Annotated in this window: 58 protein-coding genes (1 of these 58 running past the window's edge); 26 read left to right on the top strand and 32 right to left on the bottom strand. The window is 43.5% G+C overall.

Features of this window, described 5'->3' with window-relative positions; genetic code table 11:
- The 4 genes from E2R65_RS17405 to E2R65_RS17390 form a co-directional block, all read right to left on the bottom strand.
- Positions 1-831 carry the 5' portion of a ribonuclease Z gene (locus tag E2R65_RS17405; RefSeq protein ID WP_134337771.1) on the bottom strand. It extends 87 nt beyond the left edge of the window, so only the first 831 of its 918 coding nucleotides appear in the window; its start codon is at positions 829-831; its stop codon lies off the left edge, out of view.
- Positions 832-848: 17 nt separating this feature from the next.
- On the bottom strand, positions 849-1,226 hold the full coding sequence (locus E2R65_RS17400) for an STAS domain-containing protein (RefSeq protein ID WP_134337770.1): 378 nt from the start codon (positions 1,224-1,226) through the stop codon (positions 849-851).
- Between the two features lie 44 nt (positions 1,227-1,270).
- A complete protein-coding gene (locus E2R65_RS17395; protein ID WP_134337769.1) occupies positions 1,271-2,224 on the bottom strand; it encodes a phosphoribosylaminoimidazolesuccinocarboxamide synthase in 954 nt (317 codons plus the stop codon).
- A gap of 140 nt (positions 2,225-2,364) precedes the next feature.
- Positions 2,365-3,330, bottom strand: a complete 966-nt coding sequence (locus tag E2R65_RS17390) for a PhoH family protein (protein WP_134337768.1) — start codon at positions 3,328-3,330, stop codon at positions 2,365-2,367.
- 103 nt (positions 3,331-3,433) lie between these two features.
- Between E2R65_RS17390 and E2R65_RS17385 the strand changes: the two genes are divergently transcribed.
- The 3 genes from E2R65_RS17385 (at position 3,434) to E2R65_RS17375 (ending at position 7,893) form a co-directional block, all read left to right on the top strand.
- On the top strand, positions 3,434-4,210 hold the full coding sequence (locus tag E2R65_RS17385; RefSeq protein WP_134337767.1) for an SAM hydrolase/SAM-dependent halogenase family protein: 777 nt from the start codon (positions 3,434-3,436) through the stop codon (positions 4,208-4,210).
- Between the two features lie 185 nt (positions 4,211-4,395).
- A complete protein-coding gene (locus tag E2R65_RS17380) occupies positions 4,396-6,228 on the top strand; it encodes an ABC transporter ATP-binding protein (protein WP_134337766.1) in 1,833 nt (610 codons plus the stop codon).
- A gap of 267 nt (positions 6,229-6,495) precedes the next feature.
- Positions 6,496-7,893, top strand: a complete 1,398-nt coding sequence (locus tag E2R65_RS17375; RefSeq protein ID WP_134337765.1) for an MBL fold metallo-hydrolase — start codon at positions 6,496-6,498, stop codon at positions 7,891-7,893.
- Between the two features lie 66 nt (positions 7,894-7,959).
- Here the strand turns inward: E2R65_RS17375 and E2R65_RS17370 are convergent, their stop codons facing one another.
- The 3 genes from E2R65_RS17370 to ppk1 form a co-directional block, all read right to left on the bottom strand.
- Complete coding sequence (locus E2R65_RS17370; protein ID WP_134337764.1) at positions 7,960-8,526, bottom strand: UbiX family flavin prenyltransferase; 567 nt, start codon at positions 8,524-8,526, stop codon at positions 7,960-7,962.
- Positions 8,527-8,686: 160 nt separating this feature from the next.
- Positions 8,687-9,574, bottom strand: coding sequence for a Ppx/GppA phosphatase family protein (locus E2R65_RS17365; RefSeq protein ID WP_134337763.1), 888 nt, complete (start codon positions 9,572-9,574; stop codon positions 8,687-8,689).
- Positions 9,571-11,625 carry a polyphosphate kinase 1 gene (ppk1, locus tag E2R65_RS17360; RefSeq protein WP_134337762.1) on the bottom strand — a complete coding sequence of 685 codons (2,055 nt, stop codon included), beginning with the start codon at positions 11,623-11,625 and terminating at the stop codon, positions 9,571-9,573. Before ppk1 ends, E2R65_RS17365 begins: the two co-directional genes overlap by 4 nt.
- Before the next feature lie 157 nt (positions 11,626-11,782).
- Between ppk1 and E2R65_RS17355 the strand changes: the two genes are divergently transcribed.
- Positions 11,783-12,274: a YajQ family cyclic di-GMP-binding protein gene (locus tag E2R65_RS17355; RefSeq protein ID WP_134337761.1), complete on the top strand. Its 492-nt coding sequence runs from the start codon at positions 11,783-11,785 to the stop codon at positions 12,272-12,274.
- 100 nt (positions 12,275-12,374) lie between these two features.
- On the opposite strand, the gene E2R65_RS17350 is transcribed toward E2R65_RS17355, so the two are convergent.
- Entirely contained in the window at positions 12,375-12,542 is a 168-nt protein-coding gene (locus E2R65_RS17350; RefSeq protein WP_134337760.1) for a lipoprotein, read from the bottom strand.
- Positions 12,543-12,966: 424 nt separating this feature from the next.
- On the opposite strand from E2R65_RS17350, the gene E2R65_RS17345 reads away from it, so the two are divergent.
- From E2R65_RS17345 to E2R65_RS17325, 5 genes are all read left to right on the top strand, one after another.
- Entirely contained in the window at positions 12,967-14,463 is a 1,497-nt protein-coding gene (locus E2R65_RS17345) for an ATP-binding cassette domain-containing protein (RefSeq protein ID WP_134337759.1), read from the top strand.
- 152 nt (positions 14,464-14,615) lie between these two features.
- Positions 14,616-15,740 (top strand): cyclic dehypoxanthinyl futalosine synthase, encoded by a 1,125-nt coding sequence (gene mqnC, locus E2R65_RS17340; RefSeq protein WP_134337758.1) that lies wholly within the window; start codon positions 14,616-14,618, stop codon positions 15,738-15,740.
- A gap of 178 nt (positions 15,741-15,918) precedes the next feature.
- Positions 15,919-16,479, top strand: coding sequence for an SMC-Scp complex subunit ScpB (gene scpB, locus E2R65_RS17335; protein ID WP_134337757.1), 561 nt, complete (start codon positions 15,919-15,921; stop codon positions 16,477-16,479).
- 133 nt (positions 16,480-16,612) lie between these two features.
- A complete protein-coding gene (locus E2R65_RS17330; RefSeq protein WP_134337756.1) occupies positions 16,613-16,813 on the top strand; it encodes a hypothetical protein in 201 nt (66 codons plus the stop codon).
- Positions 16,814-16,898: 85 nt separating this feature from the next.
- Entirely contained in the window at positions 16,899-18,029 is a 1,131-nt protein-coding gene (locus tag E2R65_RS17325; protein WP_134337755.1) for a GNAT family N-acetyltransferase, read from the top strand.
- A gap of 26 nt (positions 18,030-18,055) precedes the next feature.
- Here the strand turns inward: E2R65_RS17325 and E2R65_RS17320 are convergent, their stop codons facing one another.
- The 3 genes from E2R65_RS17320 to E2R65_RS17310 all read right to left on the bottom strand — a co-directional run bounded on the left by E2R65_RS17320 (position 18,056) and on the right by E2R65_RS17310 (position 20,784).
- The gene (locus tag E2R65_RS17320) at positions 18,056-18,400 is read right to left on the bottom strand and encodes a helix-turn-helix domain-containing protein (RefSeq protein ID WP_134337754.1); all 345 of its coding nucleotides are present in this window, start codon (positions 18,398-18,400) and stop codon (positions 18,056-18,058) included.
- Positions 18,401-18,480: 80 nt separating this feature from the next.
- Positions 18,481-19,836 (bottom strand): UDP-N-acetylmuramate--L-alanine ligase, encoded by a 1,356-nt coding sequence (locus E2R65_RS17315; RefSeq protein WP_134337753.1) that lies wholly within the window; start codon positions 19,834-19,836, stop codon positions 18,481-18,483.
- Positions 19,837-19,926: 90 nt separating this feature from the next.
- Complete coding sequence (locus tag E2R65_RS17310) at positions 19,927-20,784, bottom strand: universal stress protein (RefSeq protein WP_134337752.1); 858 nt, start codon at positions 20,782-20,784, stop codon at positions 19,927-19,929.
- A 183-nt stretch (positions 20,785-20,967) separates the two neighbouring features.
- Here E2R65_RS17310 and E2R65_RS17305 point away from each other — a divergent pair, with 183 nt between their 5' ends.
- Together E2R65_RS17305 and E2R65_RS17300 are read left to right on the top strand one after the other, a co-directional pair.
- On the top strand, positions 20,968-21,372 hold the full coding sequence (locus E2R65_RS17305; RefSeq protein ID WP_134337751.1) for an Rrf2 family transcriptional regulator: 405 nt from the start codon (positions 20,968-20,970) through the stop codon (positions 21,370-21,372).
- Between the two features lie 52 nt (positions 21,373-21,424).
- Positions 21,425-22,063, top strand: a complete 639-nt coding sequence (locus E2R65_RS17300; RefSeq protein ID WP_134337750.1) for an NAD(P)-dependent oxidoreductase — start codon at positions 21,425-21,427, stop codon at positions 22,061-22,063.
- 737 nt (positions 22,064-22,800) lie between these two features.
- On the opposite strand, the gene prmA is transcribed toward E2R65_RS17300, so the two are convergent.
- The 6 genes from prmA to mce all read right to left on the bottom strand — a co-directional run bounded on the left by prmA (position 22,801) and on the right by mce (position 28,525).
- On the bottom strand, positions 22,801-23,637 hold the full coding sequence (gene prmA / locus E2R65_RS17295; RefSeq protein WP_134337749.1) for a 50S ribosomal protein L11 methyltransferase: 837 nt from the start codon (positions 23,635-23,637) through the stop codon (positions 22,801-22,803).
- A gap of 90 nt (positions 23,638-23,727) precedes the next feature.
- Positions 23,728-24,492, bottom strand: coding sequence for a triose-phosphate isomerase (gene tpiA, locus E2R65_RS17290; protein WP_134337748.1), 765 nt, complete (start codon positions 24,490-24,492; stop codon positions 23,728-23,730).
- Positions 24,493-24,588: 96 nt separating this feature from the next.
- Positions 24,589-25,773, bottom strand: coding sequence for a putative sugar nucleotidyl transferase (locus E2R65_RS17285; RefSeq protein ID WP_134337747.1), 1,185 nt, complete (start codon positions 25,771-25,773; stop codon positions 24,589-24,591).
- Positions 25,774-25,838: 65 nt separating this feature from the next.
- On the bottom strand, positions 25,839-26,087 hold the full coding sequence (locus E2R65_RS17280; RefSeq protein WP_096351682.1) for a type B 50S ribosomal protein L31: 249 nt from the start codon (positions 26,085-26,087) through the stop codon (positions 25,839-25,841).
- A 233-nt stretch (positions 26,088-26,320) separates the two neighbouring features.
- A complete protein-coding gene (locus E2R65_RS17275; RefSeq protein ID WP_134337746.1) occupies positions 26,321-27,748 on the bottom strand; it encodes a right-handed parallel beta-helix repeat-containing protein in 1,428 nt (475 codons plus the stop codon).
- A 375-nt stretch (positions 27,749-28,123) separates the two neighbouring features.
- The gene (mce, locus tag E2R65_RS17270; protein WP_134337745.1) at positions 28,124-28,525 is read right to left on the bottom strand and encodes a methylmalonyl-CoA epimerase; all 402 of its coding nucleotides are present in this window, start codon (positions 28,523-28,525) and stop codon (positions 28,124-28,126) included.
- Between the two features lie 226 nt (positions 28,526-28,751).
- Here mce and E2R65_RS17265 point away from each other — a divergent pair, with 226 nt between their 5' ends.
- The 4 genes from E2R65_RS17265 (at position 28,752) to E2R65_RS17250 (ending at position 31,496) form a co-directional block, all read left to right on the top strand.
- Positions 28,752-29,963 carry an IscS subfamily cysteine desulfurase gene (locus E2R65_RS17265; RefSeq protein WP_134337744.1) on the top strand — a complete coding sequence of 404 codons (1,212 nt, stop codon included), beginning with the start codon at positions 28,752-28,754 and terminating at the stop codon, positions 29,961-29,963.
- Between the two features lie 110 nt (positions 29,964-30,073).
- Positions 30,074-30,487, top strand: a complete 414-nt coding sequence (gene iscU, locus E2R65_RS17260; protein ID WP_067059246.1) for a Fe-S cluster assembly scaffold IscU — start codon at positions 30,074-30,076, stop codon at positions 30,485-30,487.
- A gap of 110 nt (positions 30,488-30,597) precedes the next feature.
- Complete coding sequence (locus tag E2R65_RS17255) at positions 30,598-30,924, top strand: HesB/IscA family protein (RefSeq protein WP_067059244.1); 327 nt, start codon at positions 30,598-30,600, stop codon at positions 30,922-30,924.
- Positions 30,925-31,043: 119 nt separating this feature from the next.
- Complete coding sequence (locus tag E2R65_RS17250) at positions 31,044-31,496, top strand: flavodoxin family protein (RefSeq protein ID WP_158285293.1); 453 nt, start codon at positions 31,044-31,046, stop codon at positions 31,494-31,496.
- Positions 31,497-31,522: 26 nt separating this feature from the next.
- Here E2R65_RS17250 and E2R65_RS17245 read toward each other — a convergent pair whose 3' ends face one another.
- Positions 31,523-33,199: a GH39 family glycosyl hydrolase gene (locus tag E2R65_RS17245; RefSeq protein WP_229704612.1), complete on the bottom strand. Its 1,677-nt coding sequence runs from the start codon at positions 33,197-33,199 to the stop codon at positions 31,523-31,525.
- A 166-nt stretch (positions 33,200-33,365) separates the two neighbouring features.
- On the opposite strand from E2R65_RS17245, the gene E2R65_RS17240 reads away from it, so the two are divergent.
- Both E2R65_RS17240 and E2R65_RS17235 read left to right on the top strand, forming a co-directional pair.
- Complete coding sequence (locus E2R65_RS17240) at positions 33,366-35,279, top strand: AMP-dependent synthetase/ligase (RefSeq protein WP_134337741.1); 1,914 nt, start codon at positions 33,366-33,368, stop codon at positions 35,277-35,279.
- A 15-nt stretch (positions 35,280-35,294) separates the two neighbouring features.
- Positions 35,295-36,023, top strand: coding sequence for a CPBP family glutamic-type intramembrane protease (locus tag E2R65_RS17235; RefSeq protein WP_134337740.1), 729 nt, complete (start codon positions 35,295-35,297; stop codon positions 36,021-36,023).
- Here the strand turns inward: E2R65_RS17235 and E2R65_RS17230 are convergent.
- The 3 genes from E2R65_RS17230 to E2R65_RS17220 form a co-directional block, all read right to left on the bottom strand.
- Positions 36,020-37,033, bottom strand: a complete 1,014-nt coding sequence (locus tag E2R65_RS17230) for a Kelch repeat-containing protein (protein WP_134337739.1) — start codon at positions 37,031-37,033, stop codon at positions 36,020-36,022. The genes E2R65_RS17235 and E2R65_RS17230 overlap by 4 nt on opposite strands.
- Before the next feature lie 78 nt (positions 37,034-37,111).
- A complete protein-coding gene (locus E2R65_RS17225) occupies positions 37,112-37,732 on the bottom strand; it encodes a chloramphenicol acetyltransferase (protein ID WP_134337738.1) in 621 nt (206 codons plus the stop codon).
- A 2-nt stretch (positions 37,733-37,734) separates the two neighbouring features.
- Positions 37,735-38,418, bottom strand: coding sequence for an HAD family hydrolase (locus tag E2R65_RS17220; protein WP_134337737.1), 684 nt, complete (start codon positions 38,416-38,418; stop codon positions 37,735-37,737).
- A 733-nt stretch (positions 38,419-39,151) separates the two neighbouring features.
- Between E2R65_RS17220 and lysS the strand changes: the two genes are divergently transcribed.
- Both lysS and E2R65_RS17210 read left to right on the top strand, forming a co-directional pair.
- Positions 39,152-40,873: a lysine--tRNA ligase gene (gene lysS, locus E2R65_RS17215; RefSeq protein WP_134337736.1), complete on the top strand. Its 1,722-nt coding sequence runs from the start codon at positions 39,152-39,154 to the stop codon at positions 40,871-40,873.
- Positions 40,874-41,125: 252 nt separating this feature from the next.
- Positions 41,126-41,368 (top strand): hypothetical protein, encoded by a 243-nt coding sequence (locus E2R65_RS17210; RefSeq protein ID WP_134337735.1) that lies wholly within the window; start codon positions 41,126-41,128, stop codon positions 41,366-41,368.
- Positions 41,369-41,386: 18 nt separating this feature from the next.
- On the opposite strand, the gene E2R65_RS17205 is transcribed toward E2R65_RS17210, so the two are convergent.
- Positions 41,387-41,941: a DUF2892 domain-containing protein gene (locus E2R65_RS17205; RefSeq protein WP_134337734.1), complete on the bottom strand. Its 555-nt coding sequence runs from the start codon at positions 41,939-41,941 to the stop codon at positions 41,387-41,389.
- 74 nt (positions 41,942-42,015) lie between these two features.
- On the opposite strand from E2R65_RS17205, the gene ung reads away from it, so the two are divergent.
- Entirely contained in the window at positions 42,016-42,696 is a 681-nt protein-coding gene (gene ung / locus E2R65_RS17200; RefSeq protein ID WP_134337733.1) for a uracil-DNA glycosylase, read from the top strand.
- Between the two features lie 44 nt (positions 42,697-42,740).
- Here ung and E2R65_RS17195 read toward each other — a convergent pair whose 3' ends face one another.
- Both E2R65_RS17195 and E2R65_RS17190 read right to left on the bottom strand, forming a co-directional pair.
- Positions 42,741-43,376, bottom strand: coding sequence for a DUF2306 domain-containing protein (locus E2R65_RS17195; protein WP_134337732.1), 636 nt, complete (start codon positions 43,374-43,376; stop codon positions 42,741-42,743).
- A 135-nt stretch (positions 43,377-43,511) separates the two neighbouring features.
- Complete coding sequence (locus E2R65_RS17190) at positions 43,512-43,982, bottom strand: Lrp/AsnC family transcriptional regulator (RefSeq protein WP_121247950.1); 471 nt, start codon at positions 43,980-43,982, stop codon at positions 43,512-43,514.
- Between the two features lie 129 nt (positions 43,983-44,111).
- Here E2R65_RS17190 and E2R65_RS17185 point away from each other — a divergent pair, with 129 nt between their 5' ends.
- The 3 genes from E2R65_RS17185 to smpB all read left to right on the top strand — a co-directional run bounded on the left by E2R65_RS17185 (position 44,112) and on the right by smpB (position 47,205).
- Positions 44,112-44,762, top strand: coding sequence for a metal-dependent transcriptional regulator (locus tag E2R65_RS17185; RefSeq protein ID WP_134337731.1), 651 nt, complete (start codon positions 44,112-44,114; stop codon positions 44,760-44,762).
- Positions 44,759-46,663 carry an Nramp family divalent metal transporter gene (locus E2R65_RS17180; RefSeq protein ID WP_134337730.1) on the top strand — a complete coding sequence of 635 codons (1,905 nt, stop codon included), beginning with the start codon at positions 44,759-44,761 and terminating at the stop codon, positions 46,661-46,663. The genes E2R65_RS17185 and E2R65_RS17180 overlap by 4 nt, the downstream gene beginning before the upstream one ends.
- Before the next feature lie 92 nt (positions 46,664-46,755).
- Positions 46,756-47,205: an SsrA-binding protein SmpB gene (smpB, locus tag E2R65_RS17175; protein WP_134337729.1), complete on the top strand. Its 450-nt coding sequence runs from the start codon at positions 46,756-46,758 to the stop codon at positions 47,203-47,205.
- Between the two features lie 108 nt (positions 47,206-47,313).
- Here the strand turns inward: smpB and E2R65_RS17170 are convergent, their stop codons facing one another.
- The 4 genes from E2R65_RS17170 to E2R65_RS17155 form a co-directional block, all read right to left on the bottom strand.
- Complete coding sequence (locus tag E2R65_RS17170; RefSeq protein WP_134337728.1) at positions 47,314-47,970, bottom strand: protein-L-isoaspartate(D-aspartate) O-methyltransferase; 657 nt, start codon at positions 47,968-47,970, stop codon at positions 47,314-47,316.
- Between the two features lie 83 nt (positions 47,971-48,053).
- On the bottom strand, positions 48,054-48,467 hold the full coding sequence (locus E2R65_RS17165) for a GxxExxY protein (RefSeq protein WP_134337727.1): 414 nt from the start codon (positions 48,465-48,467) through the stop codon (positions 48,054-48,056).
- A 113-nt stretch (positions 48,468-48,580) separates the two neighbouring features.
- Complete coding sequence (priA, locus tag E2R65_RS17160) at positions 48,581-51,070, bottom strand: replication restart helicase PriA (RefSeq protein ID WP_134337726.1); 2,490 nt, start codon at positions 51,068-51,070, stop codon at positions 48,581-48,583.
- A 5-nt stretch (positions 51,071-51,075) separates the two neighbouring features.
- Positions 51,076-51,462 carry a DUF423 domain-containing protein gene (locus E2R65_RS17155; protein ID WP_134337960.1) on the bottom strand — a complete coding sequence of 129 codons (387 nt, stop codon included), beginning with the start codon at positions 51,460-51,462 and terminating at the stop codon, positions 51,076-51,078.
- Between the two features lie 266 nt (positions 51,463-51,728).
- Here E2R65_RS17155 and E2R65_RS17150 point away from each other — a divergent pair, with 266 nt between their 5' ends.
- Together E2R65_RS17150 and E2R65_RS17145 are read left to right on the top strand one after the other, a co-directional pair.
- Positions 51,729-53,327 (top strand): hypothetical protein, encoded by a 1,599-nt coding sequence (locus tag E2R65_RS17150; RefSeq protein ID WP_134337725.1) that lies wholly within the window; start codon positions 51,729-51,731, stop codon positions 53,325-53,327.
- A 108-nt stretch (positions 53,328-53,435) separates the two neighbouring features.
- Positions 53,436-54,881 (top strand): DUF5723 family protein, encoded by a 1,446-nt coding sequence (locus tag E2R65_RS17145; RefSeq protein ID WP_134337724.1) that lies wholly within the window; start codon positions 53,436-53,438, stop codon positions 54,879-54,881.
- Here the strand turns inward: E2R65_RS17145 and tsaB are convergent.
- The 4 genes from tsaB to rpmH all read right to left on the bottom strand — a co-directional run bounded on the left by tsaB (position 54,878) and on the right by rpmH (position 56,503).
- Complete coding sequence (gene tsaB / locus E2R65_RS17140) at positions 54,878-55,561, bottom strand: tRNA (adenosine(37)-N6)-threonylcarbamoyltransferase complex dimerization subunit type 1 TsaB (RefSeq protein ID WP_134337723.1); 684 nt, start codon at positions 55,559-55,561, stop codon at positions 54,878-54,880. The two genes, E2R65_RS17145 and tsaB, sit on opposite strands and share 4 nt — an antisense overlap.
- An 87-nt stretch (positions 55,562-55,648) precedes the next feature.
- Positions 55,649-55,891: a membrane protein insertion efficiency factor YidD gene (gene yidD, locus E2R65_RS17135; protein WP_134337722.1), complete on the bottom strand. Its 243-nt coding sequence runs from the start codon at positions 55,889-55,891 to the stop codon at positions 55,649-55,651.
- Positions 55,888-56,271, bottom strand: a complete 384-nt coding sequence (locus tag E2R65_RS17130; RefSeq protein WP_134337721.1) for a ribonuclease P protein component — start codon at positions 56,269-56,271, stop codon at positions 55,888-55,890. The genes yidD and E2R65_RS17130 overlap by 4 nt, the downstream gene beginning before the upstream one ends.
- Before the next feature lie 73 nt (positions 56,272-56,344).
- On the bottom strand, positions 56,345-56,503 hold the full coding sequence (gene rpmH / locus E2R65_RS17125; protein ID WP_082800363.1) for a 50S ribosomal protein L34: 159 nt from the start codon (positions 56,501-56,503) through the stop codon (positions 56,345-56,347).
- Between the two features lie 137 nt (positions 56,504-56,640).
- On the opposite strand from rpmH, the gene E2R65_RS17120 reads away from it, so the two are divergent.
- Positions 56,641-57,522, top strand: a complete 882-nt coding sequence (locus tag E2R65_RS17120; protein WP_134337720.1) for a ChaN family lipoprotein — start codon at positions 56,641-56,643, stop codon at positions 57,520-57,522.
- Positions 57,523-57,671: the final 149 nt, after the last annotated feature.

Raw genomic sequence — 57,671 nt, 5'->3', positions numbered from 1 at the left:
GGTTTTGTACCGTGCCGAAAAATGGCCGATGATGAGTTTATCTGCATTTACCCTAACGGCCACCTCTCCTGCCTGTAAAGCAGTAGTATGGTGTGTTTGATTGGCCCTATCCAGCATATCATGCAAAAAGGTAGCCTCGTGATATAATAAGGTAGCATTGGTTATTTGCTGCAGATATTTTTCTGTATAAAGCGTATCAGATACGTAAGCGTATGATCTGGGTTGTTCTGCTGCAATGGTTAAGGTATCGTTTTTATAAATAGTGCCATCGGGCGCTTCATAATCGTTCCCTTTTTTAATTGCAGGGTAGTATTGAACCGGGATAGCCAGTTCTTCTATACGCTCTTTAATAAGCTTGTTTAAACGCTTTTTTTGGCGAAACAGAAACCCCGTGCAGGGTATGCGATGATCCAGCGGTATGGTTTCTACATAAACATCCTGGTTTTCCAGTATCACGCCTTTTACTGTGGCATCTGTAAAAACATATTCAAGCGGATAATTAAGCGTAGTTTCCGAATATTTTAGCTGCAGGTCAATGATCTCTTTTAGTGGTGCAGGCCCGAAAATTTTAAGTGCTTTTTTGCGCCCGTTAAGGTGCATGGATGATAACAGGCCAACCAGGCCAAGATAATGGTCGCCGTGCAGGTGGCTGATGAAAATATAATCAATACGGCTGGCTTTAACATCAAACCTCAGCATTTGTTGCTGTGTGCCTTCGGCGCAGTCTACCAAATAAAGCTTTTCGTTTATATTGAGTACCTGCGCAGTGGGGTTTCTGTTAAATATAGGTGTTGCAGAGCTGCTGCCCAGTATTGTAACTTCGAATTTCATACCGGGTAAACAGCTTATTATCTAATTTCTCTCTTCAGTTCTTTTTCAATCTCTTCCATAAAGATCAGGTCGATACCCTCTTCGCAGGTAGGTACAATAGAAAGAACGTTATCTAACTGTGATATAGTTATTAAGCGCGATACAGCTTCATTCAGGCCGCAAAGTATAAATGAACCTTCTGCGCTTTTGCATAAACGGTGGCCTACCAGTAAACTGCTTAAGCCGGATGAGTCTGCAAACTTTATTTGCGAAAGATCAAGGATGATGTTACGCTGCCCTTCTGTATTGATCAGTATCAATTCAGATTTCAGCTGCGGCGTAACCAGCGAATTTAATTTGGATTCGTTAAGCTTAATGAGGATGTATTTCTCGTGCTTGTCAACCGTAAATTTCATTTTGTTATAATTAAAAAGCTAATATATAATTAATTTGTCTTTAATTAAAGAACTTCCATAGCGGCTAATGCATTATTTATCGCAGTTTCTACCCTGTTTGCAGCATTTTCCTGGCCGGGCTTAACAAAGCTTTCGCCGGTAATTTGCTCATACAGTTCAATATAGCGCTCGGATATTGAACTTACTATTGCCGGGGTCATCACAGGCACCTGCTGCCCGTCCTTACCCTGAAAGCCGTTCTCGATCAGCCATTTTCTAACAAATTCCTTAGAGAGTTGCTTTTGCGCCTCGCCATTTGCCTGGCGTTGTGCATAACCTTCGCTATAAAAATATCTTGATGAATCGGGTGTATGGATCTCATCTATCAGGTAAATGGTATCGCCAACTTTGCCAAATTCATACTTGGTATCTACTAAAATAAGGCCTTGTTTGGCGGCTATCTCTGTACCGCGTTTAAACAACTGGCGGGTATAGTTTTCCAGCTGAACGTAATCCGCTTCGCTTACAATGCCCTGTTTCAGGATCCCCTCACGGGATATATCCTCATCATGCCCTACCGATGCTTTTGTTGTTGGGGTGATGATGGGCTCAGGTAAAATATCGTTCTCTTTCAATCCTTCGGGTAAGCTTACACCGCATACCTGGCGCTTACCTAAAGCATACTCGCGCGCAGCATGGCCTGCAAGATAGCCACGTATCACCATTTCTACCTTAAACGGCTCGCAAATGCGGCCAATAGTAACACTGGGGTCGGGTACGGTAATTACCCAGTTAGGTACAATATCTGCCGTGGCCTGTAAAAACTTAGCGGCTATTTGGTTTAATACCTGCCCTTTAAAAGGGATGGCTTCCGGCAGTACCACATCAAAGGCCGAGATCCGGTCGGTAACTACCATGGCCAGGTATTTATCTTTTATCGTATAAACATCACGGACCTTACCTTTATAATAATTGGTTTGCCCCTCAAAATTAAAATGTGTTTCTTTTATTGCGTTCATTGTGGATTAGATGTGAGATGTGAGATTTGAGATATGAGACCAAACAAATTAATCTCTCCCAAGCCTCACATCTAAACTCTTATAAGTTAAACATAAGTTTAAGATAACATCTCAAATCTCAAATCTAACATCTCAAATCTCTATTGTATATCCCCGTAAGCTTCCAGGATGCGTTTTACCAGTTTATGGCGCACAACATCTTCACCGCTCAGGTACACAATATCAATTCCTTTTATATCTGTTAATATGCGCAACGCGGTATATAAGCCTGATTGCTGTTTCTTCGGCAGATCTATCTGCGTTACATCACCCGTTACAATAAATTTTGCCGATGGCCCCATACGTGTTAAAAACATCTTTAACTGCATGTCGGTAGCATTTTGCGCCTCATCCAAAATCACAAAGCAATTATCAAGCGTACGGCCGCGCATAAATGCCAGCGGGGCAATTTCTATGGTGCGGTTCTCCAGGTAAAGTTTTAGTTTTTCGGCCGGTATCATATCATCCAGCGCATCATATAACGGGCGCAGGTATGGGTCTATCTTTTCTTTCAGGTCGCCCGGTAAAAATCCCAGGTTCTCGCCAGCCTCTACAGCCGGTCGGGTCAGGATGATCCGTTTGATCTCTTTATTCTTTAACGCTCTTACAGCCAATGCAACAGCCGTGTAGGTTTTACCTGTACCGGCAGGGCCAATGGCAAAAAGAATATCGTTTTTAGCCAAACTATCTACCATACGGTGCTGGTTTGGCGTGCGGGCACGTACCATAATACCGTTGGGGCCAAATACCAAAACTTCGCCGCTGGCAAATTTATCCGGGGTGCCTTCGCCGGCTGCGGCAGGCTTGGCAGACGGTTTGGAGCCCAGTATGCGCTCCACATCAATTACATTCAGATTGTCGAATTTTTCTACGTGTTTTACCAGGTGATCAAACTTCTCCTGAAAAACCGTTAGTTCGTGCTCATCACCCAAAACTTTTACATCGCTGCCACGCGCAACTATTTTAAGCTTAGGAAATTGCTTTTTGATGATCTCGAAATGATCGTTGCTGGGGCCCCATAATACGGCGGGGTCTATTTGCTCAATTGATAACTTTAGCTCGTTCAATAGGAATTGATTTTTGTCAGTTTGCGAATTTTTATGAATTAAAAATTGAATATTTGCACCTTTAAATACACTACAAGATTAGCAATAAATATTTACAAAATTAATGGCAATTATAACTTTAACTACTGATCTGGGCGATAAAGATATTTATCAGGCTGCCCTTAAAGGTAGTATTTATAAATTGCTGCCCACAGTAAATATTGTAGATATTACTAACAATGTTGCGGCCTTTAATGTGCAGCAGGCAGCCTTTATTTTAAAGAATAGCTTTTATTACTTTCCGGATGATACGGTACACCTGATAGGTATTGATACTGTGTATAATACGTACACCCGCTACCTGGCCATCAGGTACAAAAACCATTACTTTGTTGGGGCCGATAACGGCATATTCTCGTTGATGTTTGACCAGGAGCCCGATGAGATTGTGGAAATAAATATCATGCAGGATCTGAAGTTTCTGCATTTCCCGCTGGCAGATATTTTTGTGAAGGCCGCCTGCCACCTGGCCAATGGCGGCACCCTGGCAGAAATTGGCCTGCCCGTAAGCAATGTAGAGAACAAAATGAACCTGCAGCCGGTGATTGAAAAGAACCTCATCAAAGGTGCCGTGATCTATATCGATTCGTTTCAGAATGTGATCACAAACGTTACCAAGGAATTTTTTAACCGGGTGCAGCAGGGCCGCCGTTTTGTGTTATACTTTAAACGCAATGAAACCATTACCCACCTTAGCTGGCATTATAACGAAGTGCCCGAAGGAGAAAAACTTTGTCTGTTTGGGATCAGCGATCATCTGGAGATAGCCATCAATAAAGGTAATGCCAGCGGTTTACTGGGCCTAAACCTTGGCGATAGTGTAATTATTGATTTTCAGTAATACCCTCTCTACCACGTAAAGGCGCAATACATTGCGCCTCCCTGTAAATTACATTATCGCTATTCTTTCTGCAGACGCAAGTTATGCCATTATACAAATTACACATCAACGTCAATTTTATCTGCATCCATCAAACAAAACAATTAAACCCTATTTTTGCAGGTTGATAACAGAGCACTTTATATATGGCAAGAGGCAGATTGAACAGTGGCAGCAAGGCAGAGGCAGAATTACCAAAGGCAAAATTAAACCTGGAGAGTGTTAAGCGTATAGCTAAACTTATTTCGTACATTAAACCTTACCGGGGTAAATTTATAGCAGGTTTAATATTTCTATTTGCTTCCAGTTTAACCGGGCTGGCTTTTCCGTCGTTACTCGGCGCTTTAATAGATGCAGCACAGGGTAAACAAAAGTATGCCTTCCTTCCTCCTACTATCAATGCCATAGGCATCCTGGCATTTGCTATTTTATTTGTGCAAGCGTTTGTATCCTTTTTCAGGGTGGTTTGGTTTGTACAGGTGGCAGAAAAAGCATTGGCAGATATCCGCCGGGATACGTATTTTAAACTGGTAACCCTCCCTATGAATTTTTTTGCTAACCGCAGGGTTGGCGAACTGAATAGCCGTATATCTGCCGATCTGTCGCAGATACAAGATACCATGACCACCACTTTTGCCGAAATGATAAGGCAGCTGGTTTTATTAGTGGGCGGTATCACACTTTTAACTATCGTATCGTTTAAACTAACTTTAGCGCTGTTGCTGATGCTGCCCGTTTTGATTGTGGTAGCGGTGTTTTTTGGCAGGTTTATTCGCAACCTGTCTAAACAGGCGCAGGATAAACTGGCCGAATCAAATACAATTATCGAAGAAACACTGCAGGGCATAGCCAATGTTAAGGCATTTGTTAACGAAGCCTTTGAGGCAGGGCGTTACAACAAAAACCTGCGCGAGGTGGTAAAAATAGCCGTTAAGGGCGCGGTGTACCGCGGCATCTTTGCATCTTTTATTGTTTTTTGCCTTTTTGGGGCGATTGTAGGCGTTATATGGTACGGATCTATACTGGTACATCATCACGAACTTTCGGTGGGTAGCTTAACAACCTTTATTCTTTACTCCATTTTTGTAGGCGCTGCAATGGGCAGTTTTCCCGAGCTTTATGCCAACCTGCAAAAAGCCGTAGGCGCCAGTGAACGTGTTTTAGAAATTCTGGACGAGAAAGGTGAAGATGTTTCCATCAATGCGGAAGATAATGCCATTAAACAAAAAATAAGCGGTAACCTGGCGTTTAACAATGTGGTTTTCGCCTACCCGTCGCGTGCTGAATTAACGGTTTTAAAGGGTATTTCATTTACTGCAAACGCCGGCCAAAAAGTAGCTATTGTGGGGCCGAGTGGTTCTGGTAAATCTACCATGGCGGCGCTGATCCTGCAATTTTACCATCCGCAAAGCGGGAGTATTTATTTTGACGGGCTGGATGCCGGCGAATATGCCTTAACCGATATCCGCAACCAGGTGGCCATTGTGCCGCAGGATGTATTGCTTTTTGGCGGCACCATTTTAGAGAACATTGCTTACGGTAAGCTGGATGCCACAAAAGATGAAGTGATAGCTGCTGCCAAAAAAGCCAATGCTCACCAGTTCATCACTTCCTTCCCCGAGGGTTATGATACCGTTGTAGGCGAACGTGGTGTAAAACTATCCGGTGGCCAGCGCCAGCGCATTGCTATTGCCAGGGCATTGCTTAAAAACCCGGCTATACTGATATTGGATGAAGCCACATCCTCGCTTGATTCGGAATCTGAACGCCTGGTGCAGGAGGCCCTGGAGGTTTTAATGAAAGGCCGTACATCGATCATCATTGCCCACCGCTTATCAACTATTCGCGAAGCAGATAAGATCATCGTGCTGGAAAAAGGTAACATTATCGAAACCGGCAGCCACCAGGAATTGATAGCTAACGAGCAGGGTTTGTACCGCTACCTAAGCCAGCTGCAGTTTGAAACAGCGCAGGGTTAGGGTTTAGCGTCTTATAAATTTATCTGAAATTGAATTATACATAAATGCCTGACAATTAATAATTTAATATAATTTTAATAAAGTTTTTATTTTTGTATCTAAATTATTATCATTCACTAATCAATTGATTATCAAATATTAAAGTTTGTTCACGGTGTTCACGCGCTGTGAACGTGAACAGTGCTTTAAAGCCACTGAATATTTAAAAGATTAATCGTTATTATTGCATAAGGCCGTATCACCTTGTACCGCCTGCGAACTATATAAATGAAACTAACTATACACGGCGCTGCCCGCCAGGTTACAGGCAGCATGCACCTGCTACAGGCAGGCCAATATAAAATACTGATAGACTGCGGGCTGGATTACGAAAAAGACCATAACATACAGGTTAACGAAGATTTTGGCTTTCGCCCGGAAGAAATAGATGTGGTTATCCTCACCCATGCGCACATAGATCATTCTGGCAACCTGCCAACGCTGGTGCGCCTGGGTTTTAACGGGCAGATCCTCTGCACCCCTCCAACCGCCGACCTGGCCGAACTGCTGTTGCTTGATTCTGTAAATATATTTTTGGCCAAGGCACAAAAAGGCCGGAGCCGGGGGCGTAAGCACAAACATGGCGGCGGAGGCCCGCAACCCTTGTACCTGCAAAAGCATGTAATGGATACCGTGGAGCGCTTTGTTACTATTGGTTATAATAAACCGTTCCGGATTACGGGTGATATCGAACTTACCTTTATACCCGCAGGGCACCTGCTTGGCGCCGCCGCCGCGGTGCTAAAGATAAATGATAACGGCGAAGAAAAATCTATTGCCTTTACCGGCGACATCGGCCGCAAGAACTACCCCGTACTTAACGACCCCGAACCGCTCCCGCCGGTTGACTATATCGTATCCGAATCTACCTATGGCGGCCGGATGCATAGTAAAGGGAAAACTGTACAGGAAACGCTGATAGAAACAATAGAAAAGGTTTGTGTGATTGAGCAGGGCCGTTTGATCATCCCTGCTTTTAGTATTGGCCGCACACAATCATTGGTTTTTGCGCTGAACAAGATCTTTAATGCGGGTTTGCTACCACCTGTAAAGGTTTTTGTGGATAGCCCTATGGCTGCCCGTGCAACCAGCCTTTACCGTAAACACCACCACCTGGTAAACGCCGAGGCACAGGAATTTTACAATAAACAAGGCGACGAATTTGAATTTGAGCATCTTACCTATGTAGAAACTCTGAAAGACAGCAGGCAGGTATCCAATTATTACGAGCCCTGCATTATTATTTCATCAGCAGGAATGCTGGAGGGCGGCCGCATTCAGGATCACCTGTTTTACAATATTCAGAATTATTATTGTACCATATTGTTTATAGGCTACTGCGCTAAAGGCACCTTAGGTTATCGCCTGTTACGCGGCGATTCTATCGTGCATATTAAAGACCGCGACCTGGCCGTTTATGCCACCATCAAACAAACCGATGTTTTAAGCGCACACGGCGATCATGAGGACCTGGTAAACAACATTAAAGGGCAACACCCAAACAAGCTTAAAGGCGTTTATTTGGTGCATGGCGAGGCTACCAGCATGCAGGCTATGGCCGATGCTTTAGAGCAGGATGGCTACCGGGTTACCCTGCCCGAGAAAGGGGTTACTTACGAGTTGTAAATGGATGTTAAGTAAACCGGAAAAACAGGAATAACAAAAAACAACTCCACAACAATGCAATTCTTACTAAATACCTTCCCACCGATAACTTTCATTATCCAGCCCTATCAGGTCTATCACACGGTTTACTACGGTCATGGCCAGTTCTTCGATGGTTTTGGGTTTGCTGTAGTAAGATGGTATGGCCGGGCAAATGATCCCACCTGCTTCTGTAATGGTTTGCATATTGCGGATATGGATAAGGTTTAAGGGGGTATCCCGTGCAACCAGTATCAGCCTGCGGCGTTCCTTTAATATCACATCTGCGGCACGGGTGATCAGGTCGTCAGATACGCCGGATGCAATGCGCCCCATAGTACCCATAGAGCATGGCACCACCACCATCGTATCAAACTTAGCCGAGCCGGATGCAAAAGGCGCCATAAAATCGTTTTTTGCGTAGGTTTTAAAAGGGTAATTGCCGTGGCCGGCGTTATCAAGTTCAAACTCCCAAACCTGCTTGGCATTATCGCTCATTACAATGGCTACTTCGGTTAGCTGGTTTTGCAGTTGCTGCAATTTATCAAGTAATAATTTGGCATAGATGGATCCGCTTGCACCGGTAACGGCAACTACAATTTTCTTTTTAGTCATGGTATATGTAACAAAGTAAGCGAATAAAAGTTACAGGCACAAAAAAGGGTCGAATAACTCGTACTCGACCCTACATCTACCTATGAAAAACATGCCCTTTGAGCGGGCAATACAAATATAATAACTGTTTCGGAATTATTAAAAATTTATTAAAATAATTTTATGTGGCTGATTGATAGTTCTTTTCGATCAGCGTTTGGATGATTCCGTCAACCATACCCACCGTAGGCACATAAATACTTTTAATGTTTGCGCATTTTAGCACGGTTAAATAAATTTCGCAGGCGGGGATAATAACGTCGGCCCTATCCTGGTTTAAGCCTAAAACGTTAATACGATCTTTTAAAGAGAACGAATCCAGGTAGTTATAAAGTGCCCTAAGTTTAATATAGCTCAACGCTGCGCCATCTTTTTCCTGCGATAACTTGTACAATTTGTTAATGTTACCGCCAGTGCCTATGCCAAAAATATTTTTAAGCCCTTTGGTATGCTCACGAATAAAATCTTTCATCTCATTCCAGGTTTCGTCTTTATCCTGATTATCCAGAATGCGGATGGTACCCAGGTTAAAAGATTGCGAAGCCAGCAGTTCGCCGTTACTAAACAGCGAAAGTTCTGTACTGCCCCCGCCTACATCTATATACAGGTAATTTTTGCTTTTATCAATATTGATCTCGGCGTGGCTGTTATAAATGATCTTGGCTTCTGTTTCGCCGTGTACAATTTGCAGGTCAATATTTGCTTCTGCCATAATTTTATCAACCACTTCCTGCCCGTTGGCGGCCTCGCGCATGGCAGATGTGGCACAGGCCATATAATCGCCTACCTTATAAACATCCATCAGGTTACGAAATGCCTGCATGGATTTTAGCAGGTCGGTAGTTTTTTTCTCAGAAATGTGTTTGTTAAGAAATGCATCATCGCCAAGCCTAACCGGTACACGGATCAGCGTATTCTTTTTAAAGGATATAGAACCGTTGTTCTCTATTATCTCGGCTATCAGTAACCTTACTGCGTTAGATCCAACATCAATGGCTGCGTATCTCAATTTGTTAAGTTTTTATTTTTGAGGTATGTATAAATATCTATTTGTGCACGGGTAAGCAATTCTGATTGGGTTTTGTGGTACCGGTTTACGGCATTGCCTGTAATATCACGTGCCTTAGTATTATCCTGTAATTGTATCTCGATAATTTCCCTCACTTCGCGGCGCAGGTCATCATCCAGTACCGGGAAACCAACCTCTACCCTGTTATCAATATTGCGGGTCATAAAATCGGCGCTGGTTAAGTAAATCAATTCTTTGCCGCCGTTGCCGTAAATATGCACGCGTGCATGCTCCAGGTATTTATCTACAATACTTATTACTTCTATATTATCGCTAAAGCCTTTAACGCCAGGTATCAGGCAGCACATACCGCGCACTATAAGTTTAATTTTTACGCCGGCGTTGCTGGCCTGGTAAAGTTTGTTGATGATTTGCTCATCGGCAAGGCTGTTCATTTTAAAGATCATGTACGCCTTTTTACCGGTTTTAGCTATCCGAATCTCATTATCTATCAGCCTGTAAATGGCCGGGCGCGAATCAATTGGCGATACGATAAGTGTTTTTAACCCTTTTGGCAGCACATTTCTGTTCAGCGCCCTAAATATCGCAACCAGGTCAACCGTTATCTTTTTGTTTGCCGTAAGGATGGTATGGTCGGCATAGATCCCTGCCGTTTTTTCGTTAAAGTTACCGGTAGACAGGCAGGCATAATGCATAGGCTTACCTTTTTCCATGCGGGTAACCAGGCAAATTTTGGAGTGCACCTTGTAACCGTCTATGCCGTAAAGCACGTTTACACCTTCTTCTTCCAGCTTGTTGCTCCAATAAATATTATTTTGTTCATCAAAGCGGGCACGCAACTCAACCAGGCAATTTACTTTTTTTCCGTTTTTGGCGGCGTTGATCAGCGCGTGGATGATCTTGGAGTTTTCTGCAAGGCGATAAACGGTTATGCTGATCTCTTTAACTTTTGGGTCGATAGCTGCCTCGCGTAAAAAATGGATAACATAATCAAAAGATTGGTAAGGTGTGCTGATCAAAAAATCTTTTTTAGCGATCATCCCCATCAAACTTTTACCAAATGACAGGCTTGCTACAGGCAGTGCAGCATTTTTTTTGTATTCCAGATCTGGCCGCCCAACATTAGGGAACGAAATGAAATTTTTGAAATTATGGTAACGGTTACCCGGTATCAGGCTACCTTTATCAATCTTCATTTTTTTAACCAGGTAACTAACCATTTCCAGCGGCATATCGCTATCATAAAGTAAGCGCATGGGTTTACCCTTGCGGCGTTTTTGCAGGCTTTTACTAAGCGCATCTACAAATTTAACGCTCACCTCTTTGTCCAGGTCAAGTTCGGCATCCCGAGTTAGCTGCAGGGAATAGGCTTCTATCGAATCGTGCTCAAAAATAAAGAAGATATCTTCCAGGCTATAGCGGATGATATCATCCAGCAGGATGATAAATTTAAGGTTATTGGTTTCGGGCAATACCAAAAACCTCGAAAGGTTATCCGGAAACTCGATCAGCGCGTAGCGCGATTTTTTATTTTTGGTAAGCCTTACAAAAAAATAGATGGCCCTGTCGCGCAGTTCGGGCAGCGGCAGGCTGTCGTCTAGCATAATAGGTACCAGGGTAGATAGCAGTTTCTCCCTAAAAAAGCCCTTCACAAACTCGCCGCGAGTTACGTTAAGCTGCTTATCGTTCAAAATAAAGATCTTTTCTTCGGCAAGCTGCTTTACTATAATATTTTCGTAAAGGTTGTGGAATTTCTTTTCCTGCTTTACAACAATAGTTTTTATCTGGCTCAGTATCTTCTTGGGGTTATAGCCCAATATCTCCTTTGCCTTTTCGTTAAGGTTGGCCAGGCGGGTTAAGGTGGCTACCCTTACACGATAAAACTCATCAAGGTTAGACGAAAATATGGCCAAAAACTTTATCCTTTCTATAAGGGGGACGGTTGGGTCGGCAGCTTCCTGTAAAACCCTGTCATTAAAGTATAACCAGCTTATCTCCCTATTTATTAACGGAATGTTCTTCGTATCCATATTGCGATAGCAACAAAACTGCTCATTTATTTGTTAAGTTAATATTAACTTATCTGTATATAAAGATGTTTTGAATATTAAGTTTAATATTCGGCAGTAAAATATACAGCTTATGCAAATCTTACATTAGCTTTGTGTTATTACAAAAATCTACATTATGCCTTCATTTGATATAGTTAGCAAGATAGACGGACAAACTTTGGATAATGCCATAAACGTTGCCAAAAAAGAAATATTAAACCGTTACGATTTTAACGGCTCAAAAAGTACGATAGACCTGGATAAGAAAACCAACGAAGTGACGATTGTTACTGAAGATGATATGCGCCTTAAAGCCATTACAGATTCTATCATCAGCCGCATGGTTAAGCAAAACCTTGACCCTAAAGCGCTTGATTTTGGCAAGGAACAGTATGCATCTGGCAACATGATACGCAAAGAGATTAAAATAAAAGAAGGTATTGATAAAGAGGCCGCTAAAAAAATTGTAAAGAAAATAAAAGACAGTAACCTTAAGGTGCAGGCGGCCATTATGGATGACCAGGTGCGTGTTACCGCTAAAAAAATAGACGACCTGCAAGCCGTTATCAGCCTTTGCCGTACCGAAGACTTTGGCCAGCCGCTGCAGTATATTAATATGAGAAATTAATATTAAGGGGAGCCATTTTTAAAATAATTCCCCTTTGTTGCATTATAAGCATAAATGGCCTGCCTTAATTTAATAAGACGGGCCATTTATATAAATTGGGTTATGACCTTCCTCTGAAGGCAGAGATAAGCCAGATGATCAAAAGAACAACAACAATAACAGCTATAATACCTACAGCTGCGCCGGCTTTAAAAATTCCGCCTATAACCGAGCATCCGCTAAGGGCAACCATTGCCAGCGCGATAAATAAAAAGTTAAGTTTTTTCATGGTAGACTATCGTAAGATTTATGACAAAAATCTTTATACAATAATCAGACCTTAAATTATAATAATAGGTTTGAATCAGATTCTTCCGTCTCTGTGTGGTCTACCGGTAAAAATTGTACAGCAATTAATACAATAATAATAGCCAATAAACTCATTGGTATAAGGGATTCAACAGCTACTGATAAAAGTTCCATAGCAAATAATTGGGGGTAATAATTAAAAACTAAAAAATTTAATTGGTTACCAACTCAAAAGATGTTCTCATAAATAGGTTTTATAAAGCTAAAAATAGTTTTTCTATATTTTCATTAATTTCAAAAAAAAACAATAAAAAAATCCCACAACAATCAGGAATATAAAATCAGAGTTACCTATTTAATTTTTTGCAGGTGTATCTATTTCTGTATGCGTAAATTTACGGCCGATGAAAATACCTGTAATAAAGCTTGATAACATAGCCGTAAAATTTATAAATCAACAAATATTTAAACAGTTAAATTTCACTTTAAACAGTGGTGATAACTGGGCTATTACCGGGAAAAGCGGATCGGGCAAGAGTGTTTTACTGCAAACCATTGCAGGTAACATCAGTATCAGCGGCGGCAATATCACCTATCATTTCATGGCTGATGTACAGCAACCGGCAGGTAATACACCGGTGAATTTTCATCGTTTTATTGCCTTTGCCGGTGCCAGGCATCATTTTAAAACGTTATCTAACACCTCTAATTTTTACTACCAGCAACGCTACAATTCATCCGATTCGGAAGATACGCTTACGGTAAGCCAATATCTGCAATCTGTAAAAGCCAACGAGCATAAGCCCCTGTACTGGACATACGACAGAACTGTAGCAGCCCTAAATTTAACCGGGCTTTGCGATAAACAAACCATTAAACTATCTAACGGAGAAACAAAACGCCTGATGATAGCTGCCGCCCTGCTAAAAAATCCGTTAATATTATTGCTGGATAACCCCATGACCGGCCTGGACATAGCCACACGCCAAACTTTTAATATTTTATTAAATGAGATCTCGGCATCGGGCATTAGCATTATTATGGCAACGTCAGCGTTTGAAATACCCGATTGCATTACCCATGTGGCGGTATTAAATGATGGCAATATTACGCAAAGACTTACTAAACAGGAGTTTAATACTATTGAACAACAGCATGCCGATAAACCAGTAATAGATAAAGAGGCATTAAGCGGATTACTAAATTCATTCACAACAGCCCATAATTACAAACAAATTGTAAGCATGGGCGATGTACACATCCAATACGGTGATAAAACCATACTTAACAACATAAATTGGCAAATAAACCCCGGTGAACGCTGGGCGCTGCTTGGGCCAAACGGGGCAGGTAAATCAACCCTGCTGAGTTTAATAAACGGCGACAACCCGCAGGCCTATGCCAATAATATTATATTATTTGATAAAAAGCGGGGTACCGGCGAAAGCATCTGGGATATTAAAAGCAAAATAGGCTTTGTATCGCCCGAGTTTTATCAGTACTTCCCTACCGATAATTCTTGCCTGCAGGTGATAGAAAGTGGCTTTTACGATACGCTGGGCTTGTTCAGGCCAAGCATTAAGTCTCGTGCCGACCAAGCTCTGAACTGGATGAAGGCTCTGGAGATAGATCAGTACGCCCGCCATTTATTAAAAAACATCCCGGCCAGTGCGCAACGCCTTTGCCTGCTTGCCAGGGCTTTGATCAAGAACCCTGCCTTGCTTATATTTGATGAGCCCTGCCAGGGATTAGACGACCATCAGCAGCAGCATTTTAAAAGTATTGTAGATGCTATTTGCAGTATAAGTGATGCAACATTGATATATGTTACTCATTATCAACATGAAATACCGGATAGTGTGGATAAAGTTTTACGGCTGGATAAAGGGGAAGTGGTGTAAATCAGAATTTACAGAATTGAGGAAATGTGCAGAATACCAATCATTCGGCTAATTTTAAATCCTGTAATTTCTATTCAGATGGCATTGTCACCCCAACAACACCTTTCGCCTTTTACCTTTCGCCTTTACCCTCCTACTGCGTATATTTGTGCATGAATACAGCCGATCTGTTACAGCGTGCTTTAGCGTTTGATTTTTTGAGCATTGATGAAGGGGTTTACCTTTACAATAATGCCTCTACGGCCGATTTAATGTATGTAGCCAACGAGCTGCGTAAAATTCAGGTGCCGCATGGTAAAGTTACCTGGCAGATAGACCGTAACGTAAACACCACCAACGTTTGTATTGCCAATTGTAAATTCTGCAATTTCTTTCGCAGGCCGGGGCATGACGAAGCCTATATTACTGATATAGAGACCTATAAAAAGAAAATTGAAGAAACATTTAAATATGGCGGCGACCAGCTTTTATTACAAGGCGGCCACCACCCCGATCTTGGCCTTCAGTTTTATACGGATCTGTTTCGCGAGCTTAAACAGCTGTATCCCAAACTTAAACTGCACTCTTTAGGCCCGCCGGAGATCGCCCACGTGGCAAAACTGGAGCATATGAGCCACTATGAGGTACTTAAAGCCATGCAGGAATCGGGCCTGGATTCGCTGCCCGGTGCCGGTGCCGAGATCCTGAACGACCGTGTACGCCGCCTGATATCCAAGGGTAAATGCGGCGGCAAAGAATGGCTGGATGTGATGCGGGCAGCCCATCAGTTAAACCTGCCCACATCGGCCACAATGATGTTTGGGCACATAGAAACCATTGAAGAACGCTTTGAACACCTGGTTTGGATCCGCGAGGTACAGGCCGAAAAGCCCGAGGGTAACCACGGTTTTGTGGCCTTTATACCCTGGCCGTTTCAGGATGACGGCACCTTGCTGAAGAAAGTACGCGGCATTACCAACAACGTTACCGGCGACGAATACCTGCGTATGATAGCCCTGAGCCGCATTATGCTGCCAAATATTAAGAATATACAGGCATCATGGCTAACGGTTGGCAAACAGGTAGCACAGCTTTGCCTGCACGCCGGCGCCAACGATTTCGGGTCTATCATGATAGAAGAGAACGTGGTATCTGCTGCCGGGGCGCCCCACCGTTTCACGGCAAAGGGCATTCAGGATTCTATTAAAGAGGCCGGTTTTGAGCCACAGCTGCGTACCCAAAAATACGATTGGCGCGAGATCCCTGCCGAGATCGAAGAGCAGGTGATAGATTATTAAACAGCGCCCTGGGGCGGCAAAAAGGAGGGAATTTTAAGGAATAAACGCGCCCTTTTTTCGCCCCTGAATCACTTTTTTTCGCCCTTCAACCGCCCTTGTATGTGCTGCGGTTTACACCGGCGCTAAATGCGGGTTTTTATGCTTTTATCTTTCGGGGTTTCTGATATATTTGCAGCGCATGGAAAATATCGGGCAATACATCGAGGCACTTATTTTTGCATCTGAGCAGGGCATCCGCACTGAAGAAATTGCCTATTGCCTGCAGGCCGCCTTTGAGCACGACTACACCATTGGCGAGATCACCCAACAGATAAACACCATCACCCAAAAATACCTGGATGACGCTTTTGCGATTGAAGTGGTAAAGATCAACAACGGCTACCAATTCCTTACCAAAAAAAAATACCACGCCGCCATCAGCCTGCTGCAGCTGCAACGATCTAAAAAGAAACTGAGCCAGGCCGCGCTGGAAACCCTGGCTATTATTGCCTATAAGCAACCCGTTACCAAAACAGATGTGGAGCAGATACGCGGGGTGAACTGCGATTACTCGATACAAAAACTGCTGGAAAAAGAGCTCATTGCGATCACGGGGAAATCGGAAACGGTAGGTAAACCCATTTTATACGGCACCAGCAGCCTGTTTATGGATTACTTTGGCATTAACGATATTACCGAACTACCACAGCTAAAGGAAATTACAGACAACAGTTCGGCCATTGGCGAGCAGAGCGAATAATTTTTAAAATGATTTTAATTAAAAGTGATTTTAACTATTTTTACTGGTAAATAACGCTGATTATAGCGCAGCAAAACTAACACCCAACATCAGGTTAACCGATATCAATTTTAACGAATAAACATTTATTAAAATGGCAGCTCCAAAAAAACCTTATAACTCTACTAAAAAGATCAACGATGAAGAGGATGATGATCTTGATGCCGATGATCCTACTCCGGGCAAAAAGGTAGCAGACGATGACGACGATGATTTTAACGAAGATATGCCCCTGGATGACGACCTGGGCGGCTTTGACTCGTACGACCCTTATGACGATGAAGACGAGGACTGATCTGCACACAAGCAGCTAACAATAAAACTCAAAGCATTCAGCCGGCGCTGGGTGCTTTTTTTGTGATGAGCATTACCCTACCCGAATGGAAATTACCGAAGTTAAGACTCGGGCACACCAGGAAGCCTTTTTAAACGTTGCCCGCATTATTTATGAAAACGACGGCAACTGGGTTTGCCCTTTAGATAATGATATAGAGGCTGTATTTAACCCGGCAAAAAACAACTTCTATACCCACGGTAAGGCCAAACGCTGGGTTTTGCGCAGCCATAGCGGCCGGTTAATTGGCCGCATAGCTGCCTTTATCAACTATAAAAAGGCGGATCATGGTGCACAGCCCACCGGCGGCTGCGGCTTTTTTGAGTGTGTAAATGATAAGCAGGCCGCCTTTTTGCTTTTTGATACCGCTAAGGCCTGGCTGCAGCAAAACGGCATGCAGGCGATGGACGGCCCTATAAACTTTGGAGAGAATGATAATTTTTGGGGCTTACTGGTAGAAGGCTTTACGCCACCATCCTACGGGATGAATTATAACCCGCCCTACTACCGGTTGTTTTTTGAGGGTTACGGCTTTGTAACGCTGTATGAACAGATCACCAACCATCTGGATGTACATAAGCCTTTTTCTGAGCGGTTTACCAAAATTGCCAACTGGGTAATGAACAAGCCGGGCTATACCTTTGCCCATTTTAAAAGTACACAGATAGAAAAATTTGCTGCCGATTTTATGGCTGTTTACAACGATGCCTGGCAGGATTTTGAAAACTTTGTACCCATAACCCATACCACCATATTACAAAGCCTGGAAAAAATGAAGGCCATAATGGACGAAAAGCTGATATGGTTTGCCTATGTAGATAACGAGCCGGCATCTTTTATTGTGATACTGCCAGATGCCAACCAAATGATAAAACCCTTGAATGGCAGGCTTAACCTATGGGGTAAACTGCTGTTTTTGTATCGTAAATGGCGGGGAGTATCGCGCATGCGGGCAATTGTGATGGGCACCAAACAAAAGTACCAGAAACACGGGCTGGAATCTTGCCTGTTCATCAAACTGAAAGAATATGTGCTGCCGCTGAAACGCTACGACGAACTGGAGCTATCGTGGGTGGGAGATTTTAATGAAAAAATGCTTGCCATACATGCAGCCGTGGGCGCAACATTCGGCAAAAAGCATTTAACCATGCGGTATAAATTTAATAAGCCCGGATAGATCAGATCATCCGGGCTTAATTAAATTTAAGCTGTAGCAGCTTTTTTGTGACGTAATTCCTCAAAAAGCTCAATAACTTTCTTCTGCAGGTCTATCACCTCAGTTTCGCGGTCCATCAACTTTTTGTTAACATTTTCCAGTTCGCTGGCAATTTTCTGGTCCTGCTCTCCTTCGTTATAGGTAAGCAGCTGAACCACAGACATTTCGAATAAAACGGCGATCTGCTCCAGGCGAGAAAGGTTTATATCCGTGATACCGGTTTCAATTTTTGAAAATGCCGGGATAGAAATATCTAACCGTTTAGCAACTTCTTCCTGGCTCCACCCTTTTTGGTGGCGTAATAACCGGATCTTTTTTCCAAGTGTTTTCATTTTACGTTAATTAGGTAAGGTTTCTCAATAGTTAATAAAGTTACAAAAAATTTTAATAACAAACTAATAATCAATAAATTTTATAACAAATTATTTTTAAGTCCGATTAAATTAATCCCCCCGAAATTGCCCGAACTCATCATCAGTAAATTTGTATCACGCATGTTCAGGGTTTCCAGATGATCAAGCAATTGTGCCGATTCGTTAAAAAACAGCAGGTTATTATTAGCAAAGGCACTTTTTACTGCTTCTGCGGGGTACGGCTCTATCTTTTTCTGTTGGAATGTTTTAAGGTCAATAAACACAATTGCCTTATCGGCCTTATCCATTGTACCGGCATATTCATTCAAAAAATCTTTGTTCAGGCTGCTAAAAGTATGCAGTTCTATACAGGCTACCAGCTGCCTGTTCGGAAACTGGGCCTTCACGGCATCAATCGTAGCCGTAAGTTTTGACGGCGAATGCGCAAAATCCTTAAAAATGGTGGCCGTATCATTTTTGCCAACCACTTCTAACCGGCGGGCCGCTCCTTTAAATGTGGTGATATAGTGATAAAAATCGGCGGTGCTGATTTCCAGGGCTTCGCAAACCAGGCGGGCCGCCTGCATATTTAGCAGGTTATGCCGGCCAAAAACCTCCAGCGGGTATTTTTGATCATCGCTTATCACCGTGGTTATGCCGTTATCTATGCTGTATGCGGGCAGGTTATAAGGCAGCTTTTCTATATCGATGGCAAGCCCTTTAACCATGGTGTTCAGCACATCGTCTGTTTCGCTGTAGATCAGCCTGCCGTTTGGCTGTATGGTTTTGGCAAAGATCTTAAACTGATCTATGTAATTATCAAACGTTGGGAACACGTTGATATGATCCCAGGCGATACCGCTTATTACCCCGATATCCGCTTTATAAATATGGAATTTGGGCCTGCGATCAATCGGTGAAGCCAGGTATTCGTCGCCCTCTATGATCATCACCGGGGCGTCATGGCTCAGGCCAACCATGGTTTCAAAACCTTCCAGCTGTGCGCCTACCAGGTAATCAAACTTTTTACCGGCCTGCTGTAAAACATGCAGTATCATACTGGTAATGGTGGTTTTGCCGTGGCTGCCGCCTATTACTACGCGCAGCTTGTTTTTTGATTGTTCGTAAATATAATCGGGGTACGAATAGATGGTGATGCCCAGTTGCTGCGCCTTCAGCAATTCGGGGTTATCTATGCGCGCATGCATGCCTAAAATAACCGCATCAACATCCGTCGTTATTTTTTCGGGGAACCACCCTTCCTGTGCAGGCAGGATACCATATTTTGCCAGCCGGGAAGACGAAGGCTCAAACAATACATCGTCTGACCCGCTAACGTTAACCCCCTTTTTATGTAAAGCAATAGCCAGGTTGTGCATGGCACTGCCCCCTATCGCTATAAAATGTACTCTCATTAATAAATATTATTGCGGTAAAGCGCAGCAAATAAACGTAAAAACCACTGCTGCAACAACTATTAACTTAAAATTTAACATAAATGGATATTATTTTAACAATAATACCGGCACAGTTGAATTTTTAGCCAGCTGCTGCGAGATACTGGTATGCAGCAACGATTGCAAAAAGCTGTAGTTATGCGGCAGCGCAATCAGCAGCTGTGCCTTTTGGTCGCGGGCAAAATCAAGTATGCCGGTTAGCACATCCGCATAGTTTTCATAAAAGTACCTGGTTTGATAATTTTGCAGCATAAGGTGCAGCGCGCTTTCCTGTGCAAGCATTTCGGGGTCTTTACCGTTATGCCTGCCCTCCCTGTCAATATTTAGCACCAGCAGCCTGATGGTTTGTTTGCCCAGTAGCTTGTGCAGTATATCCATAGGTATGTTATCCTTTACCTTCTTAAAATCGCAGGCAATAACAGCCTCCCTGATCTGCCGGTAGCGGTAATCTGGCGGGATAACCAAAACCGGCGCCGGGCTGGCCTTAGATATCCTGATCACATGGTCGCCAATTTTGTTGGTGGCGCCTTCGCGTACGGTGCTGTTACCAATACTGCCTATGATCACCATATCTATCTCTTCCAGGGCAACCACATCTACTACGGCGCGTAACAAATGCGAGCGGTTTAAGCGCGTTTTTATAGTTACACCATCGCGCACCTGTTTACTTAGCTCCGCTTTCAGGTTTTTAAGCCGGTTTAATCGTTCTGTAGCTTCTTCTTCAATTTCTTCTTCGCGCAGCATTACCATATCCGGGTTGGGCAGCAGGGTTTCGTACGGCGATATATAATAAGCGTTCATCAGCACAATGGTGGCTACATCAGTTTGGTGGCTTAAGCGGGCAGCAAAATCTGCAGCGTTTAAAGCAGCATCAGAAAAATCAACAGGCACGAGGTAGGTTTTCATATGGGCGACATTAGATAGCTGTTAACCAAAGCAAGCTAAAAAACTTGTTTAAAACAAAATTAGCACAATAACATGGTGCTTTGTCAGCATGGTTTCATATTTATACAGGTGGCACATACAGCTTGTTTATTAAAATTTAATGGCTACATTTGTAATGTAATATTTATTATTACAATTAATTAAATGAACGGAAGATTCCCGATAGCGATGCACATCATGACACTGCTTTGCACTGCGGACGAAGTATTATCATCTGATTATATGGCGGGAAGCATTAATGTAAACCCTGTGCTGGTGCGTAAAGAGTTGAGCAACCTTATCAAACACCGGCTTATTAAAAGCCAGCAGGGCAAAAACGGGGGCTACCTTTTAAACAGGCCCGCTGCAGACATCAGCCTGGCCGGCATTTACCAGGCTGTAAGATCCGGCGCTATACTGGGCCAGGCCAAAAACCAGCCTAACCCCGCCTGCCCTATCGGCAGGCAAATTAATGCGCATTTAAATACCCTGGAGGCGGATATTGAACAAACCATGCTAAACAAGCTGGGCAACACTACGCTGGCTGCCTTTTGCAAAAAATTCGAATAAAAAATTTTAGTATAAACTGTAACAAAATTAATTACATATAAATAACAACAAAATGAAAGTAGCAGTAATTGGCGCCACAGGTTTTGTAGGCCCACAATTGGTAAAAGAAGGTTTATTGCGCGGATACGAAATAACCGCCATTGCCCGCAATACAGATAAGGTAGAAAAAGCAGCGGGTGTTACCGCCGTGGCTGCCGATGTAAATGATGTGGATGCCCTGGCAGCTGCACTATCCGGCCATGATGCCGTGATTAACTCCTTTAATGCCGGGTGGACAAATCCCAATTTGTATGATGATTTCCTTAACGGATCTAAAAACATACAGGCGGCTGTGAAAAAAGCCGGCGTTAAGCGTTTTATTACCATAGGCGGCGCAGGCAGTTTATTTATCGACGGCAAGCAACTAGTAGACGGACCGCATTTCCCGAAAGAATACTATCCCGGTGCATCTGCCGCGCGCGATTACCTGACCTACCTGCGCACAGAGACCGAACTGGACTGGACCTTTTTGAGCCCTGCCATTAACCTGCACCCGGGCGAGCGTACCGCGCAGTTCCGTTTGGGTACCGAAAGCCCTGTATTTGATGCGGAAGGTAAAAGCGAGATCAGCACAGCCGATTTAGCCGTAGCCATTTTTAATGAACTGGAGAACAACCAGCACGTTAAAGCAAGGTTTACGTTAGGTTATTAACAAAGCCGTAGAGACGCGATACTTCGTGTCAAAAAAGCCGTAGAGACGCGATACTTCGCGTCTCTACTATCGTGTTTTTACATTATTTATTACCGTCCTGAGGGAGACGCGAAGTATCGCGCCTCTACATTATTCATTACCGTCGTAACAAGCCGTAGAGACGCGATACTTCGCGTCTCTACTATCGCGTCTCTACATTATTCATTACCGTCCTGACAAGCCGTAGAGACGCGATACTTCGCGTCTCTAATATAGCGCCTCTACATTATTTATTACCGTCCTAACCAGCCGTAGAGACGCGATACTTCGCGTCTCTAATATCGCGTCTTTACATTATTCATTACCGTCCTGACAAGCCGTAGAGACGCGATACTTCGCGTCTCTACTATGGCGTCTCTGCATTATTCATTACCGTCCTGACAAGCCGTAGAGACGCGATACTTCGCGTCTCTAATATCGCGTCTCTACATTATTTATTACCGTCCTAACCAGCCGTAGAGACGCGATACTTCGCGTCTCTACTATCGCGTCTCTGCATTATTCATTACCGTCCTGACAAGCCGTAGAGACGCGATACTTCGCGTCTCTACTATCGCGTCTCTACATTATTCATTACCGTCCTGATGGAGACGCGAAGTATCGCGCCTCTACATTATTTAAAAAAAAAGACGCGAGGTATCGCGTCTCTGCATTATTTAAAAAAAAAGACGCGAGGTATCGCGTCTCTACATTATTTATTACAATACAAATTTAGCGGCAACCCACTCTTTATCTTTTTTGTGGATAATGTATTTAAGGTTGTATTTACGGGCTTCTTCGGTGATAATATCCAGATCGGGCGATTCGTAGAACCCGCTGAAATAGATCTCGCCGCCGGGTTTCAGCACCTCGGCATAACGGGACATCTGGTCTAATAAAATATTGCGGTTGATGTTGGCCAGGATGATATCATACTGCTCATTGGGGATAACTTCTTTTGAGCCGCACAGGACTTTGATGTTAGCCGTATTATTGAATGCCGAGTTTTCGATGGTGCTTTCGTAGCATATCACATCATAATCAATAGCGGTAAGATCTGCAGCGCCTAATTTAGCGGCCAAAATAGCCAGGATACCGGTACCGCAGCCCATATCCAGCACCTTTTTACCGGCAAGATCATTTTCCAGCATCAGGCCCATCATCATGGCGGTGGTTTGATGGTGGCCGGTGCCAAATGCCATCTTCGGGTCGATCACGATCTCGTACGGAAACTCCGGCTTCGGCTCATGAAAGGTAGCCCGCACAAAAATCTGGTCGCTTATCTGTATCGGCTCAAAGTTACTCTCCCATACCTCGTTCCAGTTTTTTTGCGGGATGAGGGTAATATCATAGCTAAACGTAAACATCTCGCGATAGGCAGATAAGGTTTCGTCCAGCAATTGCTGATTAAAATCATCCACCGGGATATAGGCCTTAAAACCCAGGTCTACCTCTTCAAAAGTATCAAAACCAATTTCGCCCAAAGCCCCTATCAGCAGGTCCTGCTGGTAATCTTCGGTAGTAATGGTGGTGAAGAGTAATTCGTAGTAATTCATTTTGGAGATATGAGTATTGAGATGTGAGATATGAGATAAGAAGGAATTGTTTCCCGTCTCAATACTCATATCTCACATCTTATATCTAAATTAATTGAACGCTTTAACGATATCTGTAAAGTCGCGTGATTTTAGGGACGCGCCGCCGATAAGGCCGCCATCGATATCTGCACAGGCAAACAGTTCGGCTGCGTTTTTAGGGTTACAGCTACCGCCGTAAAGTATAGTTATATCATCGGCAACCTGCTGGCCGTATTTGGCAGCCAGTTCTGCACGGATAAACGCGTGGATCTCCTGCGCCTGATCTGATGTGGCGGTAACACCGGTACCAATAGCCCAAACCGGCTCGTAAGCCAATACTATCTGGCCAAATTTATCAGCATCTAAATGGAAAACGCCTTCCATCAATTGGCTTTTAATGATGTCAAAATGCTGGTTAGCTTCGCGCTCCTGCAGGGTTTCGCCAATGCAAAAGATGGGTTTTAAACCGTTGGCCAGGGCAGTATCTGTTTTTTTAGCTAACAATTCGTTGCTCTCGCCAAAGTACTGGCGGCGCTCCGAGTGGCCTAAGATAACATACTCCGCACCGGTAGATTTAACCTGTTTGGCAGAAACCTCGCCGGTATAAGCACCGCTTTCGGCCTGGTGGGCATTTTGTGCGCCAACGGCTACATGGGTATAACCCTTGGTTAACTGAGCCAGGCTGTGCAGGTGAATGAACGGACTGCATACTACAACTTGCTGGTTGCCGGTAGCTTCGTCTTTAACCATGTTAGTCACTTCAGAAAACAGCGCTAATCCTTCACTGTAATCAAGGTTCATTTTCCAGTTTCCGGCTACAATTTTTTTTCTCATTTTGCTTTTTTTAAGTTTATGGACGATGGTCGATCGTCCATAATATTGTTTAACGTTTATTTATATTTTGTAACTACTTAGTTATCAACCAACTAACTACTCACCTCTATAGGGCTTGGTTAACTTATATACCTCTGTCAGTATTGCTTTTTCGGCTTCATCAAAGTTACGGTGCGGGCGGCGGCCAATTGCCTTGGCTGCTGTTTCCATCATTTTATCAAAGCCGTATTCTACCAGGCCATCTGCCCCGCCCCAGCTAAAATCAGGGATGTGGTTTGGCGGGTATCCGCCGCCAAAAACGTTGGCGCTTACGCCCACCACGGTACCTGTGTTAAACATGGTATTGATACCGCTTTTGGCATGATCGGCCATGATGAGTCCGCAAAACTGCAGGCCGGTGTTGCGCATACTTTGGCTTGGGTAGTCCCATAGCTTTACTTCGCCGTAGTTATTTTTAAGGTTAGAGTTGTTGGTATCGGCGCCCAGGTTACACCATTCGCCAATTACGGCGTTGCCCAGGTAACCTTCGTGGCCCTTTGATGAGTAGCCCCAAACCACGGCGTTGTTTACCTCGCCGCCGATACGGCAATAAGGGCCGATGGTGGTAGCGCCATAAATTTTAGTACCCATTTTTATCTGCGAATGCTCGCACAAAGCAAACGGCCCGCGGATGTGGGTACCTTCCCAAACTTCGGTATTTGCCGCCAGGTAGATAGGCCCGTTCAGGGTGCTAAAGCTGCAGCATTCGGCCTGTGCGCCTTCTTCTGCAAAAAAATCGTTACCAATTATGGTATTGGTGCTGCTTAGTTGTGCGCTTTTGCGGCCTTGGGTAAGCAGTTTAAAATCTTTACGCAGTTCGGTGCCGTTGTTGCGGAATATATCTTCGGGGTGTTTTATGGTTACAAGTTCATTGGTGTAAACTGTTTCATCAGAATATTTGCCAAAAGGATTAAACTTGTGTGCATAAACATCACTTAGCTTTACGGCAATCAATTTGTCCTGATATCGTAAGGCCTGGCCGTTACCTAAACTATTTATAGCTTCAACAATACCTTCATCCGGGCAAACCGAGCCATTGATAAAAATATTGTCATCCTGAATATTTAGCGGGAACTTACCTTGCAAGTAATTTTCGGTAATAAAAGAAAAGTCCGTATCCAAATATTTAGCCCATTTTTCGGCAATGGTTAAGATCCCTATCCGCAGATCGGCAACCGGGCGGGTGTAGGTTAAAGGCAGAAGCGTATTGCGGGCGTCGTCGTCAAAAAGAATGATTGCCATAGGCCAAAAATAAAAAAAGTCCCCCGTTTTGCGGGGAACTCATCAGTATTTTATTGAAAAAACAATTATTTTTTGTTGTAACGGGTACGGAACTTATCGATACGGCCGGCAGTATCAACCAACTTCATTTTACCTGTATAGAACGGGTGTGAAGTGTGTGAAATCTCTAATTTGATCAATGGATATTCGTTGCCATCTTCCCATTTAACGGTTTCGCGGCTATCGATACATGATTTGGTTATGAAAGAATAGTCGTTTGACATATCCTTGAAAACAACTAACCTATAGTTTGATGGATGCAGATCTTTTTTCATTGCTATTGTGTGCTTCTTTCTTATAAAAGAGGTGCAAATGTAATAAAAAAAGTTAAATGTGTAAAGTCAAAATTAAAAAGTTTTTAACACGATGTGGAGAGCTTGTATTTGGAAGTAATTAAACCCTAAATATAAGTCTATTTTACTGGCAAACACATATATCAACCCAAAACATCTTTAAATACAGGCTATCTTACATTCGTTATTTTGCAAACTTAAACCCCGCCCAGGTATTAATATTCGGTAGCCCCAATATCGAATGCGTTGGCTGCAGTATGTAATTTACCGTAAAAATCATAGTACACACCATATAATAACACATTGGCCCCTGCATTAATAAGCGGCGATGCGGGCAGCAGATGAAAATCTTTTTTGGCATAATCTGTAAACATCAACAGGCTCACATCGGTACCGGTATAATTATTTGATGCCGTAAGCTTAACGGCAGTACTTTTACGGGCAATGGCAACGCCTGCACCCGGGGAAATGATCACGTTATTGATAACCGTATTCATCGGGATAGTTTCTGAATTCAGTTTTACTCCGTTTAAGGCCGGCGAAATAATGGTGTTATTTATAAACTTAAAATTCGGCCCAGGCGTGTACCTCGAATCTGCAAAGATGCCGTGCTCGCCTGCATTTAAAATAATATTATTATATACCAGGTTATCCCCAAGCCCCAGCACAATGATCCCGTCGCCGGGAGCTTTTTCAATCAGGTTAGCATAACATACCCCCCCCGTGCCCTCTCCTATCTGTATGCCGTTATCCTGCCCGTTTGCAAAAGGCGATAGGCCCGGCATCCTGATGGTGTTTTTATATACTTCGCATCCGGCAATTGCGCTTCCTACCTGGATGCCCTCGCATCCGGCCGAGTCGATCATATTTTTGTATATTTTTACATTAACAACATCGTGAGGTAAAACCGTACCGCAGGCAAGGGGCCTGCCATCAGCATAAAAAGAATTACCTACATAAAAGCCTTCGCCACCGGTTTTATGTACATAATTATGATGAAGGCTTATGTTCTTCATGGTGAAATGCCCGCGCTGCGTTGCGATATCGCAGGATGGATCTGTTTTAGCCATAATACCTGCAAAACCGCTATTGCGCACTTCTACAAACGAGATCTCGAAATCCGAGCTCAGATCATCCAGCGTTACACTTATGTTACCGCCGTTTACGTTAAACCCATATTTTGTAGCCGCATCCCCAATACCTAATATTTTAAAATACCGGCAATTTTGGGTTTTTAGTGCATATGAAGCCGTTGCAGCTACCGTAAAGTTCACCTTGCCGCCTTTATTCATAATAACTATCGGGGCGGTTTCGGTACCTTTAAGATTTTTAAACAGCAATGCGCCCCGTGTGCCTGCAGGGATACAAACAACAGAACCGGCAGGGATATTTGCACCATCTACCACCCACTGCGATGGCTGTACGGTGTAAGTACATTCGCCTATGGCATAGGTAGCCCTCACCTCGTCGTCAGAAGGGTCGGCAGACGGATCGGCCGTGCCTGTGTTTTGTCCGGGTGTTTGAGTAGTTTGGCCCGTTTCGGGGTTTAAAGGTTTTTCAATTTTGTTTACTTTTTTGGTACACATCGTAAAACACGATAAAACCAACGCCCCTGCTATCCAGCTCACTAAATATCTTTTCATGTTTAATTACTTGAGTATTAATCAAGCTATTATACGTTGCTGTACAGATAATGTTACTTACAAAAATTTAAGTTTACACTGCACCTGGGATATTGTCCGCTTGATTAGTTTACTCATATCGACTGGCAAGATCACCCGCTTTGTGAGTTTACTCACCCCGACTTCGCTGCGCTGGTCGACCCTCTCTGCGCAAGCGCAAAGAGGGTTAGGAATTATTTTTTATCCCTCTTTCCGCCGAAGGCGAAGAGAGGGTCGCGCACGGAGTGCCGCGGGGTGAGTAAGATCGCCGCCTGCAGAATCACCCGCTTGGTTAGTTAACTCACCCCGACGACGCTGCGCTTATCGCCCTTCTCTGCAAAGAGAGTATGCAACCCCTCAGGAAATCTCCTGGCATAGCTCTATCAATACCCCGTTAGTACATTTAGGATGCACAAAACAAACCAGTTTATTATCGGCGCCTTGCTTAGGTTCATCATTCAGTAAAATAAATCCTTCGGCTTTCAGGCGGGCCATTTCTGCTTGTATATCAGTCACGTCGAAAGCGATATGGTGGATGCCTTCTCCGCGTTTTTCTATAAACCTGGCAACAGGGCTGTTGTCGTTGGTAGCTTCCAGCAGTTCTATTTTATTGGGGCCTGCCTGCAAAAAAGCAGTTTTAACACCTTCTGATGCTACTTCCTCTGTTTTATAAACAGTTGTGTTCAGCAATTTCCCGTAGATATCACCCGCCAGCTTAACACTGTTAACCGCTATACCAATATGCTCTATTTTGTTCATTCAGTTTAATTAATTATTGATTAGTGATCTATTGAATTAGTGATTTGAAGAGCATTCGTTCATTATCCGTAAAGGCGCACTGTTTTACCTTTCAGCCTTTACCTTTCACCTCTTCCTCCTCCATGTCCAAATATTGTAAATAAATGGCATGTAAATGCAATTTATAGCGGCTTGCTGATGTAAAAGTAAAACTTTGCGTATATTTGTATTGTTAATTTTTTAATACATGAATATCCCAATTTATTTAGATAATAACGCTACAACACCTATGGACCCAAGGGTGCTTGAGGCTATGCTGCCCTACTTTAACGAAAAGTTTGGTAACGCGGCAAGCCGTAACCATCCGTTTGGCTGGGTAGCTGAAGAAGGCGTTGATTATGCACGCGAGCAGGTTGCAAAACTGATTGGTGCGAGCGAAAAAGAGATCATCTTTACATCGGGCGCTACCGAGTCTGACAACCTTGCCATTAAGGGTGTGTTTGAAATGTATAAAGAAAAAGGTAACCACATCATTACCGCGGTTACCGAACATAAAGCTGTTTTAGACGCTTGCAAACACGTTGAAAAACTGGGCGGTAAGGTAACTTACCTTGCCGTGAAGGAAGACGGCCTGGTTGACCTGGAAGTGTTAGAAGCCGCCATGACGCCGGAGACCATCCTGGTATCTATTATGTATGGTAATAACGAGATAGGCGTGATACAGCCTGTTAAAGAAATTGCTGCCATTGCGCATAAATACGGCGCTTTGTTTATGACCGATGCTACACAGGCAGTTGGCAAAATATCTGTTGATGTTAACCGCGACGGCATCGACCTGTTAGCCCTGTCGGCACATAAAATGTACGGCCCTAAAGGTGTAGGCGCTTTATACGTACGCCGTAAAGGCCCGCGTGTTAAGGTTACGGCACAAATGGATGGCGGCGGCCACGAGCGCGGCATGCGTTCTGGCACGTTAAACGTACCCGGTATTGTTGGCTTGGGTAAAGCCTGCGAAATTGCCGGTGCAGAGATGGCAAGCGAAGCGATCCGTTTATCTGCCCTGCGCGATAAATTAGAAAGTGCTTTAACCGTACTGGAAGAAAGCTATGTGAATGGTAATGTAGAACACCGCTTACCGCACGTAGCCAACATTTCTTTTAAATATGTAGAGGGCGAAGGTTTGATGATGGCCATGAAAGATCTGGCAGTATCATCAGGTTCGGCTTGTACGTCGGCTTCATTAGAGCCATCTTACGTTTTAAAAAGCTTAGGATTATCTGATGATCTGGCGCACTCTTCCATCCGTTTCGGCCTGGGCCGCTTTACTACCGAAGAAGAGGTTGATTACGCCGTAGAAGTAACCAAAACAGCGGTTACCAACCTGCGCAACATGTCGCCGCTTTGGGAAATGTTTAAAGAAGGTATCGACCTCGACTCGATTGAGTGGGCGGAACACTAAGCCCCCCGGCCCCCTGAAGGGGGAGCTAAAAAGAATTGATTAAATAATTAAAAATATAAACAAACTCTTATTCCCCCTTCAGGGGGTTTAGGGGGCTAAATTATAAAGCTATGGCTTATTCAGATAAAGTAATTGACCATTATACTAACCCCCGCAATGTGGGCACGTTAGATAAAAGCAGCCACAAGGTTGGTACCGGGCTTGTAGGTGCACCAGAATGCGGCGACGTGATGCGCCTGCAGATCCAGGTGGATGATAACAACATCATCACCGATGCTAAATTTAAAACATTTGGTTGCGGTTCGGCAATCGCTTCTTCATCTTTAGCTACCGAGTGGTTAAAAGGTAAAAGCGTTGATGATGCCATGAAGATCGACAATATGGATATCGTAGAAGAGCTTGCCCTTCCGCCGGTTAAGATCCATTGCTCGGTATTGGCAGAAGATGCTATCAAAGCAGCCATCAATGATTTCCGTGTTAAAAACGGCATGGAGCCAATCGCTCTGGAAAAATCACATCACTAATTTTTGGTGAGTAGAGATTGGTTAAGTGGTGAGTAGTTTTAGCTACTCACTAAACAAAGTTTTACACTTTGCAACCACTCACCGCTCACTTAATCAACCATTAACCAACCATGGTAACTGTAACTGATAAAGCAAAAGCTAAAATAGATAACCTGATGCAGGATAGCGGGCTGGATGCCTCTTACTTTCTGCGGGTATCTGTACAGGGCGGCGGCTGCTCTGGTTTATCTTATAACCTCGATTTTGATAACGAGGAGAAAAAGGGCGACCAGTTTTTTGAAGACCGCGGCGTACGTTTTGCCCTGGATATGAAATCATTTTTATACCTGGCCGGTACCGAGCTTGATTTTAGCGACGGACTGAACGGTAAAGGCTTTAACTTTCATAACCCCAACGCCACACGCACCTGCGGCTGCGGCGAAAGCTTCTCTGTTTAGGCCTATAGCCTCTCTCTTTGGGAGGGGATTGAGGTTCGGTAAAAGTTTAATATTTTATTAACGCAATATTCCAAAAAGGTTGATTATATTTATATAGTCAACCTTTTATGTTTAATAGCATGGAAAACAGCTCGCTTCTGATACTGGGCAGTAACCGCAAAAACAGCCTTACCGAATCAATAACCCGCAAAGCTTTAGGCCAAACCGGCTTTGATATGATAGACCTGCTCGACCATAAAATTGCCCATTACAACTACGACGGCCACTACCCTGCCGATGATGAATTTGAGGCCATCATTAAAAAAGCGCTCCCTTATGATAATATTATTTTTGCTACCCCGGTTTATTGGTACAGCATGAGCGGAGTAATGAAGGTGTTTTTTGACCGGCTTACCGACCTGATCACGATTAAAAAAGACCTCGGTAAAAATCTGCGCGGTAAATCGGCAGCTATGGTTGCCGTTGGCGCCGACCCTACCATGCCCGATGGTTTCGAAATTCCCTTTAAACATACAGCCGCATACCTGGGCATACAGTACAAGGGATGCACCTACTATGCTACTAAAAGTTAAAATAGTAACACCGGTATAAAAACGGCCTATCGTATGGCCATATAAAGCAACGATACCCCTTGCCGCGGCAGGGAAGTTTTAAGGCTAACACTTCCTTTTGCAACCTTTACTATTCGGGGTTGCGCCATGGTTTTTAGTCCGCCGGCTTTTTCAAGTGCCGCTATTTGTGCTGGTGCGGGCTGTTGCGGCTTACCCATTTTTATCCATGCGGTATAAGCGTTACTGTGTGTGTCATCAATGCGATATTCGGTTAGCGTAACGTAGTGTGTACCTGCCTGCCACCCGTTGATATTGATAGTTACCGGCTCGGCAGGGGCTTGCTTATCTTTATCGGCATAATTCCATACTAACACGGTTGCTGTTTTCTTATCAAGGGCCGCCAACGCGCCGATATCCGTTTGCGGGCCGCGGATGCCCGAATCAAGCACGGTTTTAAGGTTATACATGCGGTTACTGCTCACCTGTACTCTTTTGCCCTTCATCATCCCCAGCATCCGGAAAACATTCAGCACCGGTTTATCAACGCCGTTAGTGGCCAGGTCCCTGAACCCGGCAAACCAGGGTTGGTTCTCAAACTCAAACGACCAGCTAACCGCCCCGATCAGGTTTTGCTGATAGGCATCTGCCAGTTCATAAACACGGGCAAACGATGCCGCCGTATAGCTGGAATACATAGTGCCGTTACGATAGGCATTCTCAGGGTTAGTGGCCATGCCGCATGCAGCGCAGCCCTCCGGGTCAGATTCGCCGATCACAATCGGGATATCTTTTAACTGCGGGAATGATCTGATCGTTTTTAAATGCCCGGTAATATCTTTCAGCTGCTGCCTGATGCTCATTACCACCGTATCGTTAACCACCCGCGGCGCACCCTTTGCGTGAAAAAGCACCAGGTCCATCGGTGAGCCAACTTTACCGCTTACATAATTAGTATCCTGTAAACAATGTTTGATGAAGCCTTCCAGCCATTTTTCGGCGCCACCCGTTACGTTTGGGCCGCCTATCCGTGCAGTAGGCAGCGCCCTTTTTACGCCATCTGCGGCATAATCGTAAAGCTTGTAAAATTCCGGCACGGTACCTTTCCAATAAGCGCCGTTAGGTTCGTTCCAAACTTCCCAATACCAGCTTTCCACTTCTTTTTTACCATAACGGGCAACACAATGCTTTACCCATTGGTAAACCAGTTCGCCCCATTTATGATAATCTTTAGGGGGATAAGCCCAGCCTGTTTCAATTTTATCGTAACTGTCGCCTGGTTTCCAGTTATGCCGGTAAGGCTCGGGGTGGGTTGATAGTGCCTGCGGCATAAAACCTATCTGGGCAAGCGGCTTTATGCCGCGTTTAATGTAAGTATCAAATATACTATCAACTATGGTGTAGTTATAAATTGACTTGCCCTGCGCATCTTCGGTATAAATATTGGTAGATCCCCATTTTAAGGCAGGCATACCATCGCCGGAAGTAAGCAGGTTATGCGTACGCACATAAACAGGCACTGGGCTCAGTTTTGCCAGCTCGGTTAAAAGTTTTTTACCATCCCGCATGTAGGTATAGTTAGGTTCATCATAACCATACCATGCCCATATGGCTTTCATGTCGCCTTTGGGCTTATTCAGATCTACGCGGATAACTGCGGGGTTTTGTGCGCCCGAATAATTGCAGGCAATCATAATTATCAGTAAGGTGGTAAAACATACTTTCATTTTTGCTTGCATTTGGTGGTAAGCTAATAACTTTATGTTAAATTTAATTAAAAAGTTAAAAAACGCCCCGATCCCTGCTGTATTTACCCCTTGAAGGTGTATAATGTGCATTGGTTTTATTCTTAAAAATATTTTAGATTTGTAGTAAACCTGATAGATAAACTTAATGAACATTGTTGCCGAGCAATCAACCATACCGGAACTGATCCGTAATATTGTTGCGAACATACATCCCGAAGATCATACCTTCCTCATCCATAAGGTAAAAGATGCCTGGGTTGAAATTTCTTATAAACAGGCGCTCGAAAAAATTGATGCCCTTTCTGCCTGGTTCCTTAACATCGGCATCAAAAAAGGCGACAGGCTGGCCCTGATCATCGAGAACGGCCCGGATTATGTGTATTACGACCAGGCCCTGCAACAGATCGGTGCGGTAAATACATCCATTTATCCAACCCTGTCAGAGTCTGAAATGGAGTATATCCTGAACGATTCTGAAGCGCGCACCGTTCTGGCCGGTAACCCTTTTCTTTTCCGTAAGGTTTTAAAGATCGCTAATAACTGCAAATCGCTTATCCGCATAATACCGGCGTTTGATGGTTTCGAAAAATTCAGCAACGGCCTGCAATTAAACGCAGGAGTGGTTGGTTTTGCACAGGTAATTGAAGAAGGTTTAGCTTTGGTTGATGAATATCGCCCGGCCATCAATGCCGCCCGGGAAGCCATCCTGCCAACAGACCTTTCCTGCCTCATCTATACATCGGGCACTACCGGCACCCCAAAAGGCGTAATGCTTACCCATCATAACCTGACAGAAAACTGCAAAGTAAGCCTGTACCAGATCCCCAATGTGGATAAAGATGACCTGTTCCTGTCGTTTTTGCCCTTATCGCATGTGTTTGAGCGTACAGCTACCTATTACATCTGCATGAATAAAGGCTGTAAAATAGCCTTTGCCCAAAGCCTGGAACTGCTGGCCAAAAACATGGCCGAAGTTAAACCAACCATTATGTGCTGTGTGCCCCGCCTTTTGGAGCGCATTCATGATAAGGCGATAAAAAACGGGCAGTCGGCAGGTGGTGTTAAAACCAAAATATTTAACTGGGCGCTTAAAACCGGCCGCGAATACCGCCTTACCAATGAGGCAGGCAAAACACCGGGGATATTATTGAGCGCACGGCAAAAACTGGCTGATAAGCTGGTATTTAGCAAGATCAAAGAAAAAACAGGCGGCCGCTTAAAAATGCTGTTATCGGGCGGCGGGGCTTTGCCTAAAAACGTAGGCGAGTTTTTTGGAGATATCGATATTAAATTACTGGAGGGCTTTGGGTTGACCGAAACATCGCCGGTAATGGCGATCACCGAAAACGACCGGATCATTTATGGCACGGTTGGCCGTATTATAAGGGGTATTGAGGTAGGCATCCAAAATGTGGATACCAAACATATTTACACCAAACAAACCTATGAAAACTTTAACCCTGATTTAGAAACGGAAGAAGGTGAGATCATTGTTCGCGGCCATTGTGTAATGAAGGGATATTGGAAAAAGCCCGAAGAAACTGCTGCCGTTATTGATAGCGAAGGATGGTTCCACACCGGCGATATCGGCCGTTTTTACAGAGGTAACCTGCAAATAACCGACCGTTTAAAGAATATGCTGGTAAACGCCTATGGCAAAAATGTTTACCCCACACCTGTAGAGAACACCTACCTGAAAAGCCCTAAAATTGAGCAGGTATTTTTAATTGGCGATAAGCGCGAATATATTACCGCCATACTGGTACCCGGCCGCGAAATGTTGCAGGAAACCTTTAAGCTGGGCGACGACTTTTTTGAGAAACCCGAACTATTTATAGAGGATAAGGAAATTACGGATTGGGTGAGCCAGGATGTAAAGCGCCTTTCAAACGAACTGGCCAAATTCGAGCGGATCAAAAACTTTAAGGTTAAGCGCAACCCCTTTAGCATGGAAGCAGGCGAAATTACCCCTACCCTGAAAGCCAAACGCAAAGTGATAGAAAAAAAATATGCCGAGGTTATCGACGATCTGTATAACGGCGAAGATGAGGCGGAATAGTTTTAATACATTTTAATGTTTCAGAAAATATGTGCCATCGGCAGCTACCCCAGGCTGAGTGATCATCATCGTAACTTCCGGCAAAAGCTGGTTTTATTGTTCAGCATCTATGGCATTATATTTCTGTTTAATATTTTAAATGCCCCGCTACTGTATTTGTGGGAATATGTGGTTATACATTTACTGCATTACAAAAGCCCGGTAAGCCAATACAAAATAACGATGCACAGCCTGTTTGCAAAATATGGTTATTGGAAAGCCGTGCTTTACATCAGCCTGTTAGGCCCATTTATTGAAGAGATGATCTTCCGGCTATCGTTATCCTTTAAACGTAAGCATATCGCCGCAGCATTCGGCTTTGCCCTGGTATTGCTTGCCAGGGTAATACCAGGCATCAGAGATCAGGACCTGGCATTGGGCATACCTATTCGCATAGTGCTTTTTGCAGCCGGATATTTTGCGTTTGTTAAAGTATTGCCTCAAAATATATCACCGAATAAAAGGGCCCAAACTTTCATCATTGTAGCCTCTATCATCACATTTGGGTTATTACATACCTTAAATTATGCCCCGCTGCAATTGGGGATATTGTTTATATATCCGTTATATGTGCTGCCGCAACTGGTGATGGGATGGTTGTTAACCTACGTACGTTTCCGTAACGGATTTTTTTGGGGAATAGCATTGCACATCATGATCAATAGCGTTATCATCATCATACAATCTGTTTACCAGCATTATTAGTTTGTTTTACGCGGAGTATATTTCCAAAAGTCTTTTAACAAGCCGGGGTTGCCTGTACCCATGTAGCCAATACCATTAACGGCAAAGCTTACCATATCGTAACGCGAAGTACCGGGCAGATTAGTGATCTTAGACCATTTATCGGTAGCCGTATTATATCGATACCAGTCGCTTGCCGGCAGTGTGCTGGTAGTGGTAGATCCCATACCCGCATACCCATCTTCGCCAATTACAAAACTGCCGCTAAAAGCCCTTGCAGCAGCTATAAAATCGGCTTTTGAGGCCCACTTATCAGCGGCTGCATCATATTCCCAAAAATCTTTGGCGGCAATATTAGGGCTTGCGCCGCCCAGGCCCGCGTAACCTTTGCCATTGATATTAAAACTTACCATGCCAAAGCTGCCTGCACCGGGATAATCGGCAACGCGGGCCCATTTATCGGTAACTGCATCGTACTTCCACAGGTCCTTATAATTAACATCGTAGCTGTTATTGGTGCCCAGCCCCATGTAACCGGTACCGTTAATTTCAAAAGCAATTACATTTTCACGGGGGCCGCCGGCAAAATCAGCTTTACGGGTCCATTTATCGGTAACGGGGTCATATTCCCAAAAATCATCATTCTGCGGGCTGTTATTGCCCGGCGTGGCCACACGCTTGCCGTAACCGGTGCCCACATAAGCTTTATTGTTGATGGTGAAACCTTTTAAATACTCAGCCGCCTGGCCCGGGTAATCAGCCTTGCGCGCCCATTGGTCTGTAGCAGGGTTATATTCCCAAAAATCATAGAGGCCTAATTGGTTAAAACCACTATCGCCATTACCGCCAATTACATAACCCTTATCCCCAATGGTAAAACCGTAAGAGCGCACCCTGCCCACACCAGGAAAATCACCCAATTGTGCCCATAGGCCGGGCAAACCATTTTCGTAATTGGGTACAAACGGCTGTTTTTTGCAGGAATAAAGTGTTAAAGCAAACAGCAGTAACAGGCAGAACTTTTTAAGCATACGTTTAATTGGCTGTAAGTAAATATATCATTTACCTTTTATAATACATACGCCTATTATCAAAAACCTTTACTTAAACTATTGATTCAAAAGCTGCTGAAAAAGATCGATAAACTCGCCTACCTGGCGGCCATCCATCAGGCCATGATGCACGGTTACAGATACCGCCATTGTTTTTTTGCCGCCTTCGTCCATTATTTTACCCAGGGATATTTTGGGCATGCTATCTTTAAAGCTAAAGCTGCGGGCGTGTGTTAGGCCGGTAAAATTTACCCAGGGTATGGCCGATACGTGTAAAACATCAAACACGGGCCTTAGCTCCAGCCCGGTAGTGCTTTGGATGCGCTGTATCTCCTGCTGCGCTACAGCTATAAATTCATTTAGATCGGCCTTATAATCTATATACGAAAAGCCAAAAGTAGTATCGGCACGGCCAATAGTGGCAGAGCAATTGATCTGGTTATATAAAAACACTTCCCCGTTTTCCACCCGGTATTTAAACGCCTCTATTTTATTGGCGGCAACCAGTATGCAATGCAGGTAATATAAAAAGAAGGATACGCCCTGTTCTTTTGCTTTTTGGTAGGCAACGGTTACCTCCACATTTGCCGTAGCGCCAAAAAAAGGTTCTTCAAACGAATTAAAAAAGTTAAAATGATCTTTACGGTACCAAGTGTCCAGGTTTATTTTTGTTTTCATGCTTACAGGTAGGCCAAAATATCTTTGATGCTATCGGCGCTTTTAAAACGTTCGTTATCTATGCTATCCTCAATTTGCTCGTGTGCCCAGGTAATATGGTATGGCACATGTACCGCATGGCCGCCAATATTCAGCACCGGCATTACATCACTTTTAAGCGAGTTGCCCACCATCAGCAATTCCTGCGGCTGTATATCCAGGTGTTTGATCAGCTTCAGGTAATTGGCATCATCCTTTTCGCTCATGATCTCGATATGATGAAAATACGGGTTAAGGCCCGATTTTTTGAGCTTACGTTCCTGATCGAGCAGGTCGCCCTTTGTGGCTACAACCAGGCGGTATTTACTTTTCAAGGTTTCCAGTACCTCCTCCACCCCGTCCAGTAGCTCGATAGGCTGGTTAAGCATCTGTTTCCCCAGATCCATGATGCGGGCAACGGCTTCTATGCTCAGGGTATTTTGGGTGATCTTCATGGCCGCCTCTATCATCGAAAGGATAAAGCCTTTAATGCCATAACCATAAAGCCCCAGGTTGGCAATCTCTATTTTCAGTAACTCTCGCTCCAGCTCATGCTGCGAGGCGTACGATGCCAGCAAAGTGCAAAACTGCTCTTCTGTTTGCCTGAAATAGGGCTCGTTCACCCAAAGTGTATCATCCGCATCAAATGCGATCACTTTAATATCCATAGCGCGAAGTTAATTAATTAGTGATTTAAAGAATTAGTGATTGCGTGATTTTGTGGTAGGAAGCTGATAAATATTCGCGATTTTACTCACCCGGTCATTGCTACGCTCGACCACCCTCTCTTCGCCTGCGGCGGAAAGAGGGATAAAAACATTCCACACCCTCTTTGCGCTTGCGCAGAGAGGGTCGACCAGCGCAGCGCAGTCGGGGTGAGTAAACTAACCAAGCGGACGATTACCCGCGGTGATTTTACTCACCCGGTCATTGCTGCGCTCGACCACCCTCTCTTCGCCTGCGGCGGAAAGAGGGATAAAAAATATTTCCTCATCCTCTTTGCGCTTGCGCAGAGAGGGTCGACCAGCATAGCGGAGTCGGGGTGAGTAAACTCACAAAGCGGACGATTACCCGCGGTGATTTTACTCACCCGGTCATTGCTACGCTCGACCACCCTCTCTTCGCCTGCGGCGGAAAGAGGGATAAAAACATTCCACACCCTCTTTGCGCTTGCGCAGAGAGGGTCGACCAGCGCAGCGCAGTCGGGGTGAGTAAACTCACAAAGCGGACGATTCTGCAAGCGGCGGAAAGAGGGATAAAAAACATTCCACACCCTCTTTGCGCTTGCGCAGAGAGGGTCGACCAGCGTAGCGTGGTCGGGGTGAGTAAACTATAAATCTAACCCATCATATCTAACTTAAAAATCCTATTTTTGCACCCTTATTATTTATACATTATACAATGAGTATTGCACTATCCGAACAGGAAATTATTCGCCGCGAATCTTTACAAAAACTTCGCGAGCTGGGTATTAACCCCTATCCTGCCGAAGCTTTCGAGGTGACCGCATGGGCACAAGACATTAATGACAATTTTGAAGCTGCGCCGGATAAGTATAAACAGGTTGTAATTGCAGGCCGTATCATGACACGCCGCATTATGGGCAGTGCCTCATTTGCTGAGATACAGGATAGCACCGGCCGCGTGCAGATCTATATTAAACGTGACGATATTTGCCCCGGTGAGGATAAAACGCTTTACAATACCGTGTTTAAAAAACTGCTGGATATTGGCGATTACGTAGGTATTAAAGGCTATGTATTTTTAACCCAAACCGGCGAAATCTCGGTACATACCGAAGAATTGGTGGTACTTTCTAAATCGTTAAAACCACTGCCTGTTGTTAAACGCGAAGAAGATGGTACCATACACGATGGTTTTACCGACCCGGAAATGCGTTACCGCCAGCGTTATGTAGATCTAACCGTTAACCCCGAATATAAGAACATCTTCATCAACCGCTCTAAAGTGATCAGCGCTATGCGTAATTACTTTAATCTGCAGGGATGGATGGAGGTAGAAACCCCTATCCTGCAGCCTGTACATGGCGGTGCAGCGGCCCGCCCGTTTGCTACGCACCACAATACGCTGGATATGCCGCTATTTTTGCGTATTGCCAACGAGCTTTACCTGAAACGCCTAATAGTAGCAGGCTTTGATGGTGTGTACGAGTTTGGCAAAATGTTCCGTAACGAGGGTATGGACCGCACCCACAACCCGGAATTTACCGCTATGGAGATCTATGTAGCCTATAAGGATTATATCTGGATGATGGCTATGGTAGAGGAGTGTTTAGAAACCGTTGCAAAAGCCGTTCATGGCATCCCTGTAGTACAGGTTGGCCAACACGAAATAAATTTTGCCGGCCCCTACGAAAAACTTTCGATGTACGATTCTATCCTGAAATATACAGGTATTGATGTAGCTGCTATGGACGAGGAAGGCCTGCGTAAGGTATGCGCCGACTTAGCCATTGAAGTAGATGCCAGCATGGGTAAAGGCAAACTGATAGACGAGATCTTTAGTGCCAAGGTGGAGCATAACCTGATCCAACCGACATACATTACTGATTACCCTATCGAGATGACGCCGCTTGCCAAAAAGCACCGTACAAAAGACGGCCTGGTAGAGCGTTTTGAGTTATTTGTGAACGGTAAAGAGATAGCCAACGCTTACTCGGAATTAAACGACCCGATAGATCAGCGTGAGCGTTTAGAAGAGCAACTGATATTAGCCGGCCGTGGCGACGACGAAGCGATGGCTATGGATGATGACTTTTTACGTGCCCTGGAATATGGTATGCCGCCAACATCTGGTTTAGGTATCGGTATAGATCGTTTGGTGATGCTGATGACCAACCAAAGCACTATTCAGGAAGTTTTATTCTTCCCGCAGATGCGCCCGGAGAAAAAAGTTAAAGCACCAACTATAGAAGATTTTACTAATATTGGGATCCCTGCAGAGTGGGTACCTGTATTGAATAAAATGGGCTTCAACACGGTTGAAGAATTAAAAACAGGCAACCCCAACAAGGTATTTAACGACCTTGGCGGGATGCGAAAAAAAATGAAACTGGAAATAGCCATGCCTACTAAAGATGCGGTTATGGCTTGGTTTGAGTAATTATTTCATGGATCATGATTGATGGTTCATGGTGAACATCATAAAACAAAAAGGGACGCATTTAGCGCCCCTTTTTGTTTTATCCTAACACGTGATTGCAATGACGGAGTTTTCTATGATCTATGAACCATCAACTATCAACCTTTTATTTAACCCCTAATACATATTTCTTAACAAAAAGGTAAAGAGAATAAAACTTTCATTTAATAGTAATTGTTGATTTTTATACCGAACACACTATAAATGAATACCATGACAAATTCTATTCTGGAAATAACCGATAACGAATACCTGATAAAATTAAACAGGAGTAATTTCGACCTGTCATTTATCCGCAGTTTGCTAAAAATTGTAGAGGTATCAAAGCCCGTTAAAGCCGATAAATACGAAGCCAACAGCTATTACAGCGAGGCCCCGATTGTAGACAGGCACATAGCACCATCGCAAAGCCACTCATCAGAGCCGGATTATTTCAGCAACCTCGACGAAAAATAAAGGGCGTTTTACCGCTTCTTAGAATTTCTGGCGGAAACCTCCGCGTTGCACCTGCTGCTTATCCATCTGGGCCATCTGGCCTTTCATCATTTTGATCTGGTCGGCAAGTAATTTGTTCTTGTCGTCTTTAGCTGCTTCTTTTAAATACATCTCGGCTTCGCGCTTATTGCGTTTGGCCATAGAGATACCTGCCAGGCTCAATTTAGCCAACGCCGTATTGTGCGACATGCTCATTCCCAACTGAAGAGACTTTTTAAAGTACTTTTCTGATTTTAACGGCGCCGCACGCGATTCTATTAAACCTATCAGCAGGTTGTAGTAACCATGCTGGCTTTTGTAAAGTTGTTTTTCGTAATCTGTAATTTTTGCAAGTACGGCTTCGGCCTTAGCTGAATTTTCTTTGCGCAGGTAAAACTGTGCCAGCAGCATGTTCTCGTTAAAAAAGAAGGTTAGCAAGGTAATGCCACCCAATAAAAATACGGTTATCCCCCAGCCCCAAAAACCAAAGGCACATAGCGTAACACCCGCACCCATAATAACACAAGCAATAATTAACCTAACTATATTCGACATAATTTGTATTAGTATAAAAACAGTGTGCAAATATCGTTATTTGTAAGCTAAATAAACATCAGTATTTAATATTTATGGCAGGAGAATTAGAACCATCGTGGAAGCAACATTTAAGCGCAGAATTTGAAAAACCTTATATGCAGCAGCTTAAAGGTTTCCTTAAAACCGAAAAGGAAGCCGGCTATACCATCTATCCGCGTAATGCAGATATTTTTAACGCCTTTAACATTACACCGTTTGATGATGTTAAGGTAGTAATTCTTGGTCAAGACCCTTACCACGGCCCCAACCAGGCACACGGCTTATCCTTTTCAGTACAAAAAGGTGTGGCAGTACCCCCCTCATTAAAAAATATTTATAAGGAATTAGCTACAGATATCCCCGGCTTTACCATCCCCCAAACCGGCGACCTGACCAAATGGGCCGGGCAAGGCGTATTATTATTAAATGCCACCCTAACCGTTAGGGCGGCCACGGCAGGCTCCCACCAAAAAAAGGGTTGGGAAAAATTTACCGATGCAGCCATCAAAACTTTGTCGGATGAAAAAAAGGGTATTGTATTTATCCTTTGGGGGGCCTATGCACAATCCAAAGCTGTGCTCATCAACCCAAGCAATAATCATCTTGTTATTAAATCAACCCATCCATCGCCCCTGGCAGTAAGCCACGGCGGGTTTTTCGGCTCTAAACCATTCTCTAAAACAAATGAATTTTTAAAGAAGGAAGGAAAAGAAGAGATCGATTGGCAGATCTGAGCCCCCAGCCCATGAAGGGGAGCTTTATAAATACTGTTTCCCCTTCACAGGGTTAGGGGGCTGGCCGCATTATTTCTTTTGGTTATGATAATAAGGGCAATAATTAAATTAGGAACCCAGCATAACCAGGATACAACACGATAGGCAGGCACAAAATCATGAAAAACAAAGATAATTAGTAGCGATAGCCATACACGCAGCGTAACAGCTGCAAACGTAAGCGCGTAATTGAAAATCATCCATTTTTGATGAAGCGGCACATGCCCACGCCTGATGGTAAGGTATCCCATTATATTACTGATGAGCCAAATAATAGCCAGCAAACCAAAGCCTAATACACAAACAATACCGCCTGTAGCAAAAAATGCAATGTATAAACCGGCTATACTACTTAAAGCCACTGCGATAACATATATTTTACCTACAAGCCGGTGTGAATTTAAATAGCGTTGGCGCAATCGGGCACTAAACTGGGTCCAGCCAATTAAAAGGGCTAAACCGCCAAAAGCAATATGAATATAAAACGCGGTGCTCCAGATGCTATTATTCAAAACAGCCTTTGGTTTAGAATGCAATAAACCGTTAGACTGCATATCTATCAAAAGATAGAGTAAAGGATAAAGGCCAACAGCAATAGCAAAAAAGGCAAATGGTATCCAAGGCAGGTTTTTAAATTTCATCGTAAAGCTTAGACGTTATAAAAACCTATCGGTTACACCTGATCTCAAAAGAATAAAAACAGGCGACATAAAAAAGCCAGGGATCAAATAGATATTTCTACTGGATTCCCGGCTTTTAAAATATTGCCTGCCTAATTAATACTCCAGCGGCACTATCGGCTCTTTCTTACTGGTGCTCATAATCATCATAGTCTGAAAAGTTTTAACTACAGTGATGCGGCTTATCTTCTCCATGATCAGTTGCTCATACGATTTAATGTCGCGTACGTAAACTTTCAATAAAAAGTCGCACTGGCCGGTTACATGGTGGCACTCGGTAACTTCTTTTATAGATTGGATCTCATCTAAAAACGTTTGGATGGTATTCTTCTGATGAAAATCCAGCGAGATCTGTATAAAGGTTTTAATACCCAGGCCCAGTTTTTCTTCATCTACCAGGGCATGGTAGCTTTTAATAAATTGTGCATTTTCCAGCTTACGCACCCGCTCCAGAGTTGGCGCCGGCGATAAGCCAATTTCGTTGGATAGCTGCAAATTGGTAATGCGGCCGTTCTCCTGTAAAATCTTAAGTATCTGTAGGTCTATTTTATCTAATTCTTGAGCCATGGTACGTGCAAATATAAAGTATTCTTCACCGCACAAAATATAATTTTTTTGAAAACTATTTTAACAAAACATATTACAAAATAAATTGTATTTTTAGACGAGTCTAAAAAATTAATTAGATTTGCTTAAATGTACACATTAGCCGAAGAAAACTATTTAAAGGCCATCTACAAGCTATCTATGTTGGCAGAAAATGTGAGCACCAACCAAATTGCTGCCGAACTGGCTACCAAAGCATCGTCGGTAACCGATATGTTAAGGAAGCTTGCCGAAAAGCTATTGATCAATTATACCCGTTACCAGGGCGTAAGTTTAACCCAATCCGGCGAAAAGGTGGCCATTAACATCATCCGCAGGCACCGCCTGTGGGAGTACTTTTTGGTAGAGAAGCTGCATTTTAAATGGGATGAAGTGCACGACATGGCCGAAGAAATGGAACATATATCTTCTACCGAACTGATTGACCGTTTGGACGAATTTATGGGTTTCCCAACCCGCGACCCGCATGGCGACCTCATACCAGACAGCAATGGCAATTTTAAAAAGAATGATCTTAAACCAATTTCGGCAGTGGATGTTAATACCAGCGGAGTAATATCCGGAGTTAGAGATCACTCTACCGCATTTTTACAATATCTGGAAAAACAATGCCTAACCATTGGCAAAAAAATAACTGTCAAAGAGATTATAAGCTACGATAACACCGTGGTACTACAAATGGAAAACAAAGATCTGCAAATAAGCCGCGAAGTGGCCAATAACCTGTTAATAGCCTTATGACCACACCACAGCACGACAGCCACTCGTTAGGCAACGTACACAATACCGTAACCACCGAAGGGAAAACCGGCTGGCGCAAAATCCTTTCTTTTTTAGGCCCCGCCTATCTGGTAAGCGTGGGTTACATGGACCCCGGCAACTGGGCAACCGACCTGGCAGCAGGCAGCCAGTTTGGGTATAAACTGATCTGGGTACTGCTGTTATCCAACCTGATAGCCCTGCTGTTGCAAAACCTGGCCGTGCGCCTGGGCATTGTGCGCGGGCTGGACCTTGCGCAGGCATCAAAACACACTTACCCGCCATTTGTAAACTTTTGCCTGTTTATACTGGCTCAAATAGCCATCATAGCCTGCGACCTGGCCGAGATAATTGGTATGGCCATAGGCTTAAACTTACTATTTGGCTTGCCATTAATATGGGGCGTATCTATCACTTTATTAGATACCCTGCTGTTACTATTCCTGCTTAATAAAGGCATGCGCAAACTGGAGGGCTTTATTATATCCTTAATATTTATAGTAGGGCTGGCATTTTTGGCACAAATGTTTATTGTGCAACCCAATGTTATAGATATTGCAAAAGGCTTTATCCCAACCAAACTAAACAGCACATCGCTATATTTAGCCATTGGTATTATTGGGGCAACCGTAATGCCGCATAACTTGTACCTGCACTCGTCGCTGGTGCAAACCCGTAAGATAGATCGCAGCGAACAAGGGATAAAAAGTGCTATCCGCTATAACTTTTGGGATACCACCATTGCGCTTAACCTGGCATTTTTTGTAAATGCGGCTATATTAATATTGGCAGCAAGTGCCTTTTTCGGTCGTGGTTTTCATGAGGTTGCCGAGATACAGGATGCGCATAAGTTATTAACTAACATATTCGGCAAGCTTGCCCCTGCGCTGTTTGCCATTGCTTTGATAGCCGCGGGCCAAAGTTCTACTGTAACAGGTACCCTTGCAGGTCAAATCATCATGGAAGGCCACTTAAACCTGCGTATAGCGCCATGGCTGCGCCGCTTGCTTACACGGTTACTGGCTATCATCCCGGCATTTTTTACCATTCTGCATTTTGGTGAAGAAGGTTTGGGCAAATTATTAATATTAAGCCAGGTAATACTAAGCCTGCAACTGGGTTTTGCGATCGTCCCGCTCATACACTTTACATCTGATAAAAAACGAATGGGCAAATTTGCCACAAGCGTGCCTTTACAAGTATTGGCGTGGGTATTTGCCACCCTAATTGTGGGTTTGAATGTAAGGCTGGTAATACAAGAGATACAAACCTGGGCGGCGGCAAGTCCGGGTTCTTCCAATTTGGTGCATTATATTATATCACCTATAGCGGTGGGTATTGGCCTGTTGCTGGTATATGTGTTTTTAAGGCCTATATTGTACAAACACGTCAATCAGCCTATACATGTACCGCACGGTATTGCCACAGCGCTTGATAACCTGGAAGCCATCAGCTACAAGCAGATAGGTATCACTATAGATTTTTCCAAAAACGATCAGGATACAATTCGTCATGCTTTAATGCAAGGCGGCAAAACGGCACATTATAACCTGATACATGTGGTAGAAACTGCCGGCGCGCGTTATTATGGCAAGCAGGTGATGGATAGCGAAACCCAAAGCGATGTAGATAATCTGGATATTTATGTAGATACATTGGTAAAATTAGGTTATAAGGCCGAAGCAAAAATTGGTTACGGCAGCCCGGCAACGGCCATAGCGCAAATAGTAAAAGATACCCATATAGATTTTGTGGTAATGGGGTCGCACGGGCACAAAGTTTTAAAGGATCTGATATTTGGCACCACTGTTGATTCGGTAAGGCACAAGGTTAACGTACCCGTACTGGTAGTTAAACCGCAACAGAAGAGAAAAGACATTTAGGATCAAGACAAAATAGAAATTGCCAATAATCTGACATTTTTTGAACGGTCTTGATTATAGACGCTATATAAATATTGCATATTTGCACGGTAATGGAGCAGAACTTATATATCAAGAATAAAAAGGCATACTTTGAGTATCATATACTGGATAAATACACAGCAGGTATCAAATTGCTGGGTACCGAAATAAAATCCATACGCGAAGGAAAAGCCAACGTTAACGATGCTTTTTGCACCTTTATAGATAACCAGCTTTATGTACGCAACCTGCACATAGCAGAGTATTCGATGGGTTCTTTCTACAACCACGAAGCCAAACGCGACCGCATACTGCTCCTTAATAAAAAAGAACTTAAAAAGCTGCAAACGCGCGGGGAAGAAAAAGGACTGACCATTGTACCTCTTGCCCTTTTTATCAGCGACCGCGGTTTTGCCAAGTTAGAAATAGGCCTTGCCCAGGGTAAAAAGACCTTTGATAAACGCGAAACCCTAAAAGAACGCGATACAAAAGTTGAAATGGACAGGGCGATGAAACGGTAAGACCTCCACCCCCCTGAAGGGGAAGCAAAAAATAAAAAAAGGCGAAAGGGATTAATCCTCGCCTTTTTTCATTCTTAAAAATCCCCCCTTCAGGGGGTTAGGGAGGGCTTACCACGCTCTATCGCCTACCAACGGTACAAACCTAAAGGTATCCAGCACGTGGCGTTCGTAATCATGTTCGGCGGTTTTAAGTACGGTGACCATCTTTTGCGATTTTTCGTCACCTACAGGGATCACTACAATACCACCAATTTTTAATTGCTTTAATAATATTTCGGGAACGGTTGGCGCGCCTGCGGTTACAATTATTTTATCATAAGGGGCATCTTCTGCAATCCCTATAGATCCATCCCCTAAAAAGAATTTGGGTTTATAGCCCATATAAGGTAAAACTTGTATCGTACGTTCGTATAGTTTTTCCTGGCGTTCAATGGTGAAAACTTTGGCACCTACCTCTAATAATACACAAGTTTGATAACCGCAGCCCGTGCCAATTTCCAGCACTTTATCGCCTTTTTGAATATGTAGTAATTCGGTTTGATAAGCCACTGTATAAGGCTGCGAAATGGTTTGCCCGGCCCCTATCGGGAAAGCAATATCCTTATACGCCTGGTTCCAAAAAGTTTCATCAAAAAAATAATGGCGGGGCACTTTACCAATGGCCGATAAAACCTTTTCATCCTCGATACCTTTTTTACGCAGTATTTCTACCAGTCGTTTCCTTGCCCCCTGCTCACGGTAATTATCAATAAACTTGTACGCCATTATCCTGCAAAGCTAACACGATTAAGGGATTTTAGGATATAAGGGATTTGATATTCCTGATTATTAAATATTAGTAATTGATTTTAAGAGGGATTGATTTTATTCAATGGATAATTATTAGGTTTAACCTTTTTTTTATTATATACCCTTTTAAACTCAAGGCTATTGCTTCCAAAGTTTATCAGTAATCCATCCGCTATATTATAAACTTCCAGATAGTTTATAGCCTGATTTTTATGTACATCTTCTATTTTATCAAGAGCTTTAATTTCAAGCATTAAACAATCTGCAATAAAAAAGTCCACACGCCTGCAACCAACTTGCTCACCTTTGTAATGAATGTACATGTCTTTTTCCTGTTCAAACATGATACCCCTTAAACCCATCTCTACAGCCAAAGCACGTTGATAAACTATCTCCTGAAACCCATTACCAATAGTATTATGCACTTCCATTGCACTTCCAATCACCTTATGCGTCAGTTCATTTATTTCCATAAATCAATATACATAAATCAAAAATCCTGTTAATCCTAAAATCCTATAATCGTGTCCAATCCTGTTAATCCTATAATCCCATAATCGTGTCCAATCCCGTAATCGTGTCAGGTTTAGTAAGGGTCTACATCAGGCTGTACGATGCTGCCTTTGCTGAGTTTGGTAGTCTGGAACTGGGTGATCACCTCCCTGATGATCGCTTTAGCTTTAACAATAGATATGGTATCCCGCTCAAACTTCAGCATAATGGATTTGATGTAGTAGTTACGAATACGGTTGATCAACGGTGCTTCTGGGCCAATAACACGGTCGCCGAAATGTTTGCGCAATTCGTTGGCCAGGTATTCGGCCTGATTATATAATATTTCGGGAGTTTTGTGTTTAATATCCAAACTGATAATGCGATAGAACGGCGGATATTTAAAGCTCTTGCGCTCTTCCATTTCTGTAAAATACAGGTCGGTGTAATCGTTCTCTATCACCTGTTTTATTACCCGGTGGTTTGGGTCGTAAGTTTGTATAACTACTTTGCCTTGCTTATCCCGGCGCCCTGCCCTGCCGCTTACCTGGGCCAGCATCTGGTAGCTGCGTTCGTTAGCGCGATAGTCGGGATATTTGAGCAGGCTATCCGCATTAATGATCCCGATAACGGTAACATCAGCAAAATCCAGCCCTTTGGCAACCATTTGGGTACCTACCAGTACATCTATCTTTTTTTCTTCCAGATTATTTAAAATAGTTTGCAGCGAATTACGGGAGCGGGTAGTATCCAGATCCATACGTGCCAGGCGTACGTTAGGCATCAGTACAGATAACTCGTCCTCCACTTTCTCGGTGCCAAAGCCTTTATACTCCAAATGAGTAGAGCCGCAGGCCGGGCAAATACTCGGCGTATCTTCTTTATAACCGCAATAGTGGCAATGCAGCTTGTGGGTATGTTTATGATAGGTAAGGCTAACATCGCAGTTGATACACTTTGGCGTATAGGCACAAACCCGGCACATCAGCACCGGGGCATATCCCCTGCGGTTTTGGAATAATATTACCTGCTCTTTATTATCCAATGCCAATTGAATATCCTGCATCAGCACACTACTAAAATGCGATTGCATCGTTTTACGCTTGGTTTCTTCGGTTATGCTCACCACCTCTATCAGTGGCAGCTGCACCCCGCCATAGCGCTCCATCAGTTCAACAAAGCCATACTTTTTAACCCGGGCGTTGTAATAGGTTTCGAACGATGGCGTAGCCGACCCCAGCAGCACCTTTCCTTTATACATATTAGCCAGATAAATAGCGGCATCGCGGGCGTTGTAACGTGGTGCAGGGTCATACTGTTTATAGGATGTTTCGTGCTCCTCATCCACAATGATCAATCCCAGATCGCTAAACGGCAAAAACACCGATGAGCGGGCGCCCAGCACAACCTTATATTCGTTGTTCAACACCTTTTGCCAAACCTCCACACGTTCGTTATCATTAAAACGCGAATGATACACACCAATAGAACCGCCAAAATAAACACGCAGGCGTTCGATGATATGCGTGGTTAAAGCAATTTCGGGCAGCAGATAAAGCACCTGCCTGCCGGTAGCCATCATTTCTTCTATCAGTTTAATGTAGATCTGCGTTTTACCCGATGAGGTTACGCCATGCAGCAGCACTACATCCTTATCTAAAAACTGCGCTTGTGCCTGGGCAAGGGCATCTGCCTGGGCGGGGCTTAATATAAAATTACTTAACTGGTCTTCCTCTTCGGTATATCCAAGCCGGCTAACCGTTTTGTCCTCCGCAATAAAAACTTCTTTTTCTATCAGCGATTTGATGCTCGATTCGCCCGAGCCGCTTTCTTCTATCAGCTCATTTTTGGCTATAGCTTTTTGCTGGCGCGATAATTTGATAAAGGCCAGCACGGCGTCTGCCTGTTTGGGTGCGCGCTTTTCCAGGATGGTAAATAACTCGCGCAAATTATCCTGATTATGATAAGCAGGGTTTAAAGTAAGGTAAGTACGTTTACGTGGTTTGTACCGTTCGCTCACTTCTTCAGATATCGTAACGATATTTTTTTCGAACAGGGCTTTTAAAATAGGCATTACCGTTTTTTGCCCCAACAGCTTGGCAATATCACTAATGGTCAGTTCCGGCTGAATATCCAGCGCTTCGGTAATTAAATACTCCTTATCGTTTAGGGATGCCTTATCATACGCCACATCTTTATTGAGCATTACCTTGGTTTCGCTGGCCAGTTTTAAGGCCGATGGCAGGGCGGCATTCATCACCTCACCCTCGTTACACATATAGTATTCGGCCAGCCAATGCCAAAACTGCAACTGGCGCGGGGTAACTACCGGGCGGTCGTCTAAAATATCTATCAGGTACTTGGCCTCGTACTTTTCGGGTGCGTGCTCCGTTATATCGGCTACAACAGCAGTATAAAGCTTGCTTTTGCCAAACTGCACTACTACCCTTTTGCCAATTGCTATCGTATCATTTAAATCAAAAGGTACGCGGTATGTATAATTACGACTGATGGCCAGCGGCAAAATCACTTCAACAAAAAGTGTTTTGCGGGTAGCCTGTAAACCGTCGGCAAATTCTAACATCAGTTTTATTTGTTACGGAATGCTGCAATAGCTAAAAATCCCCATCCTATAATAAACAATAAGCCGCCGATGGGGGTTATTGGGCCTAAAGCAACTAAACCGGGCATCTTTAAAAGATCGCGGCAGGCCAGCAAATAAAGCGAGCCCGAAAACAACACAATGCCCAAAGTGAACAGATAGTAGGTAATAGCTATGGTTTTATTTTTAAAACGGGTAAATGTAGACAGGAACAGCAGCGCAAACACATGGTAAAACTGATATTGCACAGCGGTTTGCCAAACTTCCAGCTGATAAGCAGATAAAGATGCCTTTAAGGCATGTGCGCCAAAAGCCCCGGCAATAACGGCAATTGCACCCAGTATAGATGCTGTTATGATGATTTGTTTGTTCATGCAGATATAAAAGGCTAAGTTAACCAAATGAGGTGAAAGGTGAAAGGTGAAAGGTGAAAGGTGAAAGGTGAAAGGTGAAAGGTGAAAGGTGAAAGGTGAAAGGTGAAAGGTGAAAGGTGAAAGGTGAAAGGTGAAAGGTGAAAGGTGAAAAATCGCGTTGCGATTTTTCTTGTACAATCATTAAATCAACAATTCACTAATTAATTCAGTCACTAATTAATTCCATCGCTAAATAATTACTTCTAAATTGCACGCGCAAACCAGGAATGAAACGACTGATAATTATTACTTTAATTTTAATTGCTGCAACTGCATATATTACCGTTAAGTATTTTAACAACTTAAATACATCGGGCGTACATGCCGGCAACATTATGCGTACCATTCCGGATGATGCGGCAATTGTTTTTGAGTTTACCAACGAAAAAAGCTTTTACGATATTTATAAGGGCAACACCCTCATCAATAACCTTATTGGCGAACAAAAGGTAAGTGACCTGGACACCGTACGTAAAATATTATTTGACAATGCTGCGCTAACCACCTTTTTTACCGGGCGCAATGTATTCGTATCTGTTCATCCATCGCAAAGTAACGAGGTTGAATTATTGCTTACTGCATCAGCAGCAAAAGATATCGACCTGACTGAATTTGACAAGCTGGCCAAACAGCCTAAAACAGGCATGGTTATCACCCCGCTAAAAATAGGCGAAAAGCGTGGATACAACATTTACTTTAACACCTTAAAAAAACGTTTTTATATCATCAATATTGATGGTAATATCTTTTCGGGCAGTTTCTCTAAAGATTTGATCACCCGGAACGCTAATTACAGCTTCAACAGGGATAAACCTGCGTTCCTGCTGCTGCCCGATCAGCAAAACTCCAACTCGCTGGCAAACCTATACGTTAATTATCAGCGCCTGCAGCCGCTGTTTAGTCAGCTTTTTAAAGATGGTAATACCGATATTTTTAAGCCTGTAAGGCTGTTGCCTGCCCTTGCTGCGCTAAACCTTAATTTTAAGAATGATGCCCTGATGTTTAGCGGCTACACCAACATCGAAAAAGAAAAGGCCGGCACTTATTTAAACGTATTTACCAATCAGCAGCCGGTAAGCAATCAGCTTAAAGATATTTATCCTTCTACTACCGCATACGCCCTTAACCTTTCCGCCTCAGACCCGCTAAAATTCTCGGCAGATCTGGATGATTTCCAGGTAAAAGCCGGCCTGCAAAAAGAAAAGAGCGCCCTGTTTCAAAAAGTTAAAACCGAAACCGGCCTTAACCTCACACATGAATTTGCACAGCTGCTGGGTAACGAATTTGCCGTAGTAACTACCCGTTTTCAGGAAAGGATGGCTATTATCAACGTTAAAAACGGCTCAAAGCTAAGGCCGCTTGTGGTTAATATCAGCACTATGATAACAGATGATGTTGGACAGTTTAACTATAACAAACTGCCGTTTTTTTTACTGGGCGATGCTTTTAATGCTTTTAAAAGGCCTTATTTCAGGGTGGTAGATAATTATTTGATTATAGCCAATACCACAAAAGAACTGGAAAGCTACAACGATACCTACTTTAACCGCAAGTTTTTAAACAAAAACGAAGATTATGTAAAGTTTGATAATTTATTGGCCGAACGCAGCAATGTTGCCTTTTTTATCAACTTTAAAAATGCACAGCAAATATTAAAGAACGGGTTAAAAGAAGATTTTTATTTTGCGTATAAAAATAATTCCTTATCCTGGAAGAATTTTTACGGGGCATCTTATCAGTTTGCGGCAACTGATAAAAATTTCTACACTAATTTTTGTTTATTGCAAAACCCTGCAGATACCACTGTTAGTAAAAAAGTTTATTAAAAAAGCATTTATACACAACCCGAAATGTGTAAATACGTTAAAGGGTTATATATTAGCAAGTGTATTTACAAGCAACTCATAAAAAACGATAAGGTATTGCGAACGTGTATGAAGTATTTTTTATTGGCCATTTGCTTCCTTTTTATTTCTGTTGAAACCTTTGGCCAGCAATTTTCTCAGTACAATACAGGTACGCTGTATGATTCGTTTGAAAACCCCGGCCAGTCTACCTTTAAACCAGATACCAGCTACAACCTGGCGTTCAACTTTTTTGTACCGAATTTCAACAGCAATGTTTACCTTACTGGTAACGGGCAGGTACCCCTAAAAAGCAGGGCATTTGCCGGCAAGTATTTAAACACAAACCTGGTACTTGGCAATAATCGCTTTAGCAGGGCAAATATCGAGGCCAATATTTACTCCCTGATGTTTAAGGTTTACACCAGCCTGGATGGTGACCAGGAAATCGGGATCTCTACCCAAACCAGGGCAGAAGGACGCGGCCTTTTCTCTGACGAAACTTTACTATTACTTACCGGGTTCGATAAATTTACAGGTGATGTCTACGATAACATACTCAACAATCAATACACCGAACAAACCTACCATCAGGTAAGTTTTAGTTACCGCGAAAAGGTAAATAAACAATTTGCTATAGGCTTTAAACTAAGTGCTTTATTGGGGATACAGTATCAAAAGCTGCAGATAGACCAATCGCGCATTGAGTTTGATAAGCTTAATGATCTGGCAAATATCAGCTTGCAGGGCAGGTATCGCATCAGCTTTACCCCAGGCGAATTTAGCGGAAGGGACCTTTTACCAACGTTAAGAAATCCGGGGGCATCTATCAGCATTGGTACCGTTTACCGTACCAGGGATAATTTTACCATACAGGCCAATGTAAAGGACCTTGGTTTTATACACTGGTATAAACGCTCTAAAACAAGTAATTTTAATACTACCCGTACTGCTCTTGATCTGAACACAAACCGGCGCGAGGATAATTTGTATGCCGCTGCCTACGGCATCATTCGTTCTGCTGATACCGAGGGGGCATTTGTTACCCCTACAAATGGCAAGGCCGAAGTAAGTGCGAACAGATCATACTGGTTTGATTATGACAGGACTATTAAATACTCACCTACCATAGTACTGCAAAAGGAATTGTTTTATGAGGGTTATACCGCAGCAATCGTAAACCCGGTGCAATACAATAACCTGGTAGGTACATTAACCTCATCTTATAACAATTACGGTATATTTACTACAGGCCTGCAGTTTATGGTGAAAGCGCCAAATGTAGAGTTTTATATGGGTACAGACAGGTTGATACAAACAGCTAACCTGTTTAGCTCGGCAGGTAAAAGCAATGCTGCAATAAATAAAAGCGCCTCATATAGCGGTGCCGATTTCTTTTTAGGGTTTTCGTTAAAATTCGGCAGGCTGATAGAGCATCCTTTAAATGGCAGCCGCATTCCTCTTGGCGAAAGGCCTGGTTTCCTGAAACGGATCTGGGATAATATTTTCCACCCCGGCCGCGACGACGGCAGTTAATCCCCTGCTTTTTTACCGGCAATAAAATCTTTAAGATAATACGGCTCAAAGTAAGCCACATCTACAAACTCCCGCCGATGGTATTTATCAGCCGCTATTGCAGTGAGATACTTTGCAGAGTTTACAAAATCCGGCAAAAATAATGCATTTGAATTATGGCCTAAAATATTCTTGCATTTACCGGCCCCATCGCCAAAAAACAACACTTTACTTTTTGAAAGGATCTCGCCAAAGCTATCTGCATCAATAATTTCGGCGGCGGTAGGCTTTATTATTTTACCTGCCTGGTTAAATATGGCGGTATAAACCTCCATGCGGCGGGCGTCAATCATGGGGCATAAAAGGGTATCTGCATCAACCGGATGATCATTTACTACACCTTTGGCCATTGCGGCTAAGGTTTCTACAGCTATCAGCGGCTTATCAAGGGCAAAGCATATACCTTTAGCAGTTGATACACCTATCCGCAATCCGGTGTACGAGCCCGGGCCGCAGCTAACGGCAATCGCATCAAGATCGGCGTATTTCACTTGTCTGCTGGCTAAAATCTCATCAATATAAACAGTAATCACCTCGGCATGTATGTTGCGCTGGTCTATCTCCTTAAAAGCTAATACCTGCCCATCTTTAGTCAAAGCTACCGAGCATGATGTTGTTGCTGTTTCTATCTGTAAGATCATGTTAAGTCAAAAGTAAAAGTCAAAATTAAAAAATTCAAAAACAGAAGCCATAACCAGTTGAACGGTTTTTGAATTTTGACTTACAAATCAAGGTACCGGATCGTGCCCGTGGCCCCCCCAGGGGTTACAGCGGGCAATACGTTTTAGCGTAAGCCAGCCCCCTTTAAACGGCCCGTGTTTTTTAATCGCTTCTATACCATATTGAGAGCAAGTTGGCGTGTACCTGCAGGCATTAGGTAAAATAGGCGAGATCAGATACCTGTATATTTTAATCAGCAATAAAAAAAAGCCGCCTATAATGCGTTTGTTAATATCCCACAAAAGCTTCATTTAATAGCTTCCCCCGCAAGCTGTGTTAAAAGCCTGATCATTTTTTTTTCAACAAATTCATGAGGGGAAATTTCTTTGCCGATATAGCTGATAGATAGCACCACTTTTTTACCGGCGTTATTCAGTACATCATAAAGCAGGGCTTGCTTATGTAAGCGGTAAGCTTCGCGCATGCGGCGTTTAACCAGGTTACGGTCTACCGCGCGCTTATAACGCCTTTTGGATACAGAAAAAACTATCTGCGCAGGGAATTGCTGCCCGCCATCGGCAAGCATCCATGAGGCTTTAAAGGGATAACATAAAAAAGAAGAACCGTTATGAAAAAGCCCGTCGATAAGCCTTTTGTTACATAACCGTTCTTCTTTTTTAAAAGTGTACATAGTTGTTGATGCTGAACCGAAAAATGATTACACAACCGGTTCGGCCCCTTTTGCAAGGAGTAAACAACCAGAATTATGCTTTGTGGCTGCGCTCGTCAGATACAGTTAATCTTTTTCTGCCTTTTGCTCTTCTTGCTGCCAATATCCTTCTGCCGTTAGCAGTTGACATACGCTCACGGAAACCGTGTTTATTTCTTCTTTTCCTTTGTGAGGGCTGAAACGTTCTTTTCATGATATATTTATTCTATTATTCTTATCGTCCTTTTAAAAACAAGAGCGCAAATGTAGGTTTTTTTTTAGTTTTTTCAAATACTAATGTAGTAATTTGATAATCGATATTTATCAACTTATTAACATCCGGTTGTGCCTATGAAATTCTTAACGCTGCTGCTTGCCTTATTATTACCCTTTTTAGCTGTTTGCCAGGCCCCTATGGCCCAAAATTATAAAATATATAATACTGCTAAAAACAGTTTGGCTACTATTGATGATATTATAAACGACCTGGACAAAGCCGATGTGTTGTTTTTTGGCGAAGAGCATAACGATTCTACCGGCCATTATCTGGAGAATGTGATCCTAAAAAAACTGGCAGAAAAGTACCCCGGCAAACTGGGCTTGTCGTTAGAGATGTTCCAAACCGATTGCCAAACCGTATTAGATGAATACCTGGCCGGCTACATCCGCGAGAAAAACCTGATTAGCGAAGGCCGCGCCTGGAAAAATTATAAAGACTATCGACCCATGATAGAAACCGCTAAAGCAGCGCACATCCCGGTGATTGCGGCCAACGCCCCTACCCGTTACACCAATATGGTTACCCGCAGCGGTTTAAGCAGCCTGGATCAATTAAGCCCTGCAGCCAAGGCTTGGTTAGCGCCACTGCCTATTGATACCGCCACCGGCCCTTATTACGAAAAGTTTGTGGGCATTATGGGCGGGCACAGCGCTATGGGTAACTTTAAGATCTACCAATCGCAAAATGTTTGGGATGCTACTATGGGCTGGAACATTGCCCGGTTTTTAAAAGCGCATAAAGATTATAAGGTATTACAAGTGAATGGTGGTTTCCATAGCGAAGAAAAGTTAGGCACTGCTGCACAACTCAAAAATTACGCGCCTAAAGTGCGTATCATTAATATAGCCACCTATGCAGATGATAGTTTTGATAACCCCGACTGGAGCAAATTCACTAAAATGGGCGATTACATCATCCTAACCAACCCCAAACTGGCTAAGACCTTTGAATAGAGGTTAGAGAGAAGCGATTTGAGGTTAGAGAGGTTAGAGGTTAGAGGTTAGAGGTTAGAGGTTAGAGGTTAGAGGTTAGAGGTTAGAGGTTAGAGGTTAGAGGTTAGAGGTTAGAGGTTAGAGGTTAGAGGTTAGAGGTTAGAGGTTAG

The organism is Mucilaginibacter phyllosphaerae (assembly GCF_004378255.1).
In the GTDB taxonomy this organism is placed as follows: domain Bacteria; phylum Bacteroidota; class Bacteroidia; order Sphingobacteriales; family Sphingobacteriaceae; genus Mucilaginibacter; species Mucilaginibacter phyllosphaerae.
Note: the sequence above shows the minus strand (reverse complement) of the source record. Positions and strands in the feature narration are given on the sequence as shown.

Coding starts and splice junctions, on each gene's coding strand:
- E2R65_RS17400 (WP_134337770.1), bottom strand. CDS start 1,226: ATGAAATTTACGGTTGACAAGCACGAGAAATACATCCTCATTAAGCTT.
- tsaB (WP_134337723.1), bottom strand. CDS start 55,561: ATGATCTTACAGATAGAAACAGCAACAACATCATGCTCGGTAGCTTTG.
- priA (WP_134337726.1), bottom strand. CDS start 51,070: ATGTTAGAATTTGCCGACGGTTTACAGGCTACCCGCAAAACACTTTTT.
- E2R65_RS17220 (WP_134337737.1), bottom strand. CDS start 38,418: ATGGATATTAAAGTGATCGCATTTGATGCGGATGATACACTTTGGGTG.
- E2R65_RS17370 (WP_134337764.1), bottom strand. CDS start 8,526: ATGACTAAAAAGAAAATTGTAGTTGCCGTTACCGGTGCAAGCGGATCC.
- ung (WP_134337733.1), top strand. CDS start 42,016: ATGGCAGGAGAATTAGAACCATCGTGGAAGCAACATTTAAGCGCAGAA.
- E2R65_RS17230 (WP_134337739.1), bottom strand. CDS start 37,033: ATGCTTAAAAAGTTCTGCCTGTTACTGCTGTTTGCTTTAACACTTTAT.
- E2R65_RS17165 (WP_134337727.1), bottom strand. CDS start 48,467: ATGGAAATAAATGAACTGACGCATAAGGTGATTGGAAGTGCAATGGAA.
- E2R65_RS17225 (WP_134337738.1), bottom strand. CDS start 37,732: ATGAAAACAAAAATAAACCTGGACACTTGGTACCGTAAAGATCATTTT.
- E2R65_RS17235 (WP_134337740.1), top strand. CDS start 35,295: ATGTTTCAGAAAATATGTGCCATCGGCAGCTACCCCAGGCTGAGTGAT.
- E2R65_RS17145 (WP_134337724.1), top strand. CDS start 53,436: ATGAAGTATTTTTTATTGGCCATTTGCTTCCTTTTTATTTCTGTTGAA.
- E2R65_RS17250 (WP_158285293.1), top strand. CDS start 31,044: ATGGAAAACAGCTCGCTTCTGATACTGGGCAGTAACCGCAAAAACAGC.
- E2R65_RS17330 (WP_134337756.1), top strand. CDS start 16,613: ATGGCAGCTCCAAAAAAACCTTATAACTCTACTAAAAAGATCAACGAT.
- E2R65_RS17265 (WP_134337744.1), top strand. CDS start 28,752: ATGAATATCCCAATTTATTTAGATAATAACGCTACAACACCTATGGAC.
- E2R65_RS17375 (WP_134337765.1), top strand. CDS start 6,496: ATGAAACTAACTATACACGGCGCTGCCCGCCAGGTTACAGGCAGCATG.
- lysS (WP_134337736.1), top strand. CDS start 39,152: ATGAGTATTGCACTATCCGAACAGGAAATTATTCGCCGCGAATCTTTA.
- E2R65_RS17240 (WP_134337741.1), top strand. CDS start 33,366: ATGAACATTGTTGCCGAGCAATCAACCATACCGGAACTGATCCGTAAT.
- E2R65_RS17275 (WP_134337746.1), bottom strand. CDS start 27,748: ATGAAAAGATATTTAGTGAGCTGGATAGCAGGGGCGTTGGTTTTATCG.
- E2R65_RS17305 (WP_134337751.1), top strand. CDS start 20,968: ATGAACGGAAGATTCCCGATAGCGATGCACATCATGACACTGCTTTGC.
- prmA (WP_134337749.1), bottom strand. CDS start 23,637: ATGAATTACTACGAATTACTCTTCACCACCATTACTACCGAAGATTAC.
- E2R65_RS17185 (WP_134337731.1), top strand. CDS start 44,112: ATGTACACATTAGCCGAAGAAAACTATTTAAAGGCCATCTACAAGCTA.
- mqnC (WP_134337758.1), top strand. CDS start 14,616: ATGAATACAGCCGATCTGTTACAGCGTGCTTTAGCGTTTGATTTTTTG.
- rpmH (WP_082800363.1), bottom strand. CDS start 56,503: ATGAAAAGAACGTTTCAGCCCTCACAAAGGAAAAGAAGAAATAAACAC.
- E2R65_RS17320 (WP_134337754.1), bottom strand. CDS start 18,400: ATGAAAACACTTGGAAAAAAGATCCGGTTATTACGCCACCAAAAAGGG.
- E2R65_RS17210 (WP_134337735.1), top strand. CDS start 41,126: ATGACAAATTCTATTCTGGAAATAACCGATAACGAATACCTGATAAAA.
- E2R65_RS17300 (WP_134337750.1), top strand. CDS start 21,425: ATGAAAGTAGCAGTAATTGGCGCCACAGGTTTTGTAGGCCCACAATTG.
- tpiA (WP_134337748.1), bottom strand. CDS start 24,492: ATGAGAAAAAAAATTGTAGCCGGAAACTGGAAAATGAACCTTGATTAC.
- E2R65_RS17325 (WP_134337755.1), top strand. CDS start 16,899: ATGGAAATTACCGAAGTTAAGACTCGGGCACACCAGGAAGCCTTTTTA.
- E2R65_RS17170 (WP_134337728.1), bottom strand. CDS start 47,970: ATGGCGTACAAGTTTATTGATAATTACCGTGAGCAGGGGGCAAGGAAA.
- ppk1 (WP_134337762.1), bottom strand. CDS start 11,625: ATGGATACGAAGAACATTCCGTTAATAAATAGGGAGATAAGCTGGTTA.
- E2R65_RS17310 (WP_134337752.1), bottom strand. CDS start 20,784: ATGAAAACCTACCTCGTGCCTGTTGATTTTTCTGATGCTGCTTTAAAC.
- scpB (WP_134337757.1), top strand. CDS start 15,919: ATGGAAAATATCGGGCAATACATCGAGGCACTTATTTTTGCATCTGAG.
- E2R65_RS17345 (WP_134337759.1), top strand. CDS start 12,967: ATGAAAATACCTGTAATAAAGCTTGATAACATAGCCGTAAAATTTATA.
- E2R65_RS17205 (WP_134337734.1), bottom strand. CDS start 41,941: ATGTCGAATATAGTTAGGTTAATTATTGCTTGTGTTATTATGGGTGCG.
- E2R65_RS17280 (WP_096351682.1), bottom strand. CDS start 26,087: ATGAAAAAAGATCTGCATCCATCAAACTATAGGTTAGTTGTTTTCAAG.
- E2R65_RS17245 (WP_229704612.1), bottom strand. CDS start 33,199: ATGAAAGTATGTTTTACCACCTTACTGATAATTATGATTGCCTGCAAT.
- yidD (WP_134337722.1), bottom strand. CDS start 55,891: ATGAAGCTTTTGTGGGATATTAACAAACGCATTATAGGCGGCTTTTTT.
- E2R65_RS17285 (WP_134337747.1), bottom strand. CDS start 25,773: ATGGCAATCATTCTTTTTGACGACGACGCCCGCAATACGCTTCTGCCT.
- E2R65_RS17150 (WP_134337725.1), top strand. CDS start 51,729: ATGAAACGACTGATAATTATTACTTTAATTTTAATTGCTGCAACTGCA.
- E2R65_RS17190 (WP_121247950.1), bottom strand. CDS start 43,982: ATGGCTCAAGAATTAGATAAAATAGACCTACAGATACTTAAGATTTTA.
- E2R65_RS17385 (WP_134337767.1), top strand. CDS start 3,434: ATGGCAATTATAACTTTAACTACTGATCTGGGCGATAAAGATATTTAT.
- smpB (WP_134337729.1), top strand. CDS start 46,756: ATGGAGCAGAACTTATATATCAAGAATAAAAAGGCATACTTTGAGTAT.
- E2R65_RS17130 (WP_134337721.1), bottom strand. CDS start 56,271: ATGTACACTTTTAAAAAAGAAGAACGGTTATGTAACAAAAGGCTTATC.
- E2R65_RS17355 (WP_134337761.1), top strand. CDS start 11,783: ATGCCTTCATTTGATATAGTTAGCAAGATAGACGGACAAACTTTGGAT.
- E2R65_RS17315 (WP_134337753.1), bottom strand. CDS start 19,836: ATGAGAGTACATTTTATAGCGATAGGGGGCAGTGCCATGCACAACCTG.
- mce (WP_134337745.1), bottom strand. CDS start 28,525: ATGAACAAAATAGAGCATATTGGTATAGCGGTTAACAGTGTTAAGCTG.
- E2R65_RS17380 (WP_134337766.1), top strand. CDS start 4,396: ATGGCAAGAGGCAGATTGAACAGTGGCAGCAAGGCAGAGGCAGAATTA.
- iscU (WP_067059246.1), top strand. CDS start 30,074: ATGGCTTATTCAGATAAAGTAATTGACCATTATACTAACCCCCGCAAT.
- E2R65_RS17195 (WP_134337732.1), bottom strand. CDS start 43,376: ATGAAATTTAAAAACCTGCCTTGGATACCATTTGCCTTTTTTGCTATT.
- E2R65_RS17350 (WP_134337760.1), bottom strand. CDS start 12,542: ATGAAAAAACTTAACTTTTTATTTATCGCGCTGGCAATGGTTGCCCTT.
- E2R65_RS17155 (WP_134337960.1), bottom strand. CDS start 51,462: ATGAACAAACAAATCATCATAACAGCATCTATACTGGGTGCAATTGCC.
- E2R65_RS17180 (WP_134337730.1), top strand. CDS start 44,759: ATGACCACACCACAGCACGACAGCCACTCGTTAGGCAACGTACACAAT.
- E2R65_RS17255 (WP_067059244.1), top strand. CDS start 30,598: ATGGTAACTGTAACTGATAAAGCAAAAGCTAAAATAGATAACCTGATG.
- E2R65_RS17395 (WP_134337769.1), bottom strand. CDS start 2,224: ATGAACGCAATAAAAGAAACACATTTTAATTTTGAGGGGCAAACCAAT.
- E2R65_RS17120 (WP_134337720.1), top strand. CDS start 56,641: ATGAAATTCTTAACGCTGCTGCTTGCCTTATTATTACCCTTTTTAGCT.